This window comes from Kribbella sp. C-35 (genome assembly GCF_046549195.1).
In the GTDB taxonomy this organism is placed as follows: Bacteria; Actinomycetota; Actinomycetes; order Propionibacteriales; family Kribbellaceae; genus Kribbella.
On sequence record NZ_JAJPWG010000003.1, the window covers coordinates 902092 to 957087 of the forward strand.

Genomic DNA, 54996 nt, shown 5'->3' on the forward strand with positions numbered 1-54996 from the left:
ATGTCGCGCAAAGGCTCGAAGTCGGCCGCGATCGCGTAGTACTCACCGCGTCGCACGTGCTGAACGCAGTAGATGACCCACGCCCAGAACCGCTCCTCCTCGTGCATCGCCGGCGACCAGTCAACAGCCTGTTCGGTCGGTACCGCGGACTGAGCCCAGTCGTCCAGGCGGCCTGCGTCGTCCCACGCGATGACGTACGGCCCGCCCTCGGCGTGGGGGAGCTCGTCCGGCGTGTAGAGCGAAATATCGGCCTTGATCCTCGGCTCGTATAGGTAGATCACGAAGTACGGTTTCACGTGGTCTGCGTCGAACCGGTGGAACCACGGTGCGATCTCCCAGTCCCATCGCTCGGCCCACACGGCGTCGCGGACGGTCGCGTCGGGGAGAACGATGCCGATGTCGAGATCGGACTCCTTGTCCATCCCACCGCGAGCGACCGATCCGCACACGAAGGCACCGACCGCACGCGGCCGGAAGAAGTCGAGTACGGCGCCCAGCACCCGCCCGTGCTCCAGCAGTTCCGCCATATGCCCGTACACCGTCTCCCGAACCTCACCCATGCGCGCAACCGTAGGCGACGGCGTGCGATGACGACACCGCCTTTTCGTTCTGTCAGCACGAGTGCGTTGGCCCGCCCGGTCCGGCCAGTCGGCGACCCGCGGCATCCGGCGAAGCCCGGCGAGATCTGAGGGATGGAGTGGCCGGATCTAAGGGAGTGCCTCTGATGCCGCGGTGAGGCATGCAGGCCGATTGTGGAGGCAGGAGCGGCGATCCCCGCCGCGAGCGGCCTCAGGGAGGAATTATGAAGCGCAGATGCGCAGCCGTGGCCGACACTTCAACAAACTGCCTGGTAGTCCGCACCCCAATGGGCACTGCTGCCGGCCAGGCGACGAGATCGCCGTCGGTGGAGGCTTCGAGGACACAACCGCAATCGGCGTCGTCTCATGCACAGGCAAAGAGCGGGTATTCGAGGCGAACACGCTCAGGCGCACTTGAGCGTACTTGTCGAAGCTCGACGAGGATGCCCTGTCGTCCTCATGACCCAACACTGCTCACCCAGTGATCACAATCCCCGATCGCCCAAAGAAGACGGGATACCGCACGCTTCGAATATGCACCGGTCGCCAGTCGAATGGTGGAGCCGCCAGTTTGCTCAGGGCTGTGGTGGACCGTTGCGGATGTGGGTGAGGTAGGCGTCGGGTCCGCTGTCGGGGCCAATGTCGATCCACCAGGTTGCGCCGGCTTCCGAAAAGGCCTGGACCAGGTCGCGGGTTCGTGCAGCGTCTGCGGTCTGCTCGGGGTTGAAGGCGATTTCGCCGGTCGTGCCGTCGCCGCGTTGCGCCCTGAGGAAATCGGCGACCTGCCTGATGTCGTCCGGTGAGAGCAGTTGCCCGGTGTCTTGCCGTTCTGTCATCAGATAGACGCCGTCCCAGCGTGCAGCTCGGCGCAATGGCCTGCGACGAGGCCAGCCCGTGGCTAGCCAGACCGGTATCCGCGGCGCCTGCACCGGGCTTGGCCGCAGCAGCGCCTCGTTGAGTTCGAAGTGGTTGCCGCTGTAGCTGAACGGTTCCCCGGTCCAGATCCCACGGATGATGTCGAGGCCTTCGTCGAGCAGCTCCGCGCGAACCAGCGGATCCCACGGATCGCCGAACGGCGTGAAGTCCTGCTCTGCGTTTCCGAGCCCGGCCGCGAATATCAGGCGACCGCCGCTGAACTGATCGAGTGTCGCTGCCTGCCTGGCAACCTCCCACGGCCGCCGTCGCGGCAGCGGTGTGAGCAGGGATCCGATCGCCACATGCTCAGTCGCGAGCGCGGCCGCGGTCAGCGCGATCCATGGATCCGCGACCGGGTCCACCGAGCTGAAGATGTCCTGGACGAAAAACCCGTCCCATCCGGCCCGCTCTGCCTCGCCCGCCAGCCGTCCCAACAACCGCGGATCCGCATAAGCCCCGTTAACCGGAACATCCAACCCGAACCGCATCGCACTCCTCCTCCTCTGACCCGACCTGTTGGCCCACATCGTGCCGCGTTGCCGTGCCGCGCGTGCTGGTTTGGCCATGAACGTGGCGTCCTGCTCGAAATCGGCGACGGCAACCAGCGCTCAGTCACCTGCCACCACGCCTCGAGCAACTCGCCGGCCTGGCCGCGGACGCTGTCTCCAGAGCCGGAAGCCACAGACGAATAGCGCACACTTCGAATATGTACTCGTTGCCAGTCCACCGGCTGTGCCCGAAACGGGATCACCGCTTGGTGATCGAGCGGATCGTCCAGGTGGTCTGGCTACCGTTCCGCGGTGACGATCGCGGGGGAGAGGACGACAGCAGCGCCGCAGGTGCCAACGGCCCCGGTGCGGGCCGCTGAGTGCTCGCGGGGCTCTGCCCCGCAACCCCGGCCTTCTCTAATGGGTCCCGAACAGCGCCCGCCGGGTTGAGTCCGTACACACCTGGGACCGACGAGTCCTTGCAAGAGATCTGGCCGCTGGCGGGTGCTGTTCGTGCTGCTGTCCGGCCGGGCGGGTGGATGCCTTCCTTCTGTGCCCCGGTTGAGGGCTTCTCAGAGACCGGCGCGTCTCGTCCGGCCGGGCTGCAGCTGGAGCGAGGCTTGCTCGTGGTTCGAGCCTGCCCGCACGGTCGACACCTTGTTTCAGCGGAGCCGTGAGCTCTCATCAAAAGACCGGGGCCGTGCGGGTTGCTGGGATCGCGAACGGCTCATCGGAGGGAAGACCTCGAGTCTCATCATTAGGGCGCCGCGCGTTCTCGCCAGGGTCCGGACCGGACCTGATCACTGACGACGGAGGTGTGCAGTTGCGAGCGTTCTGTGGGATCGACTGGGCCGAAGGCCATCACGACATTGCAGTGGTCGACGAGGCCGGCCAGCTGGTCGCGAAGAAGCGGATTAGCGATGACCTGACTGGGTTGGAGCAGCTGCTCGTGTTCCTGGCCCATGCGGGCGACGACCCGGCCGACCTGGTGCCGGTCGCGGTCGAGACGCCGCGCGGCCTGATGGTTGCCGCGCTCCGTGCCACCGGGCGGCCGATCTATCCGATCAACCCGTTGGCGGTGGCCCGTTACCGAGAACGGCACTCGGTCAGCCGGACCAAGTCCGACCACGCTGACGCGATGACGCTGGCCAACATTCTGCGCACCGACGCTCACGTCCACCGCCGACTCCCGGCTGACACCGACTTGGCCCAGGCGGTCGCGGTCCTCGCCCGGGCGCACCAGGACGCAGTCTGGCGCCGCTCCAAGGCGACCAACGAACTGCGGTCGACCCTTCGGGAGTACTACCCCGGCTTCCTCGAGGCGGTGGGTTCCAAGAGCAGCACGAACCTTGCCAATGCCGTCGCTCGCGAGCTCCTGGCGATAGCGCCGACCCCGGCCGCCGGCGCGAAACTGACCAAGGCCCGGATCGCGGCTGCATTGCGCCGGGCCGGACGGGAGCGGGGCATCGAGCAGTCGGCGTTGCGGATCCGGCAGGCCCTGCAGGAACCTCAGCTGCGCCACCCCGAGCTGGTCGAGGAGGCCTTCGGCCGTCAGGCGCTCGCTCTGCTGGCCCTCCTGGACATCGAGTGCCGCAACGCTGACTCCCTGGCCGAAGCGACTGCGGAGGCGTTCGGCCAGCACCCAGACCACGAGATCATCACCAGCTTCCCCGGCCTCAGCGATTCGGCCGGCGCACGGATCCTCGCCGAGATCGGCGACGACCGAACCCGTTTCGCCGATGCCCGCGCGCTCAAGGCGTACGCCGGATCGGCACCGGTCACCCGAGCGTCTGGAAGGTCGATCAGCATCACTGTCCGGCGGATCAAGAACGACCGCCTGGCCGCCGCCGGCTGGTTGTGGGCATTCGCCGCGGCCTCGCACAAAAGCCAGACTCGTGCGCACTACCTCGCCCGCCGAGAACATGGCGATCGTCATCAGGCAGCGCTGCGCAATCTGTTCAACCGGATGCTCGGTCAGCTCTACTACTGCCTGCAGACAGGACGGCTCTACGACCCGGTCAAGGCGTTCCCGAACCAGCTGCCACCGCCGGCACCGATCGGTGACCTGGCGGCTTGACCGTGGCGGTCGCCCCGGTGCAGCGGCCAACCCGACTGACAGGTGCCGCGCGGCCGGTTAGAGTCGGTCTGAATGGACGGCTGGCGTTTGCGGGCCCGTTCCTTGAATTTTCGTTGGAGAGGCTGCTCATGGCGGATGGCGTCTGGGGTCGGGTGCATCGCGACCTACCCGGCCGGCGGGCCACGCGCTGACACGGTAGGTACGGACGTGTCGTCGCGTGCTGCGCAGGTATGCAGCAATGCGATGCTGCCGGGAGCTTCCTGATCGCGGGGAGCCTTGCCCGGTGGCCAATTTGGCGGGCATGGCAGTCGTGAGAACGCTGCCAGCTCCGCCGGGGCATCCTTGATCCTGCCGTGTCGCAGAAGGTCATTTGCCAGCTTCGACACCACGGCTCAGACAGCCTTCAGGTAGTCGAATCTGGCACCGCTGCGACCCTGCGAAGGTGTCATGTACCCCAACGAAACGCAACGCCGTATCGTCGTCACCGGGATGGCTGGATCCGGGAAATCCACGTTCTCCCGGGCACTTGCGGTCAAGTCCGGCCTGCCGCTCATTCATCTGGACCTCGAGTTCTGGAAGGCGGGCTGGACCGAACCGTCGGAGGCCGAGTGGCGCGAGAAACAACGTGGCCTCCTTGCCAACGACGCGTGGATCGCCGATGGCAACTACACCGAGACGCTCGATCTCCGGCTCGAACGCGCCGACAGCGTGGTGGTCCTAGCCACGCCGTGGTGGCGGTGCGCGGGACGAGCGTTGCTGCGCGGCTGCCGAATGCCGGACACGCTGCCTGAAGGATGTGAGTACTCGCCCTGGCAACGGTTGCGCGATGAATGGCGCCTCATCCCGCTCATCTGGCGGAACCGGCGCACGGAACTCGAACGCGAGCAAGCGATCATCGCCCGACACGGACAACACACGACCCGGCACGTGCTCAAGTCCAAACGAGCGATCAGGGAATTCCTCGACGGGTCAGTCGCCGGCGCGGGGAGGGGACACGGAAATGGAAGCAGCTGAGGCGCGGCGTGCGGTGGCTGCGGCGATGTCGACCGCCACAGAACTCGACTTGGCCGTCGACGACGCGATCGTTCTCAGCGACTCCAACCGACTCGTCATCCGCCTGACACCAGGCGACACCGTCGCCCGCGTCACGCCCATGACGCATTTCGCAAGCGCAGAGCAAGAAGTCGAACTCGTGAGACGGCTAGCGCAGACGGACAGCCCGGTCGCCCCGCTCGAGCCTCGGGTCGAACCACGCGTCTTCGTGCACGACGGCTTCAAGATCGCCCTGTGGACCTACTTCGAACCTGTGCAGTCTCGAATGCTTCCGCCGACCGAGTACGCGCAGGCGCTCGCACGTCTTCATGCCGGCCTGCGGCGGATCGAGGTCACGACGCCACACTTCATGGACCGAGTGGCTGCTACTCAACGAGACGTTGCCAGCCATGACGTCACTCCCGATCTCGCGGATACGGACCGGTCGCTGCTCGCCAACACGCTGCACGATCTGGGGCGATCAATCGTCAACCGGCGCGGCGCCGAACAGCTGCTGCACGGCGAGCCGCACCCGTTCAACATCCTCAACACGAAGAAGGGGCCGCTCTTCATTGACTTCGAGAACACCGCCCGTGGGCCTGTCGAGTACGACCTGGCTTGGGTGCCCAGCGAGGTCAGCCAGCACTATCCCGACGCCGACCAAGACTTGGTCGGCAAGTGCAGGGGGGTCGTACTCGCGATCGTCGCAGCGCACCGCTGGAGTCTCAACGACCAACACCCGAGCGGCAGAGAATCGGGAGTCGCGTTCCTTCGCGTTCTACGGGAGGGTCCACCGTGGCCAGCGCTCGACGATGTCGTCTGGTAGAGCGACACACCTACTGGCCAGGGCCCGAACTTGACCCTTAAAGGCATCGGAGGTCTCCGGGAGCGGTACAGGGCGTGCCGGCTGTCTCGCCGGTCAGGTGGCGCAAGCCGAGCACGCCGGTCGGGGCCTGTCCAGACTCGCTGCCGCTCGGCCGAGGGCAACAGGACAGGCATCGGCCGGCGTGCTCCCCGCGGGGAGCACCTGACCGACGGGAGACACCGGCGAACTCACTCGCGCGGTTTGAGTGGATAGAGCAGGCGGATCAGTTCGACCAGGCGGTCGAGGATCTCCAGAACGTGCCTGCGTTGCGCGGCCGGCTTGTTGACTGACGTGCCCGCGAGCAGGCAGATGAATCCGGCGACGACGGCGGCGGTGAGGGCCAGGACGAGTGAAGACGTAGCGAACAGCGTGAGTGCCGAGATCGGCATGGTGGTTCCTCCAGTGAACGATGGATTGGCAACGACATGTGGTTCCTCCTCTCGGGTGGTGGGTCGTCTTCACGGACTGGCCTGAATCCCTATGTGCACAAGGCTATGCGGGCTCGTGGACAGTTCTGAATCGGCGCGCCTGCGAGCCGCTCCGCGCCCGCTTTCCGGACGTAGAGCGGGCCAGTTTCAGACCAGCGAGCCGCTCTTTCTAGGGCGCGCCAGGTGCGGGCTTGCCAGGCTGTGGCGTTCGGTCTGAGCCGCGGCCGTGGCGCGGGCGGCGAGCTCGATGAGGTCGCGGCGGAACCACCAGCGCTTCGCGGTCTCGATCGCTGGGAGTCTGCCGTCTTGGGCACGGGCTTTGGTCTCGGCGACCGGCAGGCCGAGGAGTTTCGCGGCCGCGACGAGTCCGATGAGGTCGTACTCGCCGGTGCGCGGCACGGGTCGCCGTACGGCGAGGGGACGGGCGAGTTGTCGGCGCCACAGGATCTGGTAGCGGCGTACGGGAAGCAGCGGGTTGCCGGTTGCCGGCGGTGTGCGGGTGTGAGCAGCGCCCACAGGTCGTCGGTGGTGCAGGCGAGGAGTTCGATCGCCTCGTGCACGGTGATCGGCTGGGCGAGCTGGTCGATGTCGCCTGTGTACTGTGTGCGGCCGGCTTCGGTGGCCAGTAGGTTCTGGAGCTGGTGGCGGGGGAGGACGGGAAACGGCGGTACACCGTCGCCCAGATCGCAGCTGAGTTCGGCGTCACCCGCCCCACGATCTATCGCCATCTGTCGAAGACGGACTAGCACCGCAAGGTTCATGTGCACGAAGCAACTCTCAGGGCCGATGCTTCGATCAGTCGCTCTCCGCCGAGCCCGCTCCGAGGCGTCCGCCCTCGGCCCTCGGAGGCGCCTGTGGACGTCGAGGGCGCACCACGAACTGCTCCGGGAAGGTCCAGTCGAAGCGGACGGCGGCCAGGCGCACGAGCGTGGTCACCGTCAGGCAGACGACTCCCGCGATCGGGATGGGCGTGCCGAGTTCGGCGAGTAGGACTAGCGCTGCGGTGCCGGCACCCGCGGCGACGGCGTAGAGGGTGCCCACGTGCAGGAAGGAGAACGACAAGCTGAGCATGACATCGCGCAGCATCCCGCCGCCGATGGCTCCGATGACGCCGACCACCAGTGCCCCGGCCACGCCGACGCCGAGGGACAGCGCCTTCGAGCCCCGATCGCTCCGAACAGCCCCATCACGACGGCGTCGAGCACGGTGATCAGCCATTCCGCTCGTGACAACAGGGGTTGCAGCACCATGCCGAGGATCGCCGAGGCACCGGCCACGATCAGGTACCAGTTGCTCCAGACCACGACCGGCGGTTGATTGAGCACGGTGTCGCGAAGCAGGCTTCCCCCGAGAGCGACGGCGAGTCCGATCACGATGACGCCGAGCACGTCGATGCGGCGAGACCTGACGCCGGCGGCGAAGAGCGCCCCTTGAAGACCGCCGAGTCCGGCGGCCAGGAGTTCGATCCAGAGCGTCACCTGGAACGGGGTGATCGACATGTGATCCCTCCGGAGAACTGGGGGCCGGCGCGCGCGATTGGCGCGGGCCGGCCCCCTGGGTCGAAAGCGGATCAGCGGCTCACCGGGCGGCGTGCGAAGCGCCCTTCGCGGCGTCATCGATGGTGTCGGAGACGACGCCGGCCTGCGTGATGAACAGGGCGGGGCTGGCGGACACGTTGGTGATCTTCGCGCCGCTCCGCGTCGCCATGTGCTGCAGCATGGCCTGGTCGAACGACTTGTCCTCCGTTGCGATGACGGCCCAGCTGGGCTTGTCGCGCCAGGCGGCGTTCTTCAGCGGCGTGTCGAAGACCGACATGTTGATCGGGATCTGCGTGTCACGCAGGAAGGCGGCGTCCGCGTCGGTGGCGTCGTGGGCGAACCCGGCCTTGAACTTGTCGTGGTTGAGGAACCCGTATCCGTCGTCCGCGACAGCGATGACGAAGTCCGGAGTCGCCGCGAATCCCTCGTACTGCTGGCCCGTGGTCTCGCCGGCGTCGGGTGCAAGAGCGGAGACGTAGACCAGACCGGCCACGTTCGGGTGGACACCGGCCTCGGTGATGACCGTGCCGCCCCAGGAGTGGCCCACGAGGATCGTGGGGCCGTCCTGCTGGTTCAGCACCCGTGTGGTCGCTGCGACGTCGTCCTCCAGTGAGGTGAGCGGGTTCTGCACGATCGTCACTTTGTAGCCGCGCGCCGTCAGGTTGTCGTACACGCCACGCCATCCCGAGCCATCAGCGAACGCGCCGTGCACCAGCACGACGTTCTTGATCTCCTGGTCGGTACTCATGATCTGGTCCTCCCTCTTCCCGCCGGGAGTGCCCGAGCGGATCGGTGACGAGCTCGACAGTTGTGACGCCTCACTCGCTTGCAAGGCCACTAAGTAACTAACTATTGACTTATGTCCTGGATCGCGTCATGCTGTATATATCCAGTTAGTTACTTCCTTGAAGGAGAGAGCATCATGTCCACAGTCCTGATCACCGGCGCGAACAAGGGCATCGGCTATGAGACCGCCCGGCAGCTCGTCGCCGCCGGCCACACTGTGTACGTCGGAGCGCGCGACGCCGACCGTGGTCGCGCCGCGGCCGACACGCTGGGCGCCCGCTTCATCCACCTCGACGTCTCCGACGACGACTCGGTCGAGGCCGCGGCCAAGGCCATCGAGGCCGACGGCGGCCTGGACGTCCTGGTCAACAACGCAGGTGTCGAGCCGCGCGCGGCCGACGGCGGCTTCGTCCGGGTCGCCGAGGTCACCGCGGACAGCATGCGCAGCGTGTTCGAGACGAACGTGTTCGGCCAGGTCCGCACCCTGCACGCGTTCCTGCCGCTGATGCAGCGCTCCGAGGCGCCGGTCGTGGTCAACGTCAGCAGTGGCCTGTCGCTGGTGCGGGGGATTGCCGATCCGGAGTCCCCGGCCCGCTTCTACCCGGCCGTCGAGTACCCGGCGTCGAAGGCGGCAGTCAACGTGATCACCGTGCAGTACGCGAAGGCGTACCCCGGTGTCCGGATCAACGCGGCCGACCCGGGTTTCACCAAGACCGACCTGAACCACAACTCCGGTACGCAGACCGTCGAGGAGGGCGCGGAGGTCATCGTCCGGCTGGCACAGCTCGGCCCGGACGGACCGACCGGCCAGTTCTTCGACGCCGCCGGCCTGCTGGCCTGGTGACCGTCATGTCCGATACCAAGCCCAGGGTCGGTTTCATCGGCCTCGGTGACCAGGGCGCCCCGATCGCCCAAGCGATCGCTGACGGCGGCTACCCGCTGCACGTCTGGGCCCGGCGCCCCGAGTCGCTGGCTGTCCTCGACGGCCATGCCTTCACCGCCCAGCCGGGCATCGCCGAACTGGCCGCCGCCGTCGACATCGTCGGACTCTGTCTGCGCGAGGACGCCGACAATCTGCAGGTCGCGGTCGACGGCGGCCTGCTGGCGAACCTGCGACGCGGCTCGGTGCTGGTCAACCACGGCACCGGCCTGCCACAGGCCGCGCGCGAGCTGGCCCGGCGCGCCGAGCCGTACGGCGTCGAGGTGGTGGATGCTCCGGTCAGCGGCGGCCACGCGGTCGCCCTGGCCCGGCAGTTGACCACGATCGCCGGCGGCGACGCGCGGGTCGTCGAGCGGCTCACGCCGATCTTCCGCACCTTCTCCAAGGAGGTCATCCACGTCGGCCCGGCCGGATCGGGTCAGTACGGCAAGCTGTTCAACAACACCTTGATGATGATGAACCACCAGAGCGTCCTCGAGGTGATGCACCTGGCGCAGGCGCTGGAGTTGCCGATCCAGCCGCTGCTCGACGTACTGCGCTCCGGGTCGGCGAGCAGCTTCGCGTTGCAGGCGATCGGGCCCTCGATCACGTCCGCGAACGTGCATCACCTGCAGCCGCTGGAGCTCATCGACATGCAGCTGTTCAGCGGAGCGGTCGATGCGCTGGGCGACCAGGCGCACGAGGTGATCGAGCGGGCCGTCGGCGGCGCGCGGGGGCTGGACGAGCTGACCGCGATCGTCGGTGCGTGACAGAGATGAGAGGGTGAACCGCATGACCGAGCCGACCGCTGAGCGCAAACGGCGTCCCCGCGATTCCGGGGCGACCAAGGCGCTGCTGCTGCAAGCCGCGACCGAGGAGTTCGCGGAGTACGGACTCGCCGGTGCCCGGATCGACCGCATCGCCGAGCGCGCGGGAGCCAACAAGAGGCTCATCTACGTGTACTTCGGGGACAAGGACGCGCTGTTCGACGCGGTCGTGGACGAGCAGGCGCGTACGGTGGTCAAGGCCATTCCGCTGGACGAAGGGGATCTGACCGCGTTCGCGGCCAGCCGGTTCGACTATGTCCTGGCCAATCCGGCGGCTCGGCGGATCGCCATCTGGCGTGGGTTCGAACGAGCCGAGGCGACCGAGGCGGAGTTGGCGAGTTATCGCGAGCGGGTCGAGCTGGTCGAGGCCGCGCAGAGCGAAGGGCGGTTGCGGGCCGACATCCCGGCGGTGGACCTGTTCGCGATCGTGCTGCGGATGACCGAGAGCTGGTTGAGTGCGCCGGCGGGTCTACGGGCGGTGGCCGGCGAGGACGCCGATCGCCTGAGTGAGCATCGGGCCGCGCTGCTGGCCGCCGTTCGGAGTGTGGTCGAGCCGCGTGGGTGAGAAGAGCGTCACGGCCGGCTGACGGCATCTCGCCTACGGTGGCGCCGCGCAGAACCTTCTCTCCGATGTCGTGGTCCTCGACCTGACCAGGGCGCTGGCCGGACCGCATGCGGCGATGATGCTCGGCGATCTCGGTGCCCGGGTGATCAAGGTGGAGGCGCCGGAGGGCGGGGACGACAGCCGCGGCTGGGGACCGCCGTTCGTCGAGGGCGAGTCGACGTACTTGCCGCGATCGCGGTTTCGAATCTTCGGGGCATCGAGCCCCTCAGATCCGAGCGGCTTGCCCATGGCAACGGTTGTCTTCCATCAGAGCGGGGTGCACCCAGCTACTCCCGCCTCATCAACTCCCGTTCCTGCCAGTTGTTAGCGTTGGGAGGAACCTGCATTCGCTTCGTCCGCGCGATATCCGCTGTGAATATCGACGTCATCCAGCCAGCATGAATCCATGGCGACAGACGACATGCCCAGGCACTGATACGAGGATTACGAGCGTGGCCGGCCCGGCTACCCAGAACAGGTCGTTGATCTCGCCGAGCTCGCACCGTCGGCGACGGCGCTGGAACTTGCTCTGCCGGGACGGGCAAGTTCACCCGTCAGCTGGTTTCGGGGATCGCGCACGTGGCGGCCGTCTGCCCTGGCAGACACGCGTGCAGCGGACGCGACTCAGCACACCGACGTGACCGAGGCGCTGCTGTCAGTTGCCTCGAACGGCTGCCCGTAGCCGCTCAACGATCCCGTATCGGCCTCGGGCGGGCTACTCCCGTCACCCGCCGGTACCAGTTGACGAAGACCAGCATCGTCTCCCACTTCTACACCGAGTGCTCCCCTGCGGTACTTGGTCAGTCGCGCAGCAGGATGGACGCGAAGTACAAGACGCGGAGAAGCACCGCGACCCCGAACGATATGAGGAGGAGCGCCCCAGGTGACGGTCCACTCTTGGGGACGTTGATCGCGCCAAGCACAGCCAAGGCAAGGCCGACTACCCCGACGATGCCGATTTCCCAACGCAGTCGCCAATCCTTGCTCGAGTCGTGCTTTGCACGTTGCAGGCTTGCATAACTCAACATCAGGAGGAGGGCATAGCACACAAGGACGCTGCCCACTGTCCAAGCGACCGCCGCGCCACCGGGACTACGTACGTACCCCAAGCTCAAAGCGATTAGATAGAGCGCAGCAGCCGCGAGAAGACTGCTGGATACGCCCTCTGCTACGGGCTGCAGCCTCGGGAGCCACGTGGGCTTGGGAGAATCAGAGCCGTCCGCATCTGAAGTTCGGGGCGAGGCCGGGCTGGATCGTGCGATCCGAACCGATGGGCCAGGCGAAGACGTCCGGCGTGGAGCGAAAGTTGATAGTTGCGGCGGCGCAGCCTGTCGCCGTCGACCCGCGATCCGCGGCCGAGAGGTCACCATGCCTCAGTATCGGATCGCCAGACATATCAGAACGAGGCTTCGCCAACGACAGCCGAGTGATCGACCGGGATCCGCTTCGGCTTATCGTCGCCCATTGGGGAATCACAGCAGACCGGCGTCGTGCAGCTGGAGCAGCGCGGCAACTACCCCGCCGCCTCCAGTGCTGCAGATCAGGATCCGCAGGACTCGGATTGCGTCGCTGCGCCGATCGGAGTCCCCGACGAACAGCGCCACACACGTAGCGAGGCTGACGAGGACGAGCCCGAGCAGCACGCATGCACCGAGGACGACTAGGTACGGCGTAAGTCCCATCACGATCGCTCCTCCTTTCGTTCCCTGGTACGAGAAAGCCCGCCTCGCCGGCCACTTACGACACGACCTCCGAGGATGTCTCGGTGCGCTGGGACAACAAGACACTCTTCGGTCCGTTCAACCGGCAGCCTGCATTGGTCGGACAGCTAACGTCGCGTCGAGACGACCCCGAGTTTCCACAGACGGTTTCCAGTGGTGGGGGACGTCGATCGTGTCGGGTAAACGGGCTGCGCTACGTGGTGTCTGTGAACGAGGTCTGCGGCGGTCTCCATTGACTTGGCAGTTGGGCTGCGGTGTGGATGCTGGTCCCGGCACCGGTGTGTTTCAGATATTGGCCCTGGACAGTGGGAATTCAAGTTCAAGGCTCACGGCCGGCCTGGTCGTCTAGGCGGACCAGGCGGCGGCCGCGTCGTCGCACGGGTCGTCCTCGCGAGTTGACCGGACGGGCAGACCGGTGCCAGGGCTCGCACCCACCGTGCATGCGACGGCTCGGAGATCAGCCAGCGGGGCGTGAGGGTGGACCGGCTGCTGCGGCTTGGCGTACGTGTTCGCCGCATCGAACGGAGATCACTCGGCCTAGTCGATGTGGACGACCTCGGCCGCAGCCTTCTGGATCGCTGCCAGCCGCGCGTATGACCAGTGTGGCGAGAAGTCGTCCTCAATCCGGTTTGCGCGCACTGCTTCGAGGATGCCGCGCAGCCGGCCGGTCGCATCTGCGGCAGCTACCGTCTCTGCGACCTTCCGTTTTGCGTCGTCTTCGCCGAGCCAGATGGGCCTACACCGGTCCGACAGCAACGTAGAGCCGCGGGGCGCAGTAGTTGTCGACCACGGGAGTAGTGCGGATTGTCCACTGTGGGCGGACGAATCACCTGACCTGCTGGGCCAGTGTTTGAGGTCCAAAGACAGGGGAGGTTCTGATGTTCACGTTGCAGGCTGGGCGGCGGGGTAAATGGGGTGTGGTCGCGGTCTGGGTGCTGTTGCTGGTGGCGGTGTTTCCGTTGGTTGCGGGGCTGGGTGACGTGCAGAGCGACGACGCCACCGATCAACTGCCCGGCGGTGCGGAATCGACGCTCGTGCATCAGGCCGAGGACCGCATCCCGGGCTCCGAGGACGACGAACTGATCGTCGTCTATCACCGGGACGGCGGTCTCGCCGACGGGGACAAGGAGGCGGTGGCGCGGCAGCACGCCGCCCTCGCCCGGGACTTCAAGGTCGACATGCCGCCCGTCCCCTCCGAGGACGGCACGGCTCTCATGTACGCCGTCGGCCAGCCGGCGAGCGGGAACGACGCGGGTGTCGCCAGGTTCGTCGAGCGGGTCCGGGCGGTCACTGCCGACCGGCCGAGTGGTCTGCGGGCCGAGGTGACCGGCCCGGCCGCGATCGACGCGGACGTCGACGCGGTGTTCGAAGGGATCGACACGACCCTGATGCTCGTCACCGTCATCGTCGTCGCGGTCCTGCTGATCATCACCTACCGCAGCCCGTTCCTCTGGCTGGTGCCGCTGCTGACCGTTGGGACTGCCGCGTACCTGTCGATGGCGCTGGTCCGGGTCGTCGCCGGTGCGCTGGACCTGACGGTGAGCACGCAGAGTTCCTCGGTCATGATCGTGATGGTGTTCGGCGCCGGGACCGACTATGCGCTGCTGATCGTCGCCCGGTACCGCGAGCAACTGCGCCACCACCGCGACGTCCATGCCGCCATGCGCGCCGCGCTGAAGAGTGTGGGCCCGGCGATCCTCGCGTCGGGATCGACGGTCGCCCTCGGCCTGGGCTGTCTGTTCGTGGCCGACATGAACGACATCTCCGGGATCGGGGTGATCGGTGCGCTGGGCATCCTGGCGACTCTGGTCACCATGCTGACGCTGTTCCCCGCAGTACTGACGGCGCTGGGCCGCAAGGTCTTCTGGCCGCGTGTCCCTGCCCTGGCCAGTACTGCGCCCGCCGGCCGCGACTGGTGGCGGTGGGTCTTCGCCCGGCCGTTGCGGTCGGCCGGAGTTTCGGCGCTGGCGCTCGGCTTGCTGGGACTCGGGGTGTTCGGGCTCTCGACGGACCTGCGGCAGGCAGACTCGTTCACCAACACTCCGGAGTCGGTGACGGGGTTCGCGACGCTTGATCGGGCCTACCCGGGCGAGGGTGGCCGGCCCTTCACCGTTGCGACTCCTACTGATCTGGTGGCACAGGTGCTCGCTGTGGCGCGCGCGACGGACAAGGTGGTGTCAGCGGAAGCCGAACGGGAGGGCAACGGCTGGTCGCTGGTCGACGTCGTACCGGCGGCTCAGCCGGACAGCGATGATGAAGCCGCCGTGATCAAGCGACTGCGGGCTGATCTGCCGGCCGCGGCGTTGGTCGGTGGCGAAGGGGCGGAGCGGGTCGACGTCCAGGAGGCGAGCGCCGCCGACACCAAACTGGTGATTCCCCTCGTACTCACCGTGGTGTTGCTGGTTCTGTTCCTGCTGCTCCGATCCTTGGTCGCCTCGCTGCTCGTCGTGGCCGCGGTTGTGCTCTCGTATCTCGCGGCACTTGGACTTGGCTCTGTGGTGTTCGAGCACGTGCTCGGGTTCGGCGGCGTGGAGCCGACGCTGCCGGTGCTGGTGTTCGTGTTCCTGGTGGCGTTCGGCGTCGACTATGCGATCTTCCTGGTCGCTCGGATCGCCGAGGACCGCAAGGAACTCGGTACCACGGTCGCCACCCGGCGGGCGGTGCGGGCCACCGCGCCGGTGATCGCGTCGGCCGGATTGGTGCTGGCGGCAACCTTCGCGGTGCTGGCGTCGTTGCCGTTCGTGCCGATGGTGGAGATGGGTGTGGTGGTCGCCGTCGGAGTTCTGCTGCAGACTTTGCTGGTAGCGCCTGCGTTGCTGGCGCCGATGATGGTGGGCCTGCGCCGATGGATCTGGTGGCCGAGCCGCCCCGCGGACAACCCACAACCGGCAGCAGCCCCGGACGAGTCGGTGCTGGTCGGCAAGGAACGGAGCTGAGGGATGGGGACGGCGGTCTTGGTGGGAGCGAGGCGGTGGGGGATCGGCAGGGTCGACCTGCTGCTGACCGCGGCGCTGCTGGTCCTGCCGGTGGCCGCCGTCCTCGCCCTGCCGCGGCACTGGCTCGACGACAGGCAACTCGACGCTGTCGGGATCACCCTGCTCGTCCTGGCGACCCTCCCGGTTCTCGTCCGACGCCGCTACCCGATCCAGGGGCTGCTCTTCTGTCTAGCCGTCCAGATGGCCTACCACGCCTTGAACTACACGCACGAAGTCATGCTCCCGGTCGCGGTAGTCCTTATCTACACGGTCTCCCTGACCACCTCCCGAGCCTCAACGCTGGCGATGGTCGGAATCAGTGTCGCCGGAGTCCTGGTGAGCGCGAGCGTCCCTCAAGACGAATCGATCGGCGCGGAGGTGATCAGCCCCCTTGGCTGGTTCGCGGTCGCCGCGGTCGGTGGCCAGGCAATGCGCCTCCACCGCGCCTTGCTCACGGAGACGAGCGAGCGCCGGGTCGCCGAGGAGCGGCTGCGGATCGCGCGCGACCTGCACGACGTCCTGGCCCACCACATCGTCGTGATCAACTCGCATGCCGGTGTGGCCGCTCATCTGCTGGACGAGCGCACCGACGATCCGACCCTCGCGCCGATCTCGCAGTCGCTGCACACGGTGGCGGACGCGAGCAGCGGAGTACTGGCCGAGCTGAGAACCACCCTCGACGTCCTCCGCGGCAACGAGGTCGACGTGGATCGGCACCCGACGCCGGACCTCGCCGGCCTGGCCCGGCTCGTAGCGGTCACCACAGCAGTCGGAGTACAGGTCGAGCTGCGAATAAGTGGCACCAGCCGGCCGCTGCCGGCAGCCGTCGAGATCACCCTCTACCGGATCGCGCAGGAGGCCCTGACCAACGTGGTGAAGCACGCGCACGCTCGACAGGCATTGGTGCAGCTCGAGTACGACGTCGAGGAGGTTCGGCTCGAGATCACTGATGACGGCCGGGGCAGGTCCGACAGCGGCAGCACAGCCGGCTATGGCATCGCGGGGATGAACGAGCGGGCGCAATCCGTCGGTGGTCAGCTGGTCACTGGCGACGGCCGGTACGGCGGATTCCGGGTCGCGGCGACCGTACCTACTCCGGGAGCGCGATGATCAGGGTGGTGCTGGCCGACGACCAGGAGCTGGTCCGGAGCGCCTTCGCGATGCTCGTCCGCTCCGCACCGGACATGGAGGTCGTCGGTGAAGCCGCCGACGGCGACGAGGCGGTCGAGCTGGTCCGGTCGACCCGGGCCGACGTCGTCGTGATGGACATCCGGATGCCGGGGACGGACGGGATCACTGCCACCGGCACGATCGCGGCCGACGAGAATCTGAGCGGCGTACGGGTGCTGATCCTGACCACGTTCGAGAGCGACCACAACGTGGTGGCCGCTTTGCGTGCGGGAGCGAGCGGATTCCTTGTCAAGGACACCAAACCCGCGCACCTGCTGGCCGCCATCCGCACCGTGGCCGCCGGCGAGGCACTGTTGTCGCCCGGTGCGACCCAGGCACTGATCGAAAGAGTGCTGAGGCAACCCGATCCGGCAGGCCCGGCACCGGGCGCACTGGCCGCGCTGACCAGGCGGGAACGCGAGGTACTGACGCTGATCGGCCGCGGCTTGAGCAACGGCGAACTCGCCGAACAACTGGTGATCAGCCCACTGACCGCGAAGACCTACGTGAGCCGGTTGCTGACCAAGCTGGACGCCCGCGACCGGGCCCAACTGGTGATCGCCGCCTACGAATCCGGTCTGGTCCGGACCTTCAGCCAAGGAGACCCACCTTAGGGGCCGACCGGAGTACGCCGGAAACCGGCAATAGGCGCCTGAGCTCGCTGATCAGCGGTCGGTGGCGAGGCTGTACCGGCGGGTCTGGTCGAGGCGGGCGTGGCCATGAGTTCGGCGACGAGGACGAGGTCATGTCGGTCGCGGAAGAGGGTGCTGTCGAAGGCGTGGCGCAGGCCATCTAGATCCAGGACCGGCTTGTTCGACACCCGCACGTCTCGGCATGGCTGGTGCTGACCGAGGATCTTCCCGACAGCGACGACGCCGTGCTGTGGCTTCTTCAGCACGTCATCGGGCTTCCAGGCGCCATCCTTGCGATTGTCGCTCTGCTCTTGTGGGCATCGGGCTGGTTATCAGCATTACGAACTGCGGCTCGGCATGGGTGCGGATCGCGGCCGCATCTCCCAACTCCGGCCTGGACGACCGGTTCTTCTGGTGGCCGCGGTGTTGAGTCAGCTGCTGTTCGTCGTCCTCTCGTATGTCGCTGCGAGCTGGATGACCGCCATGTTCATCGAGGATCCGTCGGCCCGAGTAAACAACCATTGGTGTCTGAACCGCTGCGTATCAAGTTCGGTCGTATTCGGTGTGGGGGAGAAGCGCCGGGGCTCGCCGGTCCGGTCTCGGACGAACGCCGTTTCGACGCGTCCCATAGAGGTTTGCTGTCGGAACGGGCTTGAGGCTGCGGCTTCGGCGGGACCCCTCACCTCTCACCCGCCGCCTCGAACCCGGCGGTTGAGAAGCCGGAGGCGCGGATGCGCAGCGCGGACCAGCCATCTGGCGACCCTGCGGGCGGGCTCGGGTGCGGCTGGAGCGGATCTTGGAATGCGCATGCGCGCGTGAATGATTGTTGGAACAGCCAACATAGGGTATGTTGGCAGCACCAACACACCTTGCATACATCCAGGAGCAGTCGTGACTACCGAGCCGATCACCTCGACCCTCAGTACCGGACACGGCAGACGCATTCTCGCTCTGCTGTGCGCAGTTGCGTTCTTGGACTTCGTCGACGCCTCGATCACCAACGTCGCCTTGCCCCACATCAAGACCGACCTGGGATTCTCGGTGCAAACCCTGCAATGGGTGCCTTCGGCGTACCTGTTGACCTACGGCGGCTTGATGCTTCTGGGTGGTCGACTCAGCGACCTCCTCGGACGTCGCAACGTCCTCCTGGCCGGGACCGTGATCGTGGGCGTCTCGTCACTCGTAGGTGGCTTCGCCGGCAACGCCGAGGTCTTCATCGCGGCCCGGCTCGTCCAAGGCGTCGGTGCAGCACTGATGCTGCCAGCAGCCCTCTCGATCCTCACAACGACCTTCACCACCGACCGTGAACGCCAATCCGCGCTCGGAGTCTGGGCAGGCGTCGCAGGCCTCTCATCGGCGGTCGGGATCCTGGCCGGAGGCGTCCTGACCGACGGACCAGGGTGGCGCTGGGTCATGTTCGTGAACCCGATCGCCTGCGTCCTTCTCATCCCAGCAATCCTCGTACTACTACCGCGAGACGAAGCCGCTGTGCGCACGAAGCACTTCGACTTCGTGGGCAGCTTCGTCGTCACCGCCGGGATGATGCTTCTCGTGTACGCCCTGGTCAAAGCTCCCGACCGAGGTTGGGACGCGGCCCGCACCTGGATCGAACTGGCCGGAGCTGCAGCGCTTCTCGCCTTGTTCGTCCTCATCGAACGCCGCGCCGGAGAGCCTATCCTCCCGCTGAGCCTCTTCAAGATCCCTGGGCTCGCGGCCGCCAACATCACAGGTCTGATCGGCTTCGCCGGCATGCTCTCGATGTTCTACTTCCTGACCCTGTACATGCAGACCGTGCTCGGCTTTTCGGCGATCGCCGCGGGAGCCGCGTATCTGCCGCTCACGTTCGGCATCGGCATCGGCGCAGGCGTCGGCTCCAAGCTCATAACCAAGGTCGGAAGCCGGGTCGTGATCAGCGTCGGCGCGCTCATCGTCGCTGCCGGCCTCTTCACGCTGAGCCGCGTCCCTGTCGACGGTGGATACCTCGAGCACATCTTGCCCGGGCTACTTCTCGTCGCCCTTGGCAGCGGACCAGTCTTCGTAGGCGTGACTACAGCCGCCAATGCCGGTGTCGGTCCCATTAGGGCTGGCGCCGCCGCCGCGGTACTCAACTCGGCACAGCAGCTCGGTGGCGCTCTCGGCCTCGCGATCCTGTCCGCGGTCGCCACATCACGAATCCACGACCAGCTCGCCAGTGGTGTCGCCACGCCGGCCGCCACGACCTCCGGCTTGGGCTACGCCCTCGCCGTCGGCGGAGCGTTTGCGGTCGCAGCGGCCCTTATCGCGCTGGCCACCGTCAACACCCGACAAGACCCGCATGAGGCCAAAGGCGCCGCCTGACCCTGCCCGACCAACCGTGACAGACCCGATCGCTGCACCGCCACAAGATGGGACCAACCATGAATGAACTGTCCACACCGATCGAACGCGTCCTCATCGTCGGCCGTAGCCCGAACGTCCTCCTCGAGGCGGTTGAACTACTCCGCGCCAGGAGGTACTCCGCGAATGCGACCAACCATTTCGACCATGTCCTCCAGGACTACGACGTGACCGACCTGGACATCGTCGTCTTCGGCGGCATGGTCCCGCCCGACACGAAGCAGCGGCTCCACGACGAGATCACCGCTCGCAACCCAGGAGTCACATTCATCCAAGGGATCTTCGGCATCGCCGGGGTCATCGCAGCCCAAGTCCAGGCCGCCGCCACGCCAGACGACAGTGCCGCCATCACCTACGACGACGACACCCGCGCAATCCTGATCGACCTGGACGAGGCCACCCACGTCACAGTCGAGGCATGGTGGGCCACGTCCTGGACCCCTCCAGAGCCAACCAGCACGACGATGGTCATCTGGGACGACCACCTGGACGCGGGCCACCACAGGATCCCTGTGCCAGACAAGGTCCCATCGATCGCCTCGGCAGCCGCGGTCACGCTCGGCTCCATGGTTCGTGTGTTCACCATCGGCGGCATGCCCGACGCAGTGGCGCGCATGGTGCCCAGCTCGGCGGGCGACACGCGGCTCCCCGAAGTTGACAGCGTCACCACCACCAACGATGGGTGAAGGACGGCACTCGATACAGCCCAGCGAGTACCTCGGCCACGCCGATCCCGGGTTCACCCTGCGCACCTACACACATCTAATGGATGGCAGTTCAGAGCGCACGAAGCGAGCGATCGACACGGTGTTCGGCGCCACTGGCGCTGCTGAGGCACGGCCAGCGCCCGACGAGAGCCCGAATGACCACGCGGCCGACAACATGTGGTCCCAGAGCAATGGCAGCCCTTGCGGCTCGTTGCTGGTCCACTACAACGTCGCCACCGACGGCTGAAATTTGGCCGGAGTCTGCTGCTGCCTGGCGCTACGTCGATTCGTGGGCAGCTTCAGATCCGGTCAGGGACGCAGCGATATTCAGTCAGTCAGTCCGCGGTCAGGTGCCTGTCTAACTGAAGAAGCCGTAGACCTTGCTGATGAGGCCGTCGTGGATCACCACGACGTCCCAGCCGTTGGCGACCGGCGGGCCGCCCGGCGGGCCGAAGCTCCAGTAGAAGTGTGCGACGTGGTGATGGCTGCGTACGTCACCGAGGACAAAGGCCATACCGGCGAACTGTTGCTGCCATCCGCCGATGTAGGTATCGATCGCTGACCTGCCCTCAACCGAGGTGTTGGGGTCCACGTACTCCGCGTCCGTGCTCAACACGTCGGCGCCGATGGCCCCGCGGGCCTGCGGGTCGCGCTCGTTCCAGATCGAGATGTAGGTGGTCACCAGTTGAGTAATGGAGTCGGTGTTGTCGTCGATCATGGGCGCACCCCTCTGGTCCTTTCTGAACTCCTCGACCAGGACCGGGTAGCTCCCCCCGCCATGCCCGACGGCGATCGCCCGGTCGGCCTGCGGACGAGCGCTTCTGCTAGCCCAGCTTCGACAGCAGATTCACCAACTGGCGTCGTTGGGCCGGCGTGAGCGGTTCCAGCACCGCCTCCTGGATCCCGTCGATGACCTGGTCCAGCCTCGCCAGCATCCGCTCGCCGTCTGAGGTGAGTGTGACGATGTTGCGCCGCCTGTGGGCGGGGTTGACCTTCCGGTCGACCAGGCCACGAGACTCGAGCTCGCCGAGGGCAGCCGTGACGTCACTGCGGTCGATCCCCGTTTCTCTGCCGAGGTCTGCCTGGCTGGCAGGACCCCACTCGTCCAGCGCCGCCAGGAGTCGGTAGTGATAGCTGCGTAGCCCTTCTCCCCCGGATTCGAAGCCGGCCGACATCAGCGACGCCGACCGAGCGAAGGCGCGGCTCAGCAGCCAGGTCGGACGCCCAGTTATCCGATGGGGCGTCCGCCCCGTGCGGTCATGGTGGACGGGCATGACCGCACACTATCGCGCTTGCGGGCGTCACCAACACTTGCTAAGTCGGCGCCGCCAATATTGGCATGCTCAACAAAGGAGCGCGTAATAGACAAGAACAAGGTGTCGTCGAACCTCATCGGCGTTGTGGGTGCGGCCAACACTTGCTATGTTGGTTCGGACCAACATTGCAGCGCCGCACGGCGACCCTGGTAGTGACCCGCGGCATCCCCACCGTTCCGTGGGACCGAGAAACGCTCGCCAAAACGATCGATGAGTTTCGACGGCCTCGCCAGTCGTCAACCCACCCAATAAGAGAATCTGAGGAGATGTGCCCTATGCGCAAGGTCGTGCTGTACCAATTGATGTCGCTGGATGGGGTAGCGGAGGAGCCCGGTGACTGGCTCTTCGACACCGACGACGCCATCTTTGAGAACCTGGGCCAGATCATCGGCGACCAGGATGCCGTGCTGATGGGCAGGCGCACCTATGAGTACTGGGTCGACTATTGGCCCACATCCGACTTCGAGCCGTTCGCCAGCTTCATCAACCGCACCGAGAAGCACATTTTCACCTCGAGCCCATTGACGAAGGAATGGGCCAACTCGACACCAGTCAGTAGCCCCGCGGCGGCCTATGTGGCCGACTTGAAGGAGCGCCCCGGAAAGGACATCGGCATCCACGGCAGCATCGACCTGGCGCGTTCACTGCTGCGAGCCCGGCTAGTCGACGAGCTGCGGCTCGTCATCGCGCCCACCATCGCCGCATCCGGCCGCCGGCTCTTCGACAGCGACGATGCACTGCAGAAGCTCGACATGGTCGACGCAGTCCGCACCCCTACCGGTGCGCTGCTGGCTCACTACCGCCTAGAGGCCCCTCAAGCTGGGGCCAGTGACTGACCCGACCGTGCTCTGCGTATCAAGAGCGGGCGTGTTCCTGCATTGAAGGTCGGTCGGAAGGCGGTGGCTGCGGGTGGACGGCCTCTGCGGTGGGCGCAGTACCGGCAGCACCGGCTGGGAGGCTAGTTGCCACTGGCAACTCATCGTGTGACGCTCAAGCGTGCTGGTCAGGGAGTCTTGATGGACCGGCCGGCATAGCGGGCCCAGGGGCTCGGCGGCATTGTCTGCGTGGAGGAAGGCGACCTTGGGCTGTAGCCGAGGGCTTCGGCAACAAGTGAGGGTGGAACCTCGAGCACGAGTTCACCGATTGCTCGGTTGCGTGCCCCGAGCAGGTTGATGCCGAGGTCGCGGAGTCGGTCCATGACGGTGTCCGGGTGGAGGTGCCGTCCGTGAAACAGCCCTCCATCCCGCGGGGGTGTCTCTTGTGTGCCCGATCGCCTCAGCCCAAGCCGCTTCATGCCCACGGCAGCTCACCGTTTTACTCACCGGATTGAACGAAACATACCGAGCACAGTCGCGAAGACCTGCTTACTTTCCATTGGAGAGTAAGCAGGTCAACGGCAACTTTCAGGTAGTGATGCGGTATGACGACAGGCATGGCCCGGTAAAGCGGGCGTTAGGGGTTCGAGTCCCCTCACCGGCTCTTTTCGGCCGTACGGCGACCAACCCTGCTAGGTCCGCGCCCGTGCCTTGCCGGATCGTGGCGTTGGGACCACGTGATCGGCGCCTGTCCAGCGCTGGGTGCTCACTTGCACCGTGACGGTACTCTTTGTGACGGCGTTGCTACATCTGGTTCTGACTGCGTCGACGGCGGACGGGAGATCGCGTGTCTGAGCTGAGCCGTCGTCGCGGTGACGGCCCAGGTGAGGGCAATGTGCCAGGCGACGGTGCCGGTCGACCTGGTGGTGAGGTCGGCAATGGTGAGAACGAGTCGCCGAGGTCCGCTGATCGGAATCCACGTGACCGGCCAGCAGATCACGCGGATCGTCCGACGCCAGCTAGCGAAACGCCGCCGACAACGAGGCATCGCGACCGTTGACTGCCCGCGAGAAGCTCGAGCAGCGCCTCGACGAGATGTACTGGCCGGGGTACGCGCGCGCATCGTCGACTGCCGTTGACAAGGAGCAGCGCGTTGACAGGATCGACGAGCGCTCCGCCGATGACGCGTCCGTGGGTCCATCGAGCAGGCAGGAGGTGTCGCCCGCGTCCGCGCAGCCTCGGCCGGGGGAAATGCAGCCATCCGAGACCGACTCAGGTGACGAACACAAGATCGCGGACCCTCGGCCCTCGCAGCCATTGACTGCTCGCGAGAAGCTGGACCAGGACGATGACGCGTCGGTCGACCGACAGCCGGGCGATGCACCCTCCGCTCCAGCGAGGAAGCCCGTCGATGATCGGCCCGAGCCGGAGGACCCATTCGCCTCCTACTCACCAGAGCTTCGGGCCCACATGCTTCACGACGACACCTTGGCCCGTCTCCAATACCTCAGCCCGCCCAACGACGAAGCCGAGTCGACCTCCCACGACGCGGATGCCCCCAGTCTGATTGAGTCGCCTGAGGAAGCCCGGTCAACGTCAGACACGGACTTGCGTGACGAAGGAGCGAGCGGCGCGTTGCCGGCGGACGATAGCAGCGCGTCGGCGTCACGTCTTGCCGACGAAACCGGCGATGAGCCGGTTGCTGATTCGCCTCCTTCTGACCGGTCGCCCACCGACAACGAGGATGCCGGGACTACGGGTCAGGAGCCAGCCACCAACAGCGTTCTGCCTGATGAGAGCGCTTCGTTCGAAACGGACGACGTTGCCGCTGGCCTCGATTCCACTGGCATGCACGAGATGGCCGAGCTGGGGCACGAGTTCGTCGAAGATGCCACTCCGAAGGAGATGGACCAGTACCGCCGTATCCGGGAAGCCGACGATGTGGACGCCCTTGCAGAGAGCAGCGGATTGCCGCGCGAGGTCATCGAAGAGGCGAAACAACACCTGTTCCAGCGCCAGCACGATGTGGCACTCGGTCCGGGTGAGGTCAGGCATGGCTACTTCACGCCGTTCGCTGAGTTTGGCGACCTGTGGGAGCGTGTCGCCTCAGGCGACGACTTGACTGACGACCAGCGTCTGGAATTCCGGTCACTGCTGGCGCACGAGTACGTCGAATCAAAGCTGATGCAGGCCGGGGTGCCTTACAAGTCGGCGCATCCAGAGGCCTGGACCGACGACGGGATGTCCAGGATCTCAAGGGAATATCCGTCTGCCCACAACATGGCACCGCTGAGCGCACAATCGAGACCGAAGGATCTGCTGAGACTCTGGGACGATCCATTGGGTTTGCCGAGAGGTGATCTTCGGGTGGCGGAAGATCTGTCGAATCTGGACGAAGTGGTTCGTGTAGCGAAGAAGGGGCTCGGCTTGTGACTGATATTGCGGCGTGCGAGAGGCTCTTGTCGCGCCTGGTTGCGGCGAACTGGGACGATGACGCCGCCGCGTTGCGGCGCGCCGCGTCGCGCGGGCGGCTGGCAGCTGAGTACCTCCGCCGAATGGCAGTCTGGGCTGACGCCCTGGCCGTGCCCGAACAGTGGCCATTCTTCGACCTGGCCGCGACGTTTGATCCAGCGGTAGAGACCGATCCGGTCTGGATGCAGCGACTCGAGGCCGGCACTGGGCATCGGTTGGGCACGATGTCGACGAAGGTGGTCACGGACATGTTCCGCTGGGCGTCGCTAGGCGACCAGACGAAGGAACGCTTCCCGACGTTTGAGGACCCCTACGAACCGATGGTGCAGCTGTTCGAGCGGGGTGGCGAGATCTGGCCCGGTCACCGTGAGATCGAGTTCTACGGCGGCTCGTTGCCCTTCCGTGGCATCGCTGATCGGCTCGCGCAAGCGCCGTCTCAGATCGACGCCGTGACCCTTGACGAGGTGGACGCGAAGGAACGCATTCGGGCTGAGCAGTCACGCGCCCGCATCGCCGCCAAGCGTGCGGAGCACATAACCGAGAAGACACAACCGCCGGCCGAGTAGGCGCCTCGGCGGTGGATCGCGAGTCGGCTGCGTGGTGGGTGGGGGCTACTTGATGCCGGCGAGGCGGACGCCGTTGACTATGTAGCGTTGGAAGATTAGGACGAGGAGGATTGTTGGGAGGGCTGCCAGGGTTGAGCCGGCCATTAGCATGCCCCACTCGTTGCCGCGGGCTGAGCGGAACGTTGCTAGGTATTGCATGATCTGGGTCAGGTCGGGGTTCGAGATGACGAGGACCGGCCAGACGTACGAGTTCCAGTAGCCGAGGAACGAGGCGATGCCGACGACGACGAACGGGCCGAGGGACTGCGGCACGAAGATCTGCAGGAAGATCTGCCAGCGGGTCGCGCCGTCGATGAGTGCGGCTTCCTCTACCGCGGCCGGCATATTGAGGTAGAACTGCCGCAGGAAGAACATCTGGGCGCTCGATGCGACGCCGGGGATGATGAGCACCGCCAGGGTGTCGAGCATGCCGAGTTTGCTCACGACGACGAACGATGTCAGCAGGATCGCCATCGCGGGGACGAACATCGGCGTGATGCAGACCAGCCACCACAGCCGCTTTCCGGCGAAGTCGAGGCGGGCGAAGGCGTAGGCCGCCATCGAGTTCACCACCAGGCTCGCGACGGTGAAGATGACGGCGCCGACGAAGGTGATGACCATGGCGCGGACGAACGGCGGGTCCTCGAGGATCAGGCGGTAGTTGTCGAGCCGCCAGACGTCGGGGAAGAACTGGAACGGGGTGCGCAGTACCTCGTTCTGGCCCTTGAAGCCGGAGATCGCCATCCACGCGAGCGGAAAGAGCGAGGTCACGGCGATGCCGGCGACGAGCAGGTAGGACAGGAGCCGGCGCGGCGCGTACCACGAGCGGTTCATCGGAGGTCCTTTCGGTGACGCCGACTCAGGCGTCCGACGACTTCTCGGAGCTGACGACCCGGAAGATGATGAGCGAGATGGTGCCGATGACGAGGAAGAGCAGCAGCGCCGCGGTCAGGGAGTAACTCGTCGCGTACGGCGTGGCGTCGCGGAAGCTGTTGAAGATGTAGAGGTTCGGCGTGTTCGTCGCGTTGACGGGGCCGCCGTTCGTCATCACGAGCGGAAGCTGGAACTCCTGGATCGTCAACGTCAGGCCGGAGACGAGCAGGAAGAGGATGACGTTGCGCAGCGACGGGATCGTGATGTAGCGGGTGCGCTGCCAGAAGTTCGCGCCGTCGAGCCTCGCCGACTCGACGTAGCTCTCGGGGATGTCGAGGATGCCGGCGAGCATGATCAGGGTCGAGACGCCGAAGCCGAGCCAGATCGCGGGGACCGCCACGGCCGGCAGCGCGGTCGATGCCGTGTTGAGCCATGCGAGCGGGCCTTGGCCGAACAGCCCGATGAACCAGTTCGCGAAGCCCTCGTCCTGATAGATGAAGACGAAGATGATCGCCGCGACGACACTCGAGACGACGGCCGGCACGTAGACGGTCGTTTTCATGAACGCCGCCATCCGCTTCGACAGCGTCGCGAGGAAGCTCGCGAGGAGCAGGGCGAGCACCAGGATCGTTGGCACGACCATCAGCGCGAGTTTGAGGCCGACCATGAGCGACTCGTAGAACTCCGGGTCGGTGAGCACGAACTTGTAGAAGTCGAACCCGACGAACTCGGCGTCCTTGTAGAAGCTGATCTCGAAGAAGCTCAGATAGAACGCGTAGACGAGCGGCCAGATGACGAAGATGCCGAGCAGTACGACCATCGGCGTGATCATCAGGTACGCCGTGAGGTGCGCGCGCAGGTGCCGTGGTACCTCCTCGGTCAATCTCGTACGGCGCCCGCGCGGCCGGGACGGCGTACCGCTTGGTTCGGTCGCCTCGATGGTCGGGGTCGACGTGTCGATCATGGACATACCTGTCAGCCCTTCGGTGCTGTGCCCTTGAGGCGCTGTTGCTTGATGACGCGGTCGATCGCGTCGCTCGCCTTCTGGGTGGCGGCCGGGATGTCGGACTTGCCCTTCATCACGGACTCGATCGCCGTCGCGAAGGCGAGGGAGATGTCGAACGGGTACGCCGGCTCGGCCTTCCCGGTCGCGACGACCTTGTCGGTGATGACCTTCATGAACGGGTCGGACGTGGCGGCCGGGTCGTTGGCGAGCGCCTGGTCGACGGACGTGCGGACGGTGTACTTCGAGAAGCCGCTCTGCCTGAAGAAGTCGGCCATGATCGCCGGGTCACCCGCGAGCAGGTACTCGATGAACTTCGCCGCCGCCTCCTTGTGCTTCGACTTGGCGTCGACCGTGAGCGTCCAGCCGCCGAGCGTCGCCGTCGGCTTGCTCGGATCGCCGTCGACGGACGGGAACGGGGCGACCGCGGTGTTCTTGATCATCGCCGGGAAGCTCTGTTTGAGCTGGCCGACCGCCCACGAGCCGTTCGCCATCATCGCGACCTGGCCTTGGCCGTACGGCGTCGCGTCGGGGTAACCGACCTTCGGCTGCTGCGGGATCCAGCCCTTCTGGAACAGGGTCTGGTAGAACTCGAAGAGCTTCGTGTAGCAGGGGTCCTTCGCGTTGGCGGCAGACCAGTCGTCGTTGATCGGCAGGTGGCCGCACGCGTTGTACTGCAGGCCCCAGCTCGACCAGCCGAGGTCGGGCGCGACGGAGGCGATCGTCATGCCCTTGACCTTGCCCTTCGTCAGCTTCTCGGCCCACGTGAGCAGTTCGTCCCAGGTCTTGGGCGGCGCATTCGGGTCGAGACCGGCGGCCTTGACGAGGTCGGTGCGGTAGTAGAGGACGGTCGACGGCTCGACGAGCATCGGGTACGCGTAGTGCTTGCCGCCGACCTGGACGAACCCGCCGACGTTGGATTTGATGTCGCTCCACGCCTTGTCCGGCATGAGCCCGTCGAGCTCTGCGAACTGACCGTTCGCGACGCCGGCGGGGATGCTCCCGTAGTTCGTCGTCGCGACGTCGGGTTGCGTACCGGCGGCCTGTGCGGCCTTGAGCTTCTGTTGCCACGTGTCACCGGGGACGACCTGGTACTTGACCTTCACGTCGGTCTGCGACGCGTTGAACTTGTCGACGTAGGTCTTGAACCATTTCTGCTGGTACGGCTCGAACTGCGACTGCCAGAAGGTGATCTCGGCCGGCCCTCCGCTACCTCCGGAGCTCCCCGAGGAGCCGGAGTTCGAACTGCAGCCCGCGAGGGCGATCAACGCGGCTACGGCTGTTGCTGCGACGATCCTGAGTCTCCGTTGACGCATGTCGATGCTCCTTGACGCGTAGGTCTACAACGCTGCTACGCGACGGAGTGTCGCAGAAATCGATTTCCCAGACAATGGTCTGGAGGCCGGTTATAAAGAAGTTGCAGAGGGCATTGGATGATCGCACTGTGGCTCGAGGCCCTCCGCAACGAGACCTGACAACACCTGACCACGTGAACGGAGTGCGATGTCCGCCGATCAGAGCCGCCCCGAGCCCGACGCCGTCAAGGCCGAGCTCGACGAGTTGATGCGCCTGTTCTTCAGCGCCTTCACCAACACCGACGGCCCGCCCCGCACCGACCGCATCCACGAGGTGTTCATCCCCAGGGGAACGATCATCCGCCAGACCGGGGACCAGTCGGTCGTCTACGACCTCGAATCCTTCGTCGCGCCCCGGCGGCGGATCCTCACCGACGGGACGTTGACCGAGTTCTCCGAGTGGGAAGTCAGCGAGCGGACCGAGATCTACGGGTCGATCGCGCACCGGTTCAGCGAGTACCGCAAGTCCGGCGTCCAGAACGGCGAGCGGTTCGAGGGCGGCGGCCACAAGACCACCCAGTTCGTCCGTACGCCGGCCGGCTGGCGCATCAGCTCCCTGGCCTGGGAAGACGCCTAGCCGGCCACGCAGGGTCAGTGCATGTAGAGGCCGCCGTCGACGTTGAGGGTTTGGCCGGTGATGTAGCTGGAGGGTTCGGAGAGTAGGAAGGCTATTGCGGAGGCTACGTCCTGGGGTTCGCCTACGCGGTCTACCAGGAGGTCGGCGGTCAGGGCTGCTCGGCGTTCGGGCGTCAGAGGGCCGCCCATGATTTCGGTGGCTATGGGGCCGGGGGCTATGGCGTTGACAGTGATGCCATGTGGGCCAAGCTCTCGGGCCAGGGCTCGGGTCAGGCCGATGACGCCGGCTTTGGCTACCGAGTACGGCGTTTTGCTGTAGGTGCCGCCGCCTCGTTGGGCGGACGTGGAGGAGATGCTGACGATGCGGCCGTAGCCATGCCTCACCATGCTCTCGGCGACCCGCCGGGTGACGTAGTGGACGCCGTTCAGGTTGGTGTTGATGACGCGGTGCCACTCGTCGGAGGTCAGCTCTAGGTAGGGGACCGGGGAGCTGACGCCGGCGATGTTCGCTAGCGCTGCTAGCGGAGGTAGGGCGGCCTCGAGTTCGTCGATCGCCGTACGGACCTGGGCTTCGTCCGAGACGTCGGCAGCAACGGCGTACGCCGTGACGTTGTGCTTCGCGGTGATCTCCGCGGCGAGTGCCTTGCCGCCGACAGCGTCGATGTCGAGGATGCCGATGTTCCAGCCCTGTGACGCGAGGAGGAGGGCTGTGGCGCGGCCGATCCCGCGTGGAGATGCCGCGCCGGTCACGACCGCAGTGCGTGGGCCTGTCTCAACCGGAGCGTGGTCGGCGGTCACTTGGCGGCTCCGTAGTCCTGGCCTGGCTTCCAGTCGGCGAAGACGTAGTCGGACTCTGACACCTTGGCTCCGGCCGCTTTCGCCTTCTGGAGCGCCTGGGCTCGGTCAGCGGTGGTGGCGTCGCTCAGCTTCTTCAGTTCGGCCTTGAGGTCCTTGATCGATCCGCCCAGATAGCCCTGGACGATGTTGCCGACGTGCGGCGTCACCGGCTTGCGGAGCGCGTCGACACGAGCCACAGCAGGGTTCTTCACGATCGCCTGGGGCATCAGGAACACGTTTTCCTTGCAGAACTCGACGCCCTTCTTGTACGCGTCGACCGCGTTCGACGACGCGACCAGATCAAGGTTCAGCGGCGGCTGATCCATCGCCTCGATCATCCCCTTCTGGTAGTCGTCGGACATGAAGGACGCGATCAGCTTTCCGGCCGCGTCGGGATTCTTGCTGTCCGCGGAAACGAAGTACGTCGCAGCAGGCTTGCCGCGGTAGCACCAAGGATTCGTACCGGACGTCGGCACCAGGATCTGACCGGACGCGAGCTTGTCGACGATCGTCGGCGCCAGCGCCTTGGACCCACCGGCACACCAGATGCCGTCGATGAACGTCCCGACCGCCCCGGAGGCGTACCGGGTCCGGGCGTCGACGACACCGAAGTTGTTCGAGCCCGGCATGATCAACTTGTCGTCGTTCAGCTGCTTCAAGAACTCGATCACCGTGACGTAGGCGTCGTGGTGATACGCGTACTCGCCGGTGGTGAACTGCAGACCTTGGTACCCGGGGAAGCCGGCCGTCTGCGCCATGTCATCGACCTGATCACGGATGCGCCCGCCGTCCGCACCGATCGCCAACGTGAGCGGCTGGATCCCGGCCGACTTCAGCTTCCCCAACGCGTCCTTGAACGCCGCGTAGTCCTTGGGCACGTTGTTCGGATCGAGCCCTGCCTTCGACCAGTGGTCCTTGTTCACCCATACCAGCGTCGAGCTCTGCCGGAAGCTGAACATCGGGAACCCGTAGAGCTTGCCGTCCAGCCGCGTGATGCCCTCGGTGAACGCGTCCTTGGGCAGCTTGGCCTGGATGTCCGCCGGAATCGTGACCTCATGCACCCATTTGCCGCTCACCAGGGCAGGCAACGGGAGCCCGATCACGTTCGAGTAGACGTCCGGCATCTTGTTGGCCTGATGCGCCAGCTGGAACGCCTGGGTCGCCTTGGACGCGTCGTAGTACGTATGGGCGACGTTGGTCTTCAAAGACGGCGATTGGGTCTTGGCCCAGTCGTCGTTGAGGCGCTTGAACGAGCTGAAGTGGTCCCACCAGTCCAGTGTTCCGGTGGCACCCCCGCTCGTGCTTCCGGTCTGAGAGCTCGAGTCACTGCATCCGGTCGCGGCGCCGACGGCGGCGAGTACGGATGCCCCGAGCAGACTGCGACGTGTCATCCCGGTCATTTCCACTCCTTAGGACTTGACTGCTCCGGAGATTCCCTCGACGAAGTAGCGCTGCAGGAAGATGAAGAGCACGACCACCGGGACGATCGAGATCACCCCGGCCGCGGCCATGCCGGACCAGTCGGTCGCGGTCTCGCCGACGAACGCCTGCATGCCGACGCTCACCGTCCGGAGATCGGGCCGGCTGAACGTGAACACCAGCGGCAGGAAGAAGGCGTTCCAGGTCGTGATGAAGGTGAGCACCGCGACGGTCGCCGTGACCGGCATCGCCAGCGGCAGCATCACCGAGAAGAAGGTGCGAACGAACCCGGCGCCGTCGACGACCGCGGCCTCCTCCAGCTCGCGGGGGATCTGCCGGAAATATCCGTAGTACAAGAGAATTGCCGACACGTACGCCCCGCCGCTGAGCGCCAGGATCAATCCGCCCAGCGAGTCGATCAGGTGCAGCTGCATCGAGATCTTGACCACCGGGATGATCGTGTAGCCGGTGGGGACGAAGAGCGTCGCGATCAGTACGCCGAGGAAGAGCTTGGATCCGCGGAATCGGTAACGGGCCAGGACATACCCGGCGGTCGCGCAGCGGATGGTGACGATCACGACGGTGACGACTGTGGTGACTACGGTGTTGATCAGGTACCGGCCGAAGTGTGCGTCGTTCCACGCCCGCGAGTAGTTGTCCCAGACGAACGTCGAAGGCCACAGCTTCAGACCACCGGTGAACATCTCCATGTTGTCCTTGAGCGATGCCGACAGCATCCACAGGAACGGGAAGATCCAGAGCACCGCGATACCCACCAGGAAGAGCGCGGCGATCCACCAGGGCACCCGGCGCAACAGGCGCCGTTGCCGATCCGTGCGTACGACGACTTGCGCTGTCATCGCTGGTCTCCTCTCAGCCGGCGACCGGCGTACACGCCCCACAACTGAAGGGCTCCGACGACGGCGACCAGCAGACCGAAGATCACCGCGGCCGCGGAGGCGTGCCCGAGTTGGGGGATCGAGGCGGCGAAGGCCCAGCGGTAGATGTAGATCTCGATGATCTCGGTGTGGAAGTACGGACCGCCGCCGGTCAGCGTGTACATCAGGTCGAAGTTGTGGAAGGTCTCCTCGACCGTCAGCACGGTGATGATGATCAGGAACGGCTTGAGCATCGGCAGCGTGATGTGCCGGAAGAGTTGCCCGGTGCCCGCGCCGTCGATGCGGGCGGCCTCGTACAACTCGTACGGGATGGTCTGCAGCGCCGCGAGCCAGTAGATCATCGTGACGCCGAAGAACTTCCACACATACAGCACGGCCGCCGTCGGCAGGGCCAGGTGCTGATCACCCAGGAAATCCACCCCGCCGAAACCGAGCTTCGTCAACGCTGTGCTGATCGGTCCGCTGGCCGGGTCCAGGATGAAGCGCATCACCACGCCGATGATCGCCGTTGTGGTCACCACGGGGATGAAGAACGCCGATCGCAGGAGGCCGATCAGTGGCAGCTTCGGCGAGTTGAGGACCATTGCCAGCAGCAACGTGAGAAGCACCCGCGCCGGCACCACCAGGAGCATGAAGAACAACGTGACCTTGAACGAGTTCCAGAACAGCGGATCGGCGAAGACCTCGCGGTAGTTGCTCAGGCCAACGAACTTCTGGTCGGCGTCGAAACCGTTCCACTCGACCAGCGAGTACCAGTAGCTCGCGATGATCGGGTAGATGGTGTAGACGCCGTACAGCACGACTGTCGGCACCAGGAAGATCCAGATCCAGGTCGTCCTGAATCGCACAGATCTGCTCGTCATGGCCCGGCTACCTGATCTGGCTGAGCGCGAACGTGCGGGGATCGTTGCCGATCCGGTGGTCATTCTCCAGTGCGGTGATCGACGCGATCTCGTCATCGGTCAGCTCGAAGCCGCCGAGCTCGAAGTTCGCGCGGATCCGCTCGGGAGAGACCGACTTGGGAATGACGAGATGCCCTTGGTGCAGGTGCCAACGGAGCACGACCTGGGCCGGCGTCACGTGATGAGCCTCGGCGATCGACGCCAGTACTGGAAGAGCGAGGTCGTGCCCCTGACCGAGCGGTGAGTACGCCGCGATCGCGATCGACCGCTCGCGGCACAGCTCGGTCAGGTCGCGTTGCTGATAACTCGGATGCAGCTCGATCTGGTCGATCGCCGGGACGATCTCGCTCTCCTTGGCCAATCGGTCCAGGTGTTCGGGCAGGAAGTTGGACACACCAATCGCCCGTACCCGCCCGTCGGTGTAGATCCGTTCCAGCGCACGCCAACTGTCGACATAGCGATCTACAGTCGGATTGGGCCAGTGCAGGAGATACAGGTCGGCATAGTCCAGGCCGAGGCGCTGCAGCGTTTCGGCGTACGCCGTCAATGCCGACTCGTAACCGTGCTCTCCATTGCGCAGCTTGGTGGTGACGAACAGTTCGTCGCGCGGGAGACCGCTGGCCCGTACGGCGGCGCCCACACCGACCTCGTTGTTGTACGCCGCCGCGGTGTCGATGTGGCGGTACCCGATCTCGATCGCCTGCTCGACGACGCGCTGCGTGTCGCTCGGCGGGACCTGGAAGACGCCGAAGCCGCGCTGAGGAACCTGTACGCCGTTGTTCAGTGTGATCATCGCGATCAGCTGCTCGGTTCGAGGATCAGCAACGATGCCGACGGCAACGGAAGCGAGACCTCGAGCGAGACCTCTCCGTCAACTGTGAGGCTGCGTTCCGCTTCGAACTCCTCGAGACCCTGCCGGCTCTTGATCGTGGCCAGCTCTTCGGCGGTCGGGTCCTGGGGTGAGCCGAGCTGTTGCCAGACGGTGAACGCATTGCTGTGGTCGGCGTCGATGCGCAGATGCCGCAACCGGTAGGAGCCAGCCGACAGGTTGCGTACGGTCACGCTCACCGGTGTCTGGTCGTCGCTGGTCTGGTACTGATCATCGATGTGCCGCCAGACCAGTACGGCGACGCTCCCGTCCTTGGCGCGGGAGGCGAGGGCATCGACTTCCTCGGGCATGCTGCTGCCGTCGGTGTGCTCGAGTTCGCCGACCTGCCAGGCCGCGTCCGAGGTCGTGCTCAGACGGTCCGGGCCGAGTAGCGACAGCATCCGATACGCGTTGAGGAACGGCTTCTCGACGCCACCAGCCGTCAGGAAGGACCGCGTGCCTTCGAAGTAGCGTTCGGCCTCGAAGTAGAAGCTCCACGAGGTGGCGTACGCGACCTGGGCCGGCTCGGTCGCGTTCAGGTCGAGGATCTTCTTCATCAGCTTTGCCTGGAAGACCGGGTAGTACTCGGTGTTCTGGAAGCTGTAGTTGCGGTTGTCGTAGCGTCCGAAGTGCGCCGGCACCGCCGCATCGCACTCGTCGACGATCACCGGAAGCTCGGCGTACGCCGGGTACGAACCGATCAGGCGGTTGAACTCGCGCAGGTCGTACAGCATCTTCGTCGACGACGGGCTGAGCTGCTCGGCCGCCGGCTCGGCGAACGGCTTGTAGTCGCGGGTCGGGAAATGGCAGCCCTTGGTGTGGTAGGAGATGAAGTCCAGCGGCTCGTCACGCTGCGACGTGTAGTCCAGGAAGCCGCGCATGAAGTTCAGTCCGCCGCTGGTGACGGCCGGTCCGCCGACCTTGGCCTCGGGCAGCACGGCCCGGATCGCCTGCGCCGTCGCGGTGTAGAGCTCGTTGTACTGATCGAGAGTGCCGCGCCAGTAGGAGATGTCCGGCTCGTTCCACAGCTCCCAGAGCCAGGTCTTCACCTCGGCTTCGCCGTAGCGCTCGATGCAGTGCTGAACGGTGGCGCCGATCAGGCCCGCCCACTTGGCGTAGTCCTTGGGCGGATACCCCCAGGCGCCTGCCTCGTAGTTGGTGTAGGCAGTCGGACTCGGTACGACGGTCAGCTCGGCGGCCTCGGGTGGCAGCAGGTCGCGCGGGGTGAAGCCGAGCTCCACCAGTAGGTGGTGTCCGGCGCCGACGATCGCGTCGTACGCCTGGTCCAGCAGCGTGAAGTCGTAATACGGATTTCCGTCGGCGTCTTCGTGGTAGACGTTGCCGGAACTCCAGTGCGGGATGCCGAATCCACTGCCGGAGCAGTACATGTAGTGCGGCCGGACGAAGTAGCCGGCGCCGGAGAAGTCGGCGAAGGTCTGCAGCAGGCGTTTTCCGGTGGGCGTGTACGTCCAGTTGAACTCGTCGTACCCGAAGCTCTCCCAGATCCGCGTCAGCGGACCCTCGATCTCCGCGGCGTCGACCTCGATCGTCGCCGTGGTGACGTGCGGTGCCTCGGGATTCCGGGGAGCGGCGGGCGGGAACGGGCCGAGGGCGCTGCGTCCGGTGTGAACCGCTGTGTCAGTGGTCATCAGCGTCGAGACCTCTCTCTGCCTCACGGGAGGTTCCGAGTCTGCTCGGCACTTCGTTTACTGTCAATGAGTAACTGTTTACAATCTACAGAGGGACCGGCCAGGGGCTAGAGTCGTTCCCTGCTCCGGATTACGGGCGGTAACTGGCTTGAGGAGGTGGTCGGCTTGATCCCCGACGATGTCGTGTCCCCGCTGCCGTCGCAGCGCGCTCTCGGTGATCTGGTGACCGACGTGCTCCGGGAAATGATCACGGGCGGCCGGTTCCAGCCGGGCCAGCATCTCAAGGAGACCGAGCTGGCCGACGCGCTCAAGGTCAGCCGCGGGCCGATCCGGCAGGCGCTGGCCCGGCTCGAGGAAGAGGGCCACGTCGAGCTCCGGCGGCACCGCGGGGCTTTCGTCAGCACCTTGACCAGGACCGACGTCGAGGAGGTGCACACTCTCCGCGGCGCGATCGAACGACTGGCCGCCGGCCGTGCGTGCACCCGGATGCAGGGCGCGGGATTCGCCGAGATGGACGCGGTCCTGGAGCAGATGAAGAGCGTCGACACCAAGATCGATCCGGAAGACGCCGTACGGCTGGACCTGCAGTTCCACGACATCATCTACGCGTACTGCGACCACGGCCGGGTGCAGCGCGTCTGGGAATCCATCCGCGGGCAGGTGACCGTTTTCCTGCGCGCCCGGAACGCCAGTTTCCCGGATTTCCTCGAGGTCGGCTACAGCGAACACAAGGAGCTGCGCGACGCCTTGGCCCTGGGGGATCCGCAAGCTGCGCAGGACGGGATCGACAAGCACATCCTCGGGGCGTACGAGCGACTGAAGCGACTCAACTTGCCGGACCGCTGACCTGCTTCGAAGGTCGTTTGTGTAATGGTTGCAGGATGGTGGATCCACGGGCGCAGCGGACGATCGACGCGTTGTTGAGTGCTGCGGAAGAGCTGTTCGCGGCTCGGGCCGTCGCCGACGTCACGGTCGAGGAGATCGCCGCCACTGCTGGTGTTGCGGTCGGATCGGTTTACAACCACTTCGGGTCGAAGGCCGGGCTGTACGCCGCTTTGGCGGAGCGGGCAGTTGTCGTGGATCGGCAGTTCATGGATCTCGCGTACGTCGAGGGCCGCGGGCCGGTCGAGCAGTTGTACGCCGCGGCGGATGAGTATCTCGCGTTCTATCTGGCCAATCCTGAGTATTTCCGAATGCTGGCGTTTCCGGGGGAGCCCGGGAGTTATGCCGCGGGGCAGGAGCTCGCGGACCGGTTGGCGGACTCGGTGGACGAGCAGAACCGGCGGATGGTCGACGCGATCAAGCGCGGTATCAAGGCCGGCACGATCCGCAAGGTCAACGCCCAAGAGCTGGCGACGGTGCTGTGGTCCTCGTGGAACGGGATCATCAGCCTGGCCTGGCGGCAGGATCGCCTGCAGCGCAACCCGAGGCAGCTGAAGCGCCTGCTCCGGACGGCGACGGATGCCTTCGCCCGCGGCCTCCTAGTCGAACGCGACTGACATTGCGGGGGGCAATCGCCGGTGCTAGGGTGCGGACACTTCTTGCAATGATTATAAGAAGAAAGACCAGCCTCAGCTTGTTGCTAGAGAAGGGTTGGCGCGATGGCAGCGATAGGTTCGCCGGAGTGGGTGGCTGAAACCAACGGCGCGCTGGGGTTGCGGGATCAGGTGCGGTTCGTCGCGCAGGCGATCGTTCGCGAGCTTGCGCCGCGGCGTCGTGGTCGTGGTGCTGTGCTCGCTGCCGATCGAACTCCGCCGAGCACGCCCGTCGCGCAGCACGTCACCGACTTCGCGCGGACCGTACTGCCTGGGCCCTTGCTGCATCACAGCATGCGCTCCTGGCTGTGGGCGTGCATGCTGGCCGACCTCGATCGGCTCGAGCACGACGGCGAGCGGTTGTATGTCGCCGCGCTACTGCACGATGTCGCGCTTGCCGACGCGCATCGTCCCGGTCCGGATGCTGCTTGCTTCGCCGTACATGGGGCGATGGTTGCGCGCGGGGTCGTGCTCGATGCGGGTGGGGGTGCTGCGCTCGCTGATGATGTGGCTGATGCGATCGCGGCTCATTTCAACGTCGCCGTACCGCTGTCCTGGGGTGCCGAGGCACATTTGCTGCACGCGAGCACGCATCTTGACGTGGTTGGGTTGCGGCGGCTGGAGATTGCCCGAAGCAGTGTTGCCGATGTGCATGCGCAAGAGCCACGGGCTGGGTTCGCTGACCACTTCCTCGCTGTGATGCGGGAGGAGGGACGGCTTCGGAAGTCGTCTCGAGCCGGGTTGTTGTGGCGCCTCGGGATGGAGCGCTCGGTCCGCAAAGCCGAGCGAACATGACGGACTGGGCGGAACTGCACGAAAACGTTGTCCGGCAGTTTCGGACTGCCTGGGAGAAACCCGATCCGCATGCGTGGGACGGTTTCCTCGATGATTCCGTGCGGTTCGTGCAGCCGATGTTGCGCGACGGCGTGGGGGCCGGCGCTGTGGTGGGAGGCGGTCGATCTGCTGAAGGTCTCGCCGGAGGGTCGGCTGCTGTTCCGTGAGTCCTTCTTCGACTCGGTCCCACCGGCCACGGCACTCGTCCGTCGCCCGCGTGCCTGGCTTCGATGGTGGCGGTCCGGCATCGGACCGTTAATCGGCCGCCGCCGATTCCTGCCGCCCGTCGCGCGTGATCTGTAAGTTGGTCTACGTCGAGGGATGCTCGATGCGGTACTGCTCGGCCAGTTCGTCGAACCGCCCCGGAGCACCTTCCGCCAGCACAACGGGCCGGCCGGCAACCCGCCGTACCTCGGCTGCCACCTCGTCGGCCTTTCCTGGGTCGCGTAGATGCCGAGCACAAGATCGTGGTCGTCCGCCAGCGTGAACCCCCACTGCACCTCGCACGGCCCGTCGTGTTCCGCCACCGGACACAACACCGGCGCCACACGCCCCACCACATCAGGGACGAACCGGACCCACGCCCTGACCGCACGTCAGACCACGGTCGTACGGCGGGGTCCAGTCGTAGGGGCAGGGTGGAGCCTTCGTCGGTCCGGTGCGACCATCGGCTGATGGAGATCTTGCGGATCGACGAGTTGGCGGCTGTTCACCTGGAGCTGGCTGGGCGGAGTGACAGCGGGCGTAGTGCGACGACGTTGTACAGCCGGGCCGGGGCTCGGTTGCGGCAGACGTTGATCGCGCTGGATGCCGGGCAGACTCTTGGCGAACACCAGAGCCCTGGAGACGCCTCGCTGCTGTGCCTGCAGGGGGACGTGGTGCTCCGAGCGGGCGAGGCCGAGGTCGAGCTGCGGGCAGGAGACCTCGTAGCGGTACCTCCGCAGCGTCACGACGTACACGCCCGGACTGCGTCTGTTCTGCTGTTGTCAGTTGCTCTGCATTGAGACCGGAGCGTCAGGTCACGGAGTCGATGTGGTGTTCTGTGGCGGCGAAGGTGAAGGTGTCGCCGGGGTGGAGGTTTTTGAGGGCGGCGTAGAGGGGTGCGTCGGTGGTCATGCCTTCGTAGGTGACTCCGTCGCATTCGAACGGTGAGCTGACCACGCCGACGACGTAGTGGTTGTCGTCGAGTACGACGATTGCGCCCGGCCGGATCTCGCTGGTTGGGGCGAAGTCGAGGCTCTCGGCGTGGGCAACGCTGCTGTGCTGCCGTTTCGCGACCTCCTCGTAGAGTCCGCCCAGGTCGCCGGCCTCGTCGGACTGCGACTGGTCGTCGACGGAGAACGAGGAGTCTTGGTCGAGTCTGGCCGCCGAGTCCTCACGGCCCACGGCAGCGTCCGTCGCGCGGAGGTGCGCCTCGAGGTGCGCGACCAGAGCCTCTTTGACCCGCAACTTCGCCTTGCCGTCCATCCCGCACCCTCTCCTTGCTGTCGCGAGCGCCGTACGGCACAAGTGTCTCGCAGGAAATCATGTCTGCTGGGGGACGGAAAGTTCCGGAACCAGTTCCGGAACCGGTAGGGGGTGTTGGTGGGGGGATTCCGAACCTAGAGTCGGCCTGCTTGTAAGGGCTTTCCCAGGTGGTTGGAGGGTTTGTGAGGCGGACTCTTGGGCTCGCGGTTGTGGTTGGGGTAGTGGCGGCCGGACTGGCGGCGGGTGGTGGTCCCGCGGCGGCGCAGCGCGGGGCGGTGGTCAGTGGGTCGTACTCGAGCGGCGGGGCGCACGCCTGGCAGCCGTTGCCGGCGACGTATGTCGGGAACGACGCCGGGACTGCCGACGCGACGGTCGTGATCGATCCGAGTGTGAGCAGGCAGAAGTACACCGGGGTCGGTTTCTCCTTGGACGAGACGAGCGTGTCGAACCTGTGGAAGTTGACGCCGCAGGAGCGGGAGCGGGCGGTCCGGCTGCTCGTGGATCCGAAGACCGGTGCCGGGTTCGACCGGTTCCGGCTGACGATCGGGAGTCCAGATCTGATCGAGCATCTGCCGTTCTGGTCGTACGACGAGTTGCCGGCCGGTGTCACCGAGGACCGGAACCTGAAGTACTTCTCGATCAAGCGGGACGTGGACGCGCACATCGTCGACACGGTGAAACTGATCCAGAAGTACAACCCACGGGCCACGTTCTTCGCGTCGGCGTGGAGTGCGCCGGCGTGGATGAAGACCAACAACCGGTTCACCGGTGAGGTCGCGCTGAAGCCGGGCAGTACGACGTCGTACTACCAGGTCGGCAAGCTCCGCGACGACTGCATCGACGTGTTCGCGAAGTACTACGTGAAGTACCTGCAGGCGTACGCGCAGCGCGGCATCAAGGTCGACGCGCTGACGCTGCTCAACGAGCCGGGGATCGATGTGGTGTACCCGGCGATGGACATCAGCGTCGAGCAGCAGCAGAAACTCGCCGTCGCGATCAAACGCGAGGTGCGGCGCGCCGGGCTCCGCACGGAGCTGTACGTGCACGACTTCAACTTCTGGGACTGGCGCGACCCGAACAGCACGGACACCAAGAACTACTACCGGATCTTCAACGATCCGGAAACCCGGAAAGCGTCGGACGCGATCGCCTTCCACCCGTACTGGGGCGACCCGACCGTGATGCGGGACGCGTACGAGGAGTTCGGAAAACCCGTGCACATGACGGAAACGAGCGACCTCAATCCGGAAACGATTCTGAACTATTTCCGCCTCGATGCGTCGTCGTACGTCCTGTGGGCGCAGACCACCGACCAGGACGGCGGCACGCTGCACTGGACGCCGGCGCGCGACAACAACATCGACTGGGAAGAGGTCGGTCGTACGACGAAGTGGCCGAACCGGCTCGTGAAGGTCGACACGACGACGAAAACGTTCTCCGTGCGGGATGAGCTGTACGCGATGGGTCAGTTCGCGAAGTACCTCGGGCCGGAGCACACCCGCGTCGAATCGAGCGCTACCGCGAACGGCATCAGCAACGTGGTGTTCAAGGACCGCGGCGACAACTTCGTCGCGATCGTGGGGAATGCCAACGCCGCGCCGAGCACGGTCCGCATCACGCTGGCGGGCAAGTCGTTCACCGTGATGGTGCCGGCCAACGCGTACGCGACGTACCGGTGGCACGGCGATGTCCCGGCGTCGCACCACAACCAGGCGCCGCAGTTCGACGACGTTCCGAATGTCACCGCCGACCAGTACCGGACCACGCAGCTCCAGTTGCGGGCGACCGATCGCGACAAGGATCGGCTCGCGTACTACGCGACGGATCTGCCGGCCGGGGTCAGCCTCGACGCGAGCACCGGCCTGGTGAGCATCCACCCGACCGTCGCGGGTGAGCAGGACCTGAAGTTCCGGGTGACGGACGGTGCGGCGAACGACGAGGTCACGGTGCATCTCACCGTGAATCCGCGGGGAGCGCCGGTGGGCGAGAAGGTTGAGGCGGAGTCGTACGTCGCTCAGCATGGCTGGACCGAGGGCGGGGCCAACTTCATCGAGAGCAACCCGGCCGCGAGTGGTGGTAAGAACGTCGGCTGGACTGCGGCCGGGAACTGGTTGCAGTATCGGGTCGACGTCGCGCAAGCGGGCACTTACGACCTTGAGCTCCGGGTTGCGAACGGGACTGGTGCTGTTGCTGCGGATGCGGTGTCCGTTCGAGACGCGGCCGGGACTGTGTTGGCGAAGGTGTCCGTGCCGGATACCGGGGGTTGGGCGAGTTATCAGTCTGTCCCGACGCGGGTGACGTTGCCGGCCGGGGATCAGGTGATCACCGTGTACTGCGAGACGGGCGGCTTCAACCTCGACTATCTCAGGCTGACAGGCTGACAGACAGAGCGGGTCGGGCGCGGGGTGCGTCTCACCCAGCATGCAAACGATTGCGCTGGGTGTCGGGAACGTGACAAGGTTGGCGCGGACAAGCGCCGTGATTGACACGTGAGGAGAGTCTGAATGACGCGCATCGCCTTCCTGCACACCGGGGCCGTGGTCATTCCGACGTTCGCGACGCTCGCCGCCGAGCATCTGCCCGGAGTAGAGGTGCAGAACCTGCTCGACGACAAGATCGTCGCCGATCTGGGCCGGGGTGCTGCGGCTGAGCAGGTCGCGCAGCGGCTCGCTGATCTTGGCGATGCCGCGGTTGCGGCCGGTGCGGAGGCGCTGATGTTCACCTGCTCGTCGATCTCGCAGTATGCCGGACCGCTCTCCGATCGTCTCGGGGTGCCGGTGTACCGCGTCGACGAGGCGATGGCGGACGAGGCTGTCGGCGCCGGTGACCGTGTCAGCGTCATCGCGACGTTGCCGACGACGGTGCAGCCGACGGCCGCGCTCCTGCGTGAGCGGGCCGAGCTCCAGGGTCGCGATGTCCAGATCGACGAGGTCGTCGTATCGGGTGCCTTCGAGGCTGCTGTCGCGGGTGATCGCGTTCGTCATGACTCGCTGGTGGCGGACGCGATCAAGGCTGCGTCCGGTGACGTCGTCGTCCTGGCGCAGGCGTCCATGGCGTCGGCGGCCGAGGGGCTCGACCTCGCCGTCCCCGTCCTCACCAGCCCCGAACGCGGCATCCGCCGCCTGGCCGAACAGTTCGGCTAGCGGCGGCTCACTTGGTTGAGCGGCGTCGGTTCAGGCGGTTGACCAGGCGGTCGAGGACGCCGTAGCCGGACAGGCCGAGGACCGAGACAGCCGCCAGGAAGAGCCAGACTGCAACCGTGATGTTCACCGGCCGGGCGATCAGCCCGGCGACGAACAGGACCACGCCGATCACCGCGAAGGAAATGACCAGGCGTCGACTCATCGGCTCGTAGCTCACGATGCCGATGCTATCCAGCGGGTAGCTCACCTCTTGACGTCGGGCGGATGCCTGCGGCAAGGTTTACAGCGCTGCATTACAGCGCTGTAAATCAAGCGGAGAGCAGGTAGATGCGTCCCGACATCGTCATCGTGATGACCGATCAGCAGCGGGTGGGGCTGACGCGGCGGAGCGGGTATCCGGTGGACACCATGCCGTTCGTCGACAGCCTGGCGAGCCGCGGAACGGATTTCCGGAACGCGTACACGGCCGCGCCGGCCTGCGTTCCGGCGCGGACCAGTCTGCTCACCGGTCGGTTCCCGAGCGCCCATCAGGTCCGGCAGAACAGCAACGCCCAGCATGCACGATTCGCCCAGGATCTGGTCGACGTACTGCGGGCCGCCGGCTACCAGCTGCACTTCGCGGGAAAGCCGCACATGCACCGCGACGCGCAGGACTTCGACACGTACGCCGGTCCGTACTTCCACACCCAAGGACCGGAGCGGAACGCGGAGGAAAACGCTTTCGACACCTGGCTCGAGCACCTCGACCACGGCGTCTCCGACGAGCCGACGCCGTACGACGTGCAGAACCAACTGCCCTACCGGATCACCACCGACGCACTGCAAGCGATCAACGAAGCGGACCCCGACAGACCGGGACTGTTCTGGGTCTCCTATCCCGAACCCCACAACCCATACCAGGTCCCACGGCCCTACTTCGACCTGGTCAGCCTCGAAGACGTCCCCGACCGCACAACGGGGCCCGAGGCAACAGAAATCAAGGGCGGCAGCTACGCCTGGCTGCGCAAGCTCCAGGAGGAGAAGCGACCCGGGTACGACGACAAGTGGCGCCGGTACGCCGCCAACTACCTCGGCATGCTCAATCTCCTCGACGACCAGATCGCCCGCCTGCACGAGGGACTCGCCCAACGCACCCGGCCGCGGCTCACGATCGTCCTCGCCGACCATGGCGACTACGTCGGTGAGTACGGCCTGCAGCGCAAGGGCGCCGGCCTGTCCGAGTTCCTGATGCGGATCCCGCTGATCATCACCGGCGACGGCGTCCACCCGCAGCAGCGCGACGAACCGGTCTCGATCGTCGACGTCCTGCCCACCATCTGCGAGGCCGTCGGCCAACCGATCCCCGACGGCGTCCAGGGCCGCAGCCTCCTGCCGCTCACCCACGGCGAGGACGCGCCCGAGGAAGAGTTCGGCAGCATCATCGCCGAGCACGGGTACGGCGGTCGCACGTACGACGTGACCGCGCGGCCGCCGCTGCACTTCGGGTACGACGGCCCGACGTTCGACGAGCTGAACACCGTCACCCAGTCCGGTGCCGCGCGGATGCTCCGGAGCGACCGCTGGAAGGTGATCGTCCATGCCGACCTGCCCGGTGAGCTGTACGACCTGGCACAGGACCCGGCCGAGCTCGACAACCTCTTCGACGACGACGCGCATGTGGCCGTCCGGGCCCGCCTCCTGCACCAGCTCGCCCGCTGGCAGGCACGGCTGACCGACGACCTCCCCAACGGCAACTACACCCCGCTCCGCCTGCCCCACAACTGGCGCTGGGCACCCCAAGGAGAACCAACATGACCACTTTCAGCCGCCGGACCCTGCTGGGCCTCGGCGCCGCCACCGCCGCGGCGATCACCATCCCTGGCTGCTCCGGCAAGTCCGGTCCGATGCGCGTCTCCTGGTACGGCCCGGATCCGGTCACCAAGGCGCTCAACAAGGCCCTCGACGCGTGGAAGGCGAGCGGCGGCGCGGAATACACCGCGGAAAGCGCTCCCTTCGACGACTACTGGGACAAGCTCGCCACGCAGACCTCCGGCAACAACGCACCCGACGTACTGCGGATGTCGATGAGCTACTTCAGTGACTACGCGGGCCGGAGCGCGCTGAAGGACCTTGGTTCGCTGGGGATCGACACGTCGGGTCTCGACAAGGACGTCGCCGCCAGCGGTGTTGCTGACGGCAAGAACTACGGGATCGGGCAGAGCTCGATCAGCTACTCGATGTACGTCGACGAGGCCGCGATCAAGAAGGCCGGCGGGACCGTACCGGCGCAGGGCTGGACCTGGGACAAGTTCGCCGAGTTCGCCCGCGACTACTCCGGTTCGGTGCGAGGCTCGTTCGGGTCCAGCGACCAGGCCGGAAACTTCCAGTTGTTCGAGGTGTACGCGCGTCAGCACGGGACGGAAATGTTTTCCGACGACGGCGGAAAACTGCTGACGACCAAGGAAACCGTCCAGGAATGGTTCCAGTATTGGGCGGATCTTCGGAACGCGAAGGCCGCGCCGCCGCAGAACGTGAGCGGTGAGACGACCGCGATCGAGAAGTCGTTGATTGCCACCGGCAAGTCTCCGCTGCAGTTCGGCTGGGTCCAGCAGGTCACCTTCTACCAGCCGCTGGTGAAGAGCCCGCTCGCCGTACTCCCGGTCCCGCAGGGCAAGGCCGGCGATCTGACCGGCCAGTTCGTCAAGGGCCTGGACCTGTGGAGCATCTCGGCCGCCAGCAAGCATCCCGAGGACGCGGCAAAGCTGATCGGGTTCCTGCTCAACGACGAGAAGGCGATCAAGGCGATCGGCATCCTGCTCGGCGTACCGCCCTCGAAGAAAGCGCGTGACCTGGTTTCCGCGGACGCGGGTTCGGCCGGTGCGCGAGCGATCAAGTACGTCGAGGACCTGGCCGGCAAGGTCGGTCCGTCGCCGAAGCCGTGGCCGAAGGGGTACGGCGAGTTGCTGACCGGATTCAGCCGGATCGCGGAGAACATCGGTTTCGGCAAGAGCAACCCGGCCGCTGGCGCTCAGGAGTTCACCGAACTGGCCGGGAAGACCCTCGGCCAGTGATCGCAAACCTCCGCAGGAGCGTTCCGGCGTACCTGTTCCTGCTGCCCTGGCTGATCGGCGTACTCGGGCTGACGATCGGCCCGATGCTCCTGTCGCTCTATTACTCCTTCACCGACTACGCGCTCCTCAACACCCCGGAGTGGACCGGCCTCCATAACTACACGGCCCTCTTCCAGGACTCGCGGTATCTGCAGTCGCTCAAAGTCACCTTCATCTACGTCGGCGTCTCGGTGCCGCTCGAGATGGCGTTCGCGCTCGCCGTCGCCGTACTGCTGAACCGAGGGCTCGAGGGCCTCGCTGTCTACCGAGCGTTGTACTACGTCCCGAGCCTGCTCGGCGGGAGTGTCGCGATCGCTCTGCTGTGGCAGCAGATCTTCGGCAGTGACGGCCTGCTCAACGACGTTCTCGGCCTCTTCGGCATCCACGGCCGCGGCTGGATCTCCGAGCCGGGTACGGCGCTGTGGACCCTGGTCCTGCTCCGGGTCTGGCAGTTCGGCGCCCCGATGGTGATCTTCCTGGCCGGCCTGCGGCAGATCCCGGACGAGGTGCTCGAGGCCGCCGAGGTCGACGGTGCGGGCCGATGGCAACGATTCTGGCGGGTGACGCTGCCGCTGCTCTCGCCGGTGGTGTTCTTCAACCTGGTGCTGCAGATCATCGGCGCGTTCCAGGCGTTCACGCCGGCGTTCGTGATCAGCGGCGGCAAGGGCGGCCCGTCGGACTCGACGCTGTTCTACACGCTGTACCTGTACCAGCAGGCGTTCGGAAACTTCCGGATGGGGTACGCCGCCGCGATGGCCTGGGTGCTGCTGCTGATCATCGCGGTCTTCACCGGACTGAACTTCGTCCTCGGCCGTACCTGGGTGTTCTACGGAGACGAAGGGGTACGTCGATGAGACGCGTACTGGCCCACGCAGGCCTGACCGCGGGAGCACTGGTGATGCTCTACCCGCTGCTCTGGATGATCACCGCGTCGCTGCGGCCGAACACCGAGATCTTCTCCAGCCCCGGACTGATCCCGGAGCACCCGACGCTCGGGAACTACGCCCTCGGCTGGTCCTCGACCGGGACGAGCTTCGGCATCTACATCATGAACTCGCTGATCATCTGCGCCGCGGTGGTGATCGGCAACGTGCTGACCTGCTCGCTGACCGCGTACGCGTTCGCACGGCTCACGTTCATCGGCCGGAAAACGTTGTTCGCGCTGATGCTGGCGACGATCATGCTGCCTGGTCACGTGACGCTGATCGCGCAGTACTCGATTTTCCGGAAACTGAACTGGATCGACACGTTCTGGCCGATGGTCGTGCCGAGCTTCCTGGCCACGGACGCGTTCTTCGTGTTCCTGATGGTGCAGTTCATCCGGTCGATCCCGGTCGAGCTGGACGACGCGGCCCGCATCGACGGCTGCGGAGTGTGGGGCATCTACCGGCGGATCATCCTGCCGCTGCTGTCGCCGGCGCTGGTGACGACGGCGATCTTCTCGTTCATCTGGACCTGGAACAACTTCTTCAGCCAGCTGATCTACCTGTCCACGAGGACCCGGCTGACGGTGCCGGTCGCGCTGCGCGGCTTCCTGGACGCCACCGGCAGCTCGGAGTGGGGCGCGCTGTTCGCGATGAGTGTCGTCACGCTGGTGCCGGTCGTCGTGGTGTTCGTGATCTTCCAGCGCCGCATCCTGGCCGGAATGGCCCACACCGGCCTCAAATGAGATCCTGCCAGCTATGAGGCCGCGCCTGACCGATGTCGCCGAGGCGGCCGGGGTGTCGATGAAGACGGTGTCGAACGTCGTCAACGGCGCCGAGCATGTCCGCGAGGAGACGCGGCAGCGGGTGCTGGCCGCGATCGACAAGCTCGGGTACCGGCCGAACATCGCGGCCCGCAACCTGGCCCAGGGGCGCAGCGGGGTGATCGCGCTCGCCGTACCGCAGCTCGACCGGCCGTACTTCGCGTCACTCGCGGCCCGGATGCTCGACGAGGCCGAGGCCTTCGGCTGGATCGTGCAGTTCCACCAGACCGGCGGCCGCCGCGAAGCCGAGCTGGCACTGCTCACCGAGCGGCACCCGGCCCGCCTCGACGGCATCGTGATGAGCCCGCTCGGCCTCACCGCGGAGGACGTTCAGAACCGCGACCCGGCGCTGCCGCTCGTCCTGCTGGGTGAGAAGGCCGGCGCGGAGCACCACGCCGACCACGTCGGCATCGACAACCGCGAGGCCGGCAAGGTGGCGACCGAGCATCTGCTCGAGCTCGGCCGCCGGCACGTGATGGCGCTGGCCCCCGGGCCGCGGATGGACGACGAGCGGATCAACGGGTACCGCGACGCGCTCGCCTCGGCCGGGTTACCAACAGACGAGGACATCGTGCTCGCGACCGGCGGTCTGCGCGGCCAGGACGCCGAACGGACCCTCGGCGAGTGGCTGGACTCGGGACACCCGGCGCCGGACGCGATCTTCGCGGCCACCGACTGGCTGGCGATGGGCGCGATCCGCGCGCTGGTCCTGCGCGGTCTGCGGGTGCCGCAGGACGTGGCCGTGGTCGGTTTCGACGACATCCCGTACGACCTGGCCACCCTCCCGACCCTCACCACGGTCGCGCCGGACCGGGTCGCGATCGCCCGCCTGGCGCTGCAAGCTCTCCGTGACCAGCGGCCACAAAACGAACCCAAGCGCCTGCAAGCCCCCTTCAGCCTCGTCGTACGCGAGAGCACCACCGGCATCAGTTAGACCCTGGCGCGGGTTGGGCCAAGAACCCAGACTGGCGGCATGGGTGGGGGAATGGTGGCGATGCTGTTCTCGGACATCGAAGGGTCGACGCAGCTGCTGCGCCGGTTGGGGGACCGGTACCTGGAGGCGCTGGAAGATCATCGGCGGATCCTTCGGGCGGTCTGGACGGCGTACGGCGGGACCGAGATGGGGACCGAGGGCGACAGCTTCTTCGTCGTGTTCGGGACGGCCGGCGAGGCGGTCCGGGCGGCCGCCGACGGGCAGCGGCGGCTGGAAGAGCATCGATGGCCGGACGACGAGCGGCTGCGGGTGCGGATGGGGATCCACACCGGTACGCCGGGTGTGTACGACGGCGACTACTGGGGCATGGACGTCCATCTCGCCGCACGGATCGGGGCCGCCGCCCACGGCGGGCAGATCGTGGTGTCGGCCGTCACCGGTGAGCTGACGCAACTGCCCGACGGGGTCACGCTGCGCGATCTCGGCACGCATCACCTCAAGGACATCCCGGAGCCCGAACACCTGCTCCAAGTCACCGTCGACGGGCTCAAAGCCGACTTCCCGCCACCGCGCACTATCGGTACGTCGACCAGCCTGCCGGCACCCGCGACACCGTTACTCGGACGCGAGCTGGATCTCGACCGCGTCACAGGTCTGCTCGACCGACCCGACGTACGGCTCGTCACGCTGACCGGACCTGGTGGTTCCGGCAAGACCCGCCTGGCCATCGGCGTCGCCGCCGAGCTGACTACGAAGTTCCCGGGCGGGGTGTACTTCGTTCCGCTCGCGGCGGTCACGTCCGCGCGGGTCCTGTGGACGACGATCGCCGAGGTCCTCGACATCCCGCCGCGGGAGCGCGGCCGGATCGTCGCCTACCTGGCGCAACGGACCCTGCTGCTCGTCCTCGACAACCTCGAGCAGCTCCCGGACGCCGGCAAGGTCGTCGCCGAGATCCTCGAAGGCGCGCCGCACGTGAAGCTGGTCGCCACCTCCAGACGAGCGCTCGGCCTCACCGGTGAGTACCAGCACCCGGTGCTGCCACTCCCGATCGCAGATGCCGCCGTAGAACTCTTCGTACAGCGCGCCCAGGCCGTCCGACCGGCGTTCACGCTGACCGACGAGAACACCGCCGACGTGGTCGCGATCTGCCGGCGGCTGGACGGACTCCCGCTGGCGATCGAGTTGTGCGCGCCGCGGATCCGGCTGCTCAGCGTGAAGGAACTGCTTGCCCGGATCGATCAGGCGCTCGACATCGCGTCCACCAGTACGGCGACCCCGGAACGCCAGCGGACGCTACGGGACACGATCGCCTGGTCGTACGAGCTGCTCGGCCCCGAACACCGCCGTACCTTCCGCTGCCTCGCGGTCTTCGCCGGCGGCGCCGACCTGGCCGCGGTCGAGAAAGTTGCCACCGGCATCGACCCGCTCGACGCCCTGGCCGAGTTGCACGACGCCAACCTGATCACGCTGTCCGACGGACCGGACGGTACCCGCGTGCGGCTGCTGGAGACCATCCGTCGGTACGCCGCCGACGAGCTGCACCGGACCGCCGAAGCCGAGGCGGTCCACCGCGAACACGCGACGTACTACGCCGACCTCGCCGACCACCTCGAGGCCATCAAGAAGACCATGTCCGAGCCGCCCGTCGACCGGGCCGGGGCGGACCTCGACAACTTCCGCGCCGCGCTGACCTGGGCGACCGCAAACGACGTCAGGACAGCGCTGCGCCTGTGCTCGGCGCTCGGCTGGGTCTGGCTGTTCGGCGGCTACATCGCCGAAAGTCGCGCCTGGCACGAGCAGGTGATCGCGGCCGCCGGTACGACGTCATCGCCGGAGCTGGCCGCCTGTCTGCGCGGGTTGAGCAACCTGCTGCTCATGCAGGGCGAGACGGAGCGCGCCCACGAGTTGACGACCCGCAGCCTGGAGATCGCGCGGGAGCTGGGTGACCCGGCCGGTATCGCGTTCGGGATGACCGTGCTCGGGTCGGTGGAGCGGCAGCAGGGCGATCTCGACGCGGCGCGGACGACGCTCACCGAGGCGGTCGAACGACTCCGCACCCTCGACGACGACTGGCGCCTGGCGCGAGTGCTCAGCCACCTCGGCGGCATCGAGGAGGACCTCGGAAACCTCGAGCACGCCGAGGACCTGCTCCGCGAATCCCTCACGATCACCGAGTCGATCGGGGACGCGCACGAGATCGCCGCACAGGGGCAGAACCTCGCCTACCTGCTGATCCTCGCGGGCCGGCTCGACGAGGCCGCCGAGCTCGCCCGCGGGTTGCTGCCGACCGTCCTGGCACTCGGCAGTCCGAGTCTCACGATGGCGTTCTCGAACACCGTCATGAACCTGCTGATCCGGCGCGGCGACCCGGTCGGCGCCGCGCACCTGTTCGGCGCGGAGGAGGCGATGGGCGAACGGCTTGAGATCCCCAACCCGTACCTGGACGAGGAACTCGCGGAAGCCCTCGAACTCGTCGGCGACACGCTGTCCCGCGAGGACTGGGAACGTCACCGGCACGCGGGTAGGGCGGAGCGTGTCGAGGAGCTGCTCGACCGGTTGTCGCTCTGAACGTACGCCGCATGCAGGATCGTGATCGCGGCGAGGACGGCGTACGCGTTCCCGAGGATCAGGTCGAAGCCGTGCAGGTGGTACTCGCGGTCGTCGTGATTCGGCGCCAGCCATGGGAATCCGAAGACCGTGACCACCGGCCACAACATGGCGAGCCCCGAGCGCCGCCGGAACCACAGGACCGCGCAGATCGGCAGTGCCCACACCCAGTGCCCGCTCCAGGAGATCGGCGACACCAGCAGTCCGGGCGAGTCCTTGCTCACTGCAATGAATGAGCCGGGGGCCCCCGGCGTCCGTCGAAAGAGTGACGTCAGCCGGCCAGCTACTGCCGTCGCACTGTTCAAGTGGTTGACCACGGACAGTGGCAACCACATACTGCTTTCACCGCCGTCGGCGGGCTGTGGGGGCAGCTGGGGTGTTCATGGGGACAGGGGGACGTTGTGCATGCTTTGAGGTTGATTCGTGCTGCGCTGATCACGGGGATCGTCGGGGGGACGCTCGTCGTCCCAATGACGGCATCGGCCGAGGATCCGCCGAGCACCACGGTTGCGGTCAGTTCGGTCGCGCCGAGTCCTGGGGAGACGATCACGGCGACCCAGACGGTCACCAACATCGAGGGCTTCACGCTCGTGGGCGCCCAGGCGGCCATGTACGCGTTGGACCAGTCGCTGACGGACTGGTTCGAACTGGTCAGCTGTAGCGGGGCGACGACGAACTGCTTCGTCGCCGACGGGCAGAACTTCCGTGCCGCCCTCGGCGATCTTCCCGCCGGCGAGAGCCGGACCGTGGTCTGGACGCTGCGGGTGCGGGACGACACGAGGACAGATCCGTTCCGGATGCGCATCCAGCTCCGGGCCGACAACTTCGCGTTCCCGATCCTGGACGGCCCGAGAATCGACATCGTCCCCGGCGTCGCGGACGTAGCCGTGGCGATGACCGCGGCCGTGAAGCTGGTGGGGACGGCTCGGATCACGTACACGATCGCGGTGAAGAACAACGGTCCGGATCCTGCGACGGACGTTCGCGTGGTTGCGACCGGTCCGGCTGCGACGGCGTACTACGCGTCGACCTGTACGCGGGTCGGCACCACGCGCACGGTGAACTGCGACATCCCGTCGCTGGCCAGTGGCGCCACCGTGACCCGGACGTTGACGATGAACACCGGGATGCTCACGGCCGGTGTGCTGACCGCTACGGCGCAGCGTACGGCGAGTTCGCCGAACGACCCGGTGGCGACGAACGACACGGCGTCGCGCTCCTGCAGGGCTCTCACCGGGCTGATCGTGACCTGCTGACAACGCCCTGAAGTAGAACGCACTGAAGTAGTACGACGGCCGGCGGCCGCGGGTTCTCGAGTCCCGCGGTCGCCGGCTCTTTTGTGTCTACGCCTTGCATCGAGGGGCGGGTCAGGTTTACGGTCCGGGTTAACGTTTAAGTGAGTGTTAGTGAGCACTTCTTCGAAACTTGGAGCAACTATGATCAGTCGGCGACGGTTCCTGCAGGTGACCGATGCGGCGATTGCCACCTCGACGACGCTGGCAGCCTGTGGTGACGGTGGAGCGTCGAGCGGTGGTGCGAAGGCCTCCGGTGAGCTGACGCTCCCGACGTACAAGCCGTTCGAGGGTCTGCACCCGGACTTCCCGGGGGCCGAGTCCGGCCTCGAGCCCGGGTTCCTGAAGTTCCCGGCGGACGCGGTCGCGAGCGTGAAGGCGCCGCCGCTGAAGAGTGCGGTCACCGCGCTGACCGAGACGTTCGCGACGCCTCCGCCGCCGATGGGCAGCAACCCGATGTGGCAGGCGCTGAACTCCGCGCTCGGCGGCGAGCTCCGGCTGACCATCGGCACCGACCCGGGCTACCCGGAGAAGTTCGCGACGCTGCTGGCCAGCGACTCGCTGCCGGACCTGATGTGGCTGCCGCCGAACCAGGGCATCCCGAACATCGGCCCGATGCTCGAGGCGAAGTTCCAGGACCTGACCAAGTACCTGTCCGGCGACGCCGTCCTGGAGTACCCGAACCTGGCCGCACTGAAGCCGGCCTCCTGGCGGACCGCCGTCGTGAACGGGAAGATCTGGGGCGCCCCGATCCCGTCGACGCCGTTCGGCCAGGTGATGATGGGCAACCCTCGCACGTGGCAGAAGGTCGGCGGGCTGCAGTGCTCCACGGCCGACGAGTTCTTCGCCAAGTGCAAGGAGCTGACCAACGGCACGAACTACGCGCTCGAGCCGGCGATCATCAACATGCTGCACATGTTCGGCGAGTGGTTCGGCGCCCCGAACGGCTGGCGCGTCAACCAGGACCGGTCGCTGACGCACCTGTACGAGACCGACAACTACAAGGCCGCCGTCGAGTACGCCGCCAAGCTCTGGGCGGCCAAGGTGTTCTACCCGGACCTCAACCTGGCCGACGCCACGCCGAAGACCGTGAACGGCCAGATCGCCGCACAGGTCGTGGTCGGCCCGCGCGCGACCGCCGACTTCCGGAACCTGGACCCGTCGCTGTTCGTGGACACGATGATCCCGTTCGGCCACGACGGCAAGGCGAAGCCGGTCTACGACATGGGCTACGGCACGGTCGGTTTCACGCCGTTCAAGAAGACCGACGAGGGCCGGATCCGCGAGCTGCTCGCGCTGATGGACTACCTGTCGGCGCCGTTCGGCACCAAGGAGTACCTGGTCAAGAACTTCGGCGTCGAGGGGCAGCAGTACTCATTGGATGCCCAGAAGAACCCCGTACTCACCAAGGCCGGTCAGCAGCAGGCGCCCGGTCTGGTCAGTGCGCTGCAGATCATGAACTCCCCGGAGAGCGTGATCTTCAACCCGGCGTACCCGGACGACACCAAGAAGATCTACGCGACCGAGCAGCAGTTGCTGAAGTTCGCGATGCGGAACCCGACGGCCGGCACGTACTCCGACACGTCGAGCAAGGTCGGCCCGAAGCTGACCGCGGCGTTCCGGGACACGATCGTCGACATCGTCACCGGCCGGCAGAAGCTCGACGCGTACGACGCGGCGCTCAAGCGCTGGAAGTCCGGTGGCGGTGACAAGATGCGCGACGAGTTCGCGGCCGTGCTCCCGTCGAGCGTTCCGGTCACCGGGTCCTGATACATGCTGAAACGAACCTCCTCCGTCGCGCGGGTCAAGAACGGCCTGCCGCTGAAGGCGAAGTGGCGCCGGGACTGGCAGATGGTCCTGCTGATGATCCCCGGCGTCGTCTTCCTGCTGGTGTTCTTCTACCTGCCGGTGCTCGGAAACGTCGTCGCTTTCCAGGATTTCCAGCCGTACCTCGGCATCATGCACAGCGAGTGGAACGGCCTGCAGAACTTCGTCGACCTGTACGCGAACCCGGACTTCTGGGACGCGCTGCGGAACACGCTTTTGCTGGCCGCCGTCCAGTTGCTGCTGTTCTTCCCGGTGCCGATCGGGCTCGCGCTGATCGTCGATTCGCTGGTCAGC

General features: G+C 66.2%; 55 protein-coding genes and 2 pseudogenes (2 of these 57 cut by a window edge). 35 read left to right on the forward strand and 22 right to left on the reverse strand.

The features are described from left to right. Both ACLJOO_RS24220 and ACLJOO_RS24225 read right to left on the reverse strand, forming a co-directional pair. Positions 1–560 carry the 5' portion of a nucleotidyltransferase domain-containing protein gene (locus ACLJOO_RS24220; RefSeq protein WP_410789623.1) on the reverse strand. It extends 241 nt beyond the left edge of the window, so only the first 560 of its 801 coding nucleotides appear in the window; it begins with the start codon at positions 558–560; its stop codon lies beyond the left edge, outside the window. A gap of 593 nt (positions 561–1153) precedes the next feature. Beyond that, on the reverse strand, positions 1154–1981 hold the full coding sequence (locus ACLJOO_RS24225) for an LLM class flavin-dependent oxidoreductase (protein ID WP_410789624.1): 828 nt from the start codon (positions 1979–1981) through the stop codon (positions 1154–1156). A 218-nt stretch (positions 1982–2199) separates the two neighbouring features. Between ACLJOO_RS24225 and ACLJOO_RS24230 the strand changes: the two genes are divergently transcribed. The 4 genes from ACLJOO_RS24230 (at position 2200) to ACLJOO_RS24245 (ending at position 5916) form a co-directional block, all read left to right on the forward strand. Beyond that, positions 2200–2361 carry a hypothetical protein gene (locus ACLJOO_RS24230; protein ID WP_410789625.1) on the forward strand — a complete coding sequence of 54 codons (162 nt, stop codon included), beginning with the start codon at positions 2200–2202 and terminating at the stop codon, positions 2359–2361. A 443-nt stretch (positions 2362–2804) separates the two neighbouring features. Further along, a complete protein-coding gene (locus ACLJOO_RS24235; protein ID WP_410789626.1) occupies positions 2805–4058 on the forward strand; it encodes an IS110 family transposase in 1254 nt (417 codons plus the stop codon). 447 nt (positions 4059–4505) lie between these two features. Next, positions 4506–5072, forward strand: a complete 567-nt coding sequence (locus ACLJOO_RS24240; protein ID WP_410789627.1) for a hypothetical protein — start codon at positions 4506–4508, stop codon at positions 5070–5072. Then, entirely contained in the window at positions 5059–5916 is an 858-nt protein-coding gene (locus ACLJOO_RS24245; protein ID WP_410789629.1) for an aminoglycoside phosphotransferase family protein, read from the forward strand. Before ACLJOO_RS24240 ends, ACLJOO_RS24245 begins: the two co-directional genes overlap by 14 nt. A 227-nt stretch (positions 5917–6143) precedes the next feature. On the opposite strand, the gene ACLJOO_RS24250 is transcribed toward ACLJOO_RS24245, so the two are convergent. Both ACLJOO_RS24250 and ACLJOO_RS24255 read right to left on the reverse strand, forming a co-directional pair. Beyond that, positions 6144–6344, reverse strand: a complete 201-nt coding sequence (locus ACLJOO_RS24250) for a hypothetical protein (RefSeq protein ID WP_410789631.1) — start codon at positions 6342–6344, stop codon at positions 6144–6146. A gap of 186 nt (positions 6345–6530) precedes the next feature. Next, on the reverse strand, positions 6531–6899 hold the full coding sequence (locus tag ACLJOO_RS24255; RefSeq protein WP_410789633.1) for a hypothetical protein: 369 nt from the start codon (positions 6897–6899) through the stop codon (positions 6531–6533). Between the two features lie 125 nt (positions 6900–7024). On the opposite strand from ACLJOO_RS24255, the gene ACLJOO_RS24260 reads away from it, so the two are divergent. Further along, a complete protein-coding gene (locus ACLJOO_RS24260; protein WP_410789635.1) occupies positions 7025–7129 on the forward strand; it encodes an ArsR family transcriptional regulator in 105 nt (34 codons plus the stop codon). A 49-nt stretch (positions 7130–7178) separates the two neighbouring features. Here ACLJOO_RS24260 and ACLJOO_RS24265 read toward each other — a convergent pair whose 3' ends face one another. From ACLJOO_RS24265 to ACLJOO_RS24275, 3 genes and pseudogenes are all read right to left on the reverse strand, one after another. Further along, positions 7179–7601: a TRIC cation channel family protein gene (locus ACLJOO_RS24265; RefSeq protein ID WP_410789637.1), complete on the reverse strand. Its 423-nt coding sequence runs from the start codon at positions 7599–7601 to the stop codon at positions 7179–7181. 80 nt (positions 7602–7681) lie between these two features. Continuing rightward, positions 7682–7999 (reverse strand): annotated as a pseudogene (locus ACLJOO_RS24270) (TRIC cation channel family protein); the annotation flags it as partial. After that, complete coding sequence (locus tag ACLJOO_RS24275) at positions 7962–8669, reverse strand: alpha/beta hydrolase (RefSeq protein WP_410789638.1); 708 nt, start codon at positions 8667–8669, stop codon at positions 7962–7964. The pseudogene ACLJOO_RS24270 and the gene ACLJOO_RS24275, both read right to left, overlap by 38 nt. 174 nt (positions 8670–8843) lie before the next feature. On the opposite strand from ACLJOO_RS24275, the gene ACLJOO_RS24280 reads away from it, so the two are divergent. The 4 genes and pseudogenes from ACLJOO_RS24280 to ACLJOO_RS24295 form a co-directional block, all read left to right on the forward strand. Next, positions 8844–9551 carry an SDR family NAD(P)-dependent oxidoreductase gene (locus ACLJOO_RS24280; protein WP_410789639.1) on the forward strand — a complete coding sequence of 236 codons (708 nt, stop codon included), beginning with the start codon at positions 8844–8846 and terminating at the stop codon, positions 9549–9551. A 5-nt stretch (positions 9552–9556) separates the two neighbouring features. After that, complete coding sequence (locus tag ACLJOO_RS24285; protein WP_410789640.1) at positions 9557–10396, forward strand: NAD(P)-dependent oxidoreductase; 840 nt, start codon at positions 9557–9559, stop codon at positions 10394–10396. Between the two features lie 22 nt (positions 10397–10418). Next, complete coding sequence (locus ACLJOO_RS24290; RefSeq protein ID WP_410789641.1) at positions 10419–11018, forward strand: TetR family transcriptional regulator; 600 nt, start codon at positions 10419–10421, stop codon at positions 11016–11018. A 70-nt stretch (positions 11019–11088) separates the two neighbouring features. Further along, a pseudogene (locus ACLJOO_RS24295) lies at positions 11089–11241 on the forward strand (CoA transferase); the annotation flags it as partial. 1288 nt (positions 11242–12529) lie between these two features. On the opposite strand, the gene ACLJOO_RS24300 reads toward ACLJOO_RS24295, so the two are convergent. Then, complete coding sequence (locus ACLJOO_RS24300; protein WP_410789642.1) at positions 12530–12742, reverse strand: hypothetical protein; 213 nt, start codon at positions 12740–12742, stop codon at positions 12530–12532. A gap of 914 nt (positions 12743–13656) precedes the next feature. On the opposite strand from ACLJOO_RS24300, the gene ACLJOO_RS24305 reads away from it, so the two are divergent. From ACLJOO_RS24305 to ACLJOO_RS24330, 6 genes are all read left to right on the forward strand, one after another. Then, complete coding sequence (locus tag ACLJOO_RS24305) at positions 13657–15714, forward strand: MMPL family transporter (RefSeq protein ID WP_410789643.1); 2058 nt, start codon at positions 13657–13659, stop codon at positions 15712–15714. 3 nt (positions 15715–15717) lie between these two features. After that, on the forward strand, positions 15718–16863 hold the full coding sequence (locus ACLJOO_RS24310) for a sensor histidine kinase (protein WP_410789644.1): 1146 nt from the start codon (positions 15718–15720) through the stop codon (positions 16861–16863). After that, entirely contained in the window at positions 16860–17537 is a 678-nt protein-coding gene (locus ACLJOO_RS24315; protein WP_410789645.1) for a response regulator, read from the forward strand. The genes ACLJOO_RS24310 and ACLJOO_RS24315 overlap by 4 nt, the downstream gene beginning before the upstream one ends. Positions 17538–18446: 909 nt before the next feature. Further along, the gene (locus ACLJOO_RS24320) at positions 18447–19892 is read left to right on the forward strand and encodes an MFS transporter (protein WP_410789646.1); all 1446 of its coding nucleotides are present in this window, start codon (positions 18447–18449) and stop codon (positions 19890–19892) included. A 59-nt stretch (positions 19893–19951) separates the two neighbouring features. Beyond that, positions 19952–20617 carry a hypothetical protein gene (locus tag ACLJOO_RS24325; RefSeq protein WP_410789647.1) on the forward strand — a complete coding sequence of 222 codons (666 nt, stop codon included), beginning with the start codon at positions 19952–19954 and terminating at the stop codon, positions 20615–20617. Positions 20618–20696: 79 nt separating this feature from the next. Next, positions 20697–20885 carry a hypothetical protein gene (locus ACLJOO_RS24330; protein WP_410789648.1) on the forward strand — a complete coding sequence of 63 codons (189 nt, stop codon included), beginning with the start codon at positions 20697–20699 and terminating at the stop codon, positions 20883–20885. Between the two features lie 111 nt (positions 20886–20996). Here the strand turns inward: ACLJOO_RS24330 and ACLJOO_RS24335 are convergent, their stop codons facing one another. Both ACLJOO_RS24335 and ACLJOO_RS24340 read right to left on the reverse strand, forming a co-directional pair. Next, positions 20997–21356 (reverse strand): nuclear transport factor 2 family protein, encoded by a 360-nt coding sequence (locus ACLJOO_RS24335; protein ID WP_410789649.1) that lies wholly within the window; start codon positions 21354–21356, stop codon positions 20997–20999. A 106-nt stretch (positions 21357–21462) separates the two neighbouring features. Beyond that, on the reverse strand, positions 21463–21912 hold the full coding sequence (locus ACLJOO_RS24340) for a MarR family winged helix-turn-helix transcriptional regulator (RefSeq protein WP_410789651.1): 450 nt from the start codon (positions 21910–21912) through the stop codon (positions 21463–21465). Between the two features lie 317 nt (positions 21913–22229). On the opposite strand from ACLJOO_RS24340, the gene ACLJOO_RS24345 reads away from it, so the two are divergent. The 3 genes from ACLJOO_RS24345 (at position 22230) to ACLJOO_RS24355 (ending at position 25807) form a co-directional block, all read left to right on the forward strand. After that, a complete protein-coding gene (locus ACLJOO_RS24345; RefSeq protein ID WP_410789652.1) occupies positions 22230–22790 on the forward strand; it encodes a dihydrofolate reductase family protein in 561 nt (186 codons plus the stop codon). Between the two features lie 1035 nt (positions 22791–23825). Continuing rightward, entirely contained in the window at positions 23826–25202 is a 1377-nt protein-coding gene (locus tag ACLJOO_RS24350) for a hypothetical protein (RefSeq protein ID WP_410789653.1), read from the forward strand. Continuing rightward, the gene (locus ACLJOO_RS24355) at positions 25199–25807 is read left to right on the forward strand and encodes a hypothetical protein (protein WP_410789654.1); all 609 of its coding nucleotides are present in this window, start codon (positions 25199–25201) and stop codon (positions 25805–25807) included. Before ACLJOO_RS24350 ends, ACLJOO_RS24355 begins: the two co-directional genes overlap by 4 nt. A gap of 45 nt (positions 25808–25852) precedes the next feature. On the opposite strand, the gene ACLJOO_RS24360 is transcribed toward ACLJOO_RS24355, so the two are convergent. The 3 genes from ACLJOO_RS24360 to ACLJOO_RS24370 are packed head-to-tail and all read right to left on the reverse strand — an operon-like array spanning position 25853 to position 29038. Next, positions 25853–26680: a carbohydrate ABC transporter permease gene (locus ACLJOO_RS24360; protein WP_410789655.1), complete on the reverse strand. Its 828-nt coding sequence runs from the start codon at positions 26678–26680 to the stop codon at positions 25853–25855. Between the two features lie 25 nt (positions 26681–26705). After that, the gene (locus ACLJOO_RS24365; protein WP_410789656.1) at positions 26706–27689 is read right to left on the reverse strand and encodes a carbohydrate ABC transporter permease; all 984 of its coding nucleotides are present in this window, start codon (positions 27687–27689) and stop codon (positions 26706–26708) included. Between the two features lie 5 nt (positions 27690–27694). Further along, entirely contained in the window at positions 27695–29038 is a 1344-nt protein-coding gene (locus tag ACLJOO_RS24370) for an extracellular solute-binding protein (RefSeq protein ID WP_410789657.1), read from the reverse strand. 187 nt (positions 29039–29225) lie between these two features. On the opposite strand from ACLJOO_RS24370, the gene ACLJOO_RS24375 reads away from it, so the two are divergent. Then, a complete protein-coding gene (locus tag ACLJOO_RS24375) occupies positions 29226–29654 on the forward strand; it encodes a DUF4440 domain-containing protein (RefSeq protein ID WP_410789658.1) in 429 nt (142 codons plus the stop codon). 14 nt (positions 29655–29668) lie between these two features. Here ACLJOO_RS24375 and ACLJOO_RS24380 read toward each other — a convergent pair whose 3' ends face one another. From ACLJOO_RS24380 to ACLJOO_RS24405, 6 genes are read right to left on the reverse strand one after another with little or no spacing between them, the layout of a single operon-like run. Continuing rightward, positions 29669–30451: an SDR family NAD(P)-dependent oxidoreductase gene (locus tag ACLJOO_RS24380; RefSeq protein WP_410789659.1), complete on the reverse strand. Its 783-nt coding sequence runs from the start codon at positions 30449–30451 to the stop codon at positions 29669–29671. Then, complete coding sequence (locus ACLJOO_RS24385; RefSeq protein ID WP_410789660.1) at positions 30448–31890, reverse strand: ABC transporter substrate-binding protein; 1443 nt, start codon at positions 31888–31890, stop codon at positions 30448–30450. The genes ACLJOO_RS24380 and ACLJOO_RS24385 overlap by 4 nt, the downstream gene beginning before the upstream one ends. 9 nt (positions 31891–31899) lie before the next feature. Then, positions 31900–32769 (reverse strand): carbohydrate ABC transporter permease, encoded by an 870-nt coding sequence (locus ACLJOO_RS24390; RefSeq protein ID WP_410789661.1) that lies wholly within the window; start codon positions 32767–32769, stop codon positions 31900–31902. Beyond that, the gene (locus ACLJOO_RS24395) at positions 32766–33656 is read right to left on the reverse strand and encodes a carbohydrate ABC transporter permease (RefSeq protein ID WP_410789662.1); all 891 of its coding nucleotides are present in this window, start codon (positions 33654–33656) and stop codon (positions 32766–32768) included. The genes ACLJOO_RS24390 and ACLJOO_RS24395 overlap by 4 nt, the downstream gene beginning before the upstream one ends. Positions 33657–33678: 22 nt before the next feature. Continuing rightward, complete coding sequence (locus ACLJOO_RS24400) at positions 33679–34503, reverse strand: aldo/keto reductase (RefSeq protein WP_410789663.1); 825 nt, start codon at positions 34501–34503, stop codon at positions 33679–33681. Between the two features lie 5 nt (positions 34504–34508). After that, positions 34509–36227: a GH39 family glycosyl hydrolase gene (locus ACLJOO_RS24405; RefSeq protein WP_410789665.1), complete on the reverse strand. Its 1719-nt coding sequence runs from the start codon at positions 36225–36227 to the stop codon at positions 34509–34511. 165 nt (positions 36228–36392) lie between these two features. On the opposite strand from ACLJOO_RS24405, the gene ACLJOO_RS24410 reads away from it, so the two are divergent. From ACLJOO_RS24410 to ACLJOO_RS24430, 5 genes are all read left to right on the forward strand, one after another. After that, positions 36393–37073 carry a GntR family transcriptional regulator gene (locus tag ACLJOO_RS24410; RefSeq protein WP_202875572.1) on the forward strand — a complete coding sequence of 227 codons (681 nt, stop codon included), beginning with the start codon at positions 36393–36395 and terminating at the stop codon, positions 37071–37073. 35 nt (positions 37074–37108) lie between these two features. After that, positions 37109–37726, forward strand: a complete 618-nt coding sequence (locus ACLJOO_RS24415) for a TetR/AcrR family transcriptional regulator (protein ID WP_410789666.1) — start codon at positions 37109–37111, stop codon at positions 37724–37726. Positions 37727–37828: 102 nt separating this feature from the next. Continuing rightward, entirely contained in the window at positions 37829–38557 is a 729-nt protein-coding gene (locus ACLJOO_RS24420; protein WP_410789667.1) for an HD domain-containing protein, read from the forward strand. 360 nt (positions 38558–38917) lie between these two features. Further along, positions 38918–39046 carry a hypothetical protein gene (locus ACLJOO_RS24425; protein ID WP_410789668.1) on the forward strand — a complete coding sequence of 43 codons (129 nt, stop codon included), beginning with the start codon at positions 38918–38920 and terminating at the stop codon, positions 39044–39046. Between the two features lie 224 nt (positions 39047–39270). After that, positions 39271–39600, forward strand: coding sequence for a cupin domain-containing protein (locus ACLJOO_RS24430; protein ID WP_410789669.1), 330 nt, complete (start codon positions 39271–39273; stop codon positions 39598–39600). A gap of 10 nt (positions 39601–39610) precedes the next feature. Here ACLJOO_RS24430 and ACLJOO_RS24435 read toward each other — a convergent pair whose 3' ends face one another. Then, positions 39611–40063, reverse strand: coding sequence for a hypothetical protein (locus tag ACLJOO_RS24435; RefSeq protein WP_410789671.1), 453 nt, complete (start codon positions 40061–40063; stop codon positions 39611–39613). Between the two features lie 182 nt (positions 40064–40245). Between ACLJOO_RS24435 and ACLJOO_RS24440 the strand changes: the two genes are divergently transcribed. Both ACLJOO_RS24440 and ACLJOO_RS24445 read left to right on the forward strand, forming a co-directional pair. Further along, a complete protein-coding gene (locus ACLJOO_RS24440) occupies positions 40246–42444 on the forward strand; it encodes a carbohydrate-binding protein (protein WP_410789672.1) in 2199 nt (732 codons plus the stop codon). Positions 42445–42567: 123 nt separating this feature from the next. Next, the gene (locus tag ACLJOO_RS24445; protein ID WP_410789673.1) at positions 42568–43206 is read left to right on the forward strand and encodes an aspartate/glutamate racemase family protein; all 639 of its coding nucleotides are present in this window, start codon (positions 42568–42570) and stop codon (positions 43204–43206) included. Between the two features lie 7 nt (positions 43207–43213). On the opposite strand, the gene ACLJOO_RS24450 is transcribed toward ACLJOO_RS24445, so the two are convergent. Further along, positions 43214–43423 carry a hypothetical protein gene (locus ACLJOO_RS24450; protein WP_410789675.1) on the reverse strand — a complete coding sequence of 70 codons (210 nt, stop codon included), beginning with the start codon at positions 43421–43423 and terminating at the stop codon, positions 43214–43216. A gap of 110 nt (positions 43424–43533) precedes the next feature. Here ACLJOO_RS24450 and ACLJOO_RS24455 point away from each other — a divergent pair, with 110 nt between their 5' ends. Genes ACLJOO_RS24455 through ACLJOO_RS24480 form a run of 6 tightly spaced genes read left to right on the forward strand, consistent with a single transcriptional unit; the run spans position 43534 to position 51544 of the window. Then, entirely contained in the window at positions 43534–45000 is a 1467-nt protein-coding gene (locus tag ACLJOO_RS24455; RefSeq protein WP_410789676.1) for a sulfatase-like hydrolase/transferase, read from the forward strand. Continuing rightward, complete coding sequence (locus tag ACLJOO_RS24460) at positions 44997–46256, forward strand: extracellular solute-binding protein (protein WP_410789677.1); 1260 nt, start codon at positions 44997–44999, stop codon at positions 46254–46256. Before ACLJOO_RS24455 ends, ACLJOO_RS24460 begins: the two co-directional genes overlap by 4 nt. Beyond that, the gene (locus ACLJOO_RS24465) at positions 46253–47149 is read left to right on the forward strand and encodes a carbohydrate ABC transporter permease (protein ID WP_410789678.1); all 897 of its coding nucleotides are present in this window, start codon (positions 46253–46255) and stop codon (positions 47147–47149) included. The genes ACLJOO_RS24460 and ACLJOO_RS24465 overlap by 4 nt, the downstream gene beginning before the upstream one ends. Next, on the forward strand, positions 47146–47964 hold the full coding sequence (locus ACLJOO_RS24470; protein WP_410789680.1) for a carbohydrate ABC transporter permease: 819 nt from the start codon (positions 47146–47148) through the stop codon (positions 47962–47964). Before ACLJOO_RS24465 ends, ACLJOO_RS24470 begins: the two co-directional genes overlap by 4 nt. A gap of 13 nt (positions 47965–47977) precedes the next feature. Beyond that, positions 47978–48976 (forward strand): LacI family DNA-binding transcriptional regulator, encoded by a 999-nt coding sequence (locus tag ACLJOO_RS24475; RefSeq protein WP_410789682.1) that lies wholly within the window; start codon positions 47978–47980, stop codon positions 48974–48976. 39 nt (positions 48977–49015) lie between these two features. Then, entirely contained in the window at positions 49016–51544 is a 2529-nt protein-coding gene (locus ACLJOO_RS24480; RefSeq protein WP_410789684.1) for an ATP-binding protein, read from the forward strand. Here ACLJOO_RS24480 and ACLJOO_RS24485 read toward each other — a convergent pair. Then, on the reverse strand, positions 51484–51807 hold the full coding sequence (locus tag ACLJOO_RS24485) for a hypothetical protein (protein ID WP_410789686.1): 324 nt from the start codon (positions 51805–51807) through the stop codon (positions 51484–51486). The two genes, ACLJOO_RS24480 and ACLJOO_RS24485, sit on opposite strands and share 61 nt — an antisense overlap. Before the next feature lie 192 nt (positions 51808–51999). Between ACLJOO_RS24485 and ACLJOO_RS24490 the strand changes: the two genes are divergently transcribed. From ACLJOO_RS24490 to ACLJOO_RS24500, 3 genes are all read left to right on the forward strand, one after another. Further along, positions 52000–52839: a DUF11 domain-containing protein gene (locus ACLJOO_RS24490; protein WP_410789688.1), complete on the forward strand. Its 840-nt coding sequence runs from the start codon at positions 52000–52002 to the stop codon at positions 52837–52839. A 180-nt stretch (positions 52840–53019) separates the two neighbouring features. Continuing rightward, on the forward strand, positions 53020–54645 hold the full coding sequence (locus ACLJOO_RS24495) for a sugar ABC transporter substrate-binding protein (RefSeq protein WP_410789690.1): 1626 nt from the start codon (positions 53020–53022) through the stop codon (positions 54643–54645). A gap of 3 nt (positions 54646–54648) precedes the next feature. Beyond that, positions 54649–54996, forward strand: partial view of an ABC transporter permease gene (locus ACLJOO_RS24500; protein ID WP_410789692.1) — the 5' end (the start) only. Its footprint extends 609 nt past the window's final position; the window shows 348 of its 957 coding nt (coding positions 1–348); its start codon is at positions 54649–54651; its stop codon lies beyond the right edge, outside the window.

What these genes read in the sequence shown, in the direction of transcription:
- ACLJOO_RS24225 (WP_410789624.1), bottom strand. Translation starts at nt 1,981, where the DNA reads ATGCGGTTCGGGTTGGATGTTCCGGTTAACGGGGCTTATGCGGATCCG.
- ACLJOO_RS24230 (WP_410789625.1), top strand. Translation starts at nt 2,200, where the DNA reads ATGTACTCGTTGCCAGTCCACCGGCTGTGCCCGAAACGGGATCACCGC.
- ACLJOO_RS24240 (WP_410789627.1), top strand. Translation starts at nt 4,506, where the DNA reads ATGTACCCCAACGAAACGCAACGCCGTATCGTCGTCACCGGGATGGCT.
- ACLJOO_RS24245 (WP_410789629.1), top strand. Translation starts at nt 5,059, where the DNA reads ATGGAAGCAGCTGAGGCGCGGCGTGCGGTGGCTGCGGCGATGTCGACC.
- ACLJOO_RS24250 (WP_410789631.1), bottom strand. Translation starts at nt 6,344, where the DNA reads ATGCCGATCTCGGCACTCACGCTGTTCGCTACGTCTTCACTCGTCCTG.
- ACLJOO_RS24265 (WP_410789637.1), bottom strand. Translation starts at nt 7,601, where the DNA reads ATGGCTGATCACCGTGCTCGACGCCGTCGTGATGGGGCTGTTCGGAGC.
- ACLJOO_RS24275 (WP_410789638.1), bottom strand. Translation starts at nt 8,669, where the DNA reads ATGAGTACCGACCAGGAGATCAAGAACGTCGTGCTGGTGCACGGCGCG.
- ACLJOO_RS24280 (WP_410789639.1), top strand. Translation starts at nt 8,844, where the DNA reads ATGTCCACAGTCCTGATCACCGGCGCGAACAAGGGCATCGGCTATGAG.
- ACLJOO_RS24285 (WP_410789640.1), top strand. Translation starts at nt 9,557, where the DNA reads ATGTCCGATACCAAGCCCAGGGTCGGTTTCATCGGCCTCGGTGACCAG.
- ACLJOO_RS24290 (WP_410789641.1), top strand. Translation starts at nt 10,419, where the DNA reads ATGACCGAGCCGACCGCTGAGCGCAAACGGCGTCCCCGCGATTCCGGG.
- ACLJOO_RS24305 (WP_410789643.1), top strand. Translation starts at nt 13,657, where the DNA reads ATGTTCACGTTGCAGGCTGGGCGGCGGGGTAAATGGGGTGTGGTCGCG.
- ACLJOO_RS24310 (WP_410789644.1), top strand. Translation starts at nt 15,718, where the DNA reads ATGGGGACGGCGGTCTTGGTGGGAGCGAGGCGGTGGGGGATCGGCAGG.
- ACLJOO_RS24315 (WP_410789645.1), top strand. Translation starts at nt 16,860, where the DNA reads ATGATCAGGGTGGTGCTGGCCGACGACCAGGAGCTGGTCCGGAGCGCC.
- ACLJOO_RS24325 (WP_410789647.1), top strand. Translation starts at nt 19,952, where the DNA reads ATGAATGAACTGTCCACACCGATCGAACGCGTCCTCATCGTCGGCCGT.
- ACLJOO_RS24330 (WP_410789648.1), top strand. Translation starts at nt 20,697, where the DNA reads ATGGATGGCAGTTCAGAGCGCACGAAGCGAGCGATCGACACGGTGTTC.
- ACLJOO_RS24335 (WP_410789649.1), bottom strand. Translation starts at nt 21,356, where the DNA reads ATGATCGACGACAACACCGACTCCATTACTCAACTGGTGACCACCTAC.
- ACLJOO_RS24340 (WP_410789651.1), bottom strand. Translation starts at nt 21,912, where the DNA reads ATGCCCGTCCACCATGACCGCACGGGGCGGACGCCCCATCGGATAACT.
- ACLJOO_RS24345 (WP_410789652.1), top strand. Translation starts at nt 22,230, where the DNA reads ATGCGCAAGGTCGTGCTGTACCAATTGATGTCGCTGGATGGGGTAGCG.
- ACLJOO_RS24360 (WP_410789655.1), bottom strand. Translation starts at nt 26,680, where the DNA reads ATGAACCGCTCGTGGTACGCGCCGCGCCGGCTCCTGTCCTACCTGCTC.
- ACLJOO_RS24365 (WP_410789656.1), bottom strand. Translation starts at nt 27,689, where the DNA reads ATGTCCATGATCGACACGTCGACCCCGACCATCGAGGCGACCGAACCA.
- ACLJOO_RS24370 (WP_410789657.1), bottom strand. Translation starts at nt 29,038, where the DNA reads ATGCGTCAACGGAGACTCAGGATCGTCGCAGCAACAGCCGTAGCCGCG.
- ACLJOO_RS24375 (WP_410789658.1), top strand. Translation starts at nt 29,226, where the DNA reads ATGTCCGCCGATCAGAGCCGCCCCGAGCCCGACGCCGTCAAGGCCGAG.
- ACLJOO_RS24385 (WP_410789660.1), bottom strand. Translation starts at nt 31,890, where the DNA reads ATGACCGGGATGACACGTCGCAGTCTGCTCGGGGCATCCGTACTCGCC.
- ACLJOO_RS24390 (WP_410789661.1), bottom strand. Translation starts at nt 32,769, where the DNA reads ATGACAGCGCAAGTCGTCGTACGCACGGATCGGCAACGGCGCCTGTTG.
- ACLJOO_RS24400 (WP_410789663.1), bottom strand. Translation starts at nt 34,503, where the DNA reads ATGATCACACTGAACAACGGCGTACAGGTTCCTCAGCGCGGCTTCGGC.
- ACLJOO_RS24405 (WP_410789665.1), bottom strand. Translation starts at nt 36,227, where the DNA reads ATGACCACTGACACAGCGGTTCACACCGGACGCAGCGCCCTCGGCCCG.
- ACLJOO_RS24415 (WP_410789666.1), top strand. Translation starts at nt 37,109, where the DNA reads ATGGTGGATCCACGGGCGCAGCGGACGATCGACGCGTTGTTGAGTGCT.
- ACLJOO_RS24420 (WP_410789667.1), top strand. Translation starts at nt 37,829, where the DNA reads ATGGCAGCGATAGGTTCGCCGGAGTGGGTGGCTGAAACCAACGGCGCG.
- ACLJOO_RS24425 (WP_410789668.1), top strand. Translation starts at nt 38,918, where the DNA reads ATGCTCGATGCGGTACTGCTCGGCCAGTTCGTCGAACCGCCCCGGAGC.
- ACLJOO_RS24430 (WP_410789669.1), top strand. Translation starts at nt 39,271, where the DNA reads ATGGAGATCTTGCGGATCGACGAGTTGGCGGCTGTTCACCTGGAGCTG.
- ACLJOO_RS24435 (WP_410789671.1), bottom strand. Translation starts at nt 40,063, where the DNA reads ATGGACGGCAAGGCGAAGTTGCGGGTCAAAGAGGCTCTGGTCGCGCAC.
- ACLJOO_RS24445 (WP_410789673.1), top strand. Translation starts at nt 42,568, where the DNA reads ATGACGCGCATCGCCTTCCTGCACACCGGGGCCGTGGTCATTCCGACG.
- ACLJOO_RS24455 (WP_410789676.1), top strand. Translation starts at nt 43,534, where the DNA reads ATGCGTCCCGACATCGTCATCGTGATGACCGATCAGCAGCGGGTGGGG.
- ACLJOO_RS24460 (WP_410789677.1), top strand. Translation starts at nt 44,997, where the DNA reads ATGACCACTTTCAGCCGCCGGACCCTGCTGGGCCTCGGCGCCGCCACC.
- ACLJOO_RS24470 (WP_410789680.1), top strand. Translation starts at nt 47,146, where the DNA reads ATGAGACGCGTACTGGCCCACGCAGGCCTGACCGCGGGAGCACTGGTG.
- ACLJOO_RS24475 (WP_410789682.1), top strand. Translation starts at nt 47,978, where the DNA reads ATGAGGCCGCGCCTGACCGATGTCGCCGAGGCGGCCGGGGTGTCGATG.
- ACLJOO_RS24480 (WP_410789684.1), top strand. Translation starts at nt 49,016, where the DNA reads ATGGGTGGGGGAATGGTGGCGATGCTGTTCTCGGACATCGAAGGGTCG.
- ACLJOO_RS24495 (WP_410789690.1), top strand. Translation starts at nt 53,020, where the DNA reads ATGATCAGTCGGCGACGGTTCCTGCAGGTGACCGATGCGGCGATTGCC.